This window comes from Streptococcus sp. CF8-6, from assembly GCF_024295845.1.
Lineage (GTDB): Bacteria > Bacillota > Bacilli > Lactobacillales > Streptococcaceae > Streptococcus > Streptococcus oralis_BO.
Genome location: NZ_JANCOF010000007.1, coordinates 1 through 56,567 on the forward strand (window position 1 = coordinate 1; position 56,567 = coordinate 56,567).

The 56,567-nt window shown below is 38.1% G+C and carries 67 protein-coding genes (1 of these 67 running past the window's edge); 5 read left to right on the top strand and 62 right to left on the bottom strand.

Annotation, left to right across the window (positions count from 1 at the left end):
* Positions 1–61 precede the first annotated feature (61 nt).
* The 5 genes from NML69_RS08910 to pbp2a all read right to left on the bottom strand — a co-directional run bounded on the left by NML69_RS08910 (position 62) and on the right by pbp2a (position 3,836).
* Positions 62–535, bottom strand: coding sequence for a sigma-70 family RNA polymerase sigma factor (locus NML69_RS08910; protein ID WP_254726429.1), 474 nt, complete (start codon positions 533–535; stop codon positions 62–64).
* 120 nt (positions 536–655) lie between these two features.
* Positions 656–1,192: a transcription termination/antitermination protein NusG gene (gene nusG, locus NML69_RS08915; protein WP_000376728.1), complete on the bottom strand. Its 537-nt coding sequence runs from the start codon at positions 1,190–1,192 to the stop codon at positions 656–658.
* 57 nt (positions 1,193–1,249) lie between these two features.
* The gene (secE, locus tag NML69_RS08920) at positions 1,250–1,426 is read right to left on the bottom strand and encodes a preprotein translocase subunit SecE (protein WP_000505776.1); all 177 of its coding nucleotides are present in this window, start codon (positions 1,424–1,426) and stop codon (positions 1,250–1,252) included.
* A gap of 9 nt (positions 1,427–1,435) precedes the next feature.
* Complete coding sequence (gene rpmG / locus NML69_RS08925) at positions 1,436–1,588, bottom strand: 50S ribosomal protein L33 (protein WP_001809375.1); 153 nt, start codon at positions 1,586–1,588, stop codon at positions 1,436–1,438.
* A gap of 52 nt (positions 1,589–1,640) precedes the next feature.
* Positions 1,641–3,836, bottom strand: coding sequence for a penicillin-binding protein PBP2A (gene pbp2a / locus NML69_RS08930; protein WP_254726431.1), 2,196 nt, complete (start codon positions 3,834–3,836; stop codon positions 1,641–1,643).
* A gap of 86 nt (positions 3,837–3,922) precedes the next feature.
* On the opposite strand from pbp2a, the gene NML69_RS08935 reads away from it, so the two are divergent.
* Entirely contained in the window at positions 3,923–4,798 is an 876-nt protein-coding gene (locus tag NML69_RS08935) for an RluA family pseudouridine synthase (RefSeq protein ID WP_254726434.1), read from the top strand.
* 72 nt (positions 4,799–4,870) lie between these two features.
* On the opposite strand, the gene gap is transcribed toward NML69_RS08935, so the two are convergent.
* The 37 genes from gap to NML69_RS09120 all read right to left on the bottom strand — a co-directional run bounded on the left by gap (position 4,871) and on the right by NML69_RS09120 (position 39,293).
* Positions 4,871–5,881 carry a type I glyceraldehyde-3-phosphate dehydrogenase gene (gene gap, locus NML69_RS08940; RefSeq protein WP_000260673.1) on the bottom strand — a complete coding sequence of 337 codons (1,011 nt, stop codon included), beginning with the start codon at positions 5,879–5,881 and terminating at the stop codon, positions 4,871–4,873.
* Between the two features lie 320 nt (positions 5,882–6,201).
* Positions 6,202–8,853, bottom strand: a complete 2,652-nt coding sequence (adhE, locus tag NML69_RS08945) for a bifunctional acetaldehyde-CoA/alcohol dehydrogenase (RefSeq protein ID WP_254726437.1) — start codon at positions 8,851–8,853, stop codon at positions 6,202–6,204.
* A 295-nt stretch (positions 8,854–9,148) separates the two neighbouring features.
* Entirely contained in the window at positions 9,149–9,562 is a 414-nt protein-coding gene (locus NML69_RS08950) for an MORN repeat-containing protein (RefSeq protein WP_000413194.1), read from the bottom strand.
* Positions 9,549–9,992, bottom strand: a complete 444-nt coding sequence (locus NML69_RS08955; RefSeq protein WP_254726440.1) for a low molecular weight protein-tyrosine-phosphatase — start codon at positions 9,990–9,992, stop codon at positions 9,549–9,551. The genes NML69_RS08950 and NML69_RS08955 overlap by 14 nt, the downstream gene beginning before the upstream one ends.
* Positions 9,993–10,039: 47 nt before the next feature.
* Positions 10,040–10,360 carry a preprotein translocase subunit YajC gene (yajC, locus tag NML69_RS08960; RefSeq protein ID WP_070657906.1) on the bottom strand — a complete coding sequence of 107 codons (321 nt, stop codon included), beginning with the start codon at positions 10,358–10,360 and terminating at the stop codon, positions 10,040–10,042.
* A gap of 117 nt (positions 10,361–10,477) precedes the next feature.
* The gene (gene tkt, locus NML69_RS08965) at positions 10,478–12,454 is read right to left on the bottom strand and encodes a transketolase (protein WP_254726442.1); all 1,977 of its coding nucleotides are present in this window, start codon (positions 12,452–12,454) and stop codon (positions 10,478–10,480) included.
* Positions 12,455–12,571: 117 nt separating this feature from the next.
* Positions 12,572–13,195 (bottom strand): ribonuclease P, encoded by a 624-nt coding sequence (locus NML69_RS08970; protein WP_254726445.1) that lies wholly within the window; start codon positions 13,193–13,195, stop codon positions 12,572–12,574.
* A 55-nt stretch (positions 13,196–13,250) separates the two neighbouring features.
* Entirely contained in the window at positions 13,251–14,237 is a 987-nt protein-coding gene (gene jag, locus NML69_RS08975; RefSeq protein ID WP_000242589.1) for an RNA-binding cell elongation regulator Jag/EloR, read from the bottom strand.
* A gap of 14 nt (positions 14,238–14,251) precedes the next feature.
* Entirely contained in the window at positions 14,252–15,079 is an 828-nt protein-coding gene (locus NML69_RS08980) for a membrane protein insertase YidC (RefSeq protein WP_000728097.1), read from the bottom strand.
* Positions 15,054–15,425 carry a ribonuclease P protein component gene (rnpA, locus tag NML69_RS08985; RefSeq protein ID WP_000748120.1) on the bottom strand — a complete coding sequence of 124 codons (372 nt, stop codon included), beginning with the start codon at positions 15,423–15,425 and terminating at the stop codon, positions 15,054–15,056. Before rnpA ends, NML69_RS08980 begins: the two co-directional genes overlap by 26 nt.
* Before the next feature lie 170 nt (positions 15,426–15,595).
* The gene (locus tag NML69_RS08990) at positions 15,596–16,729 is read right to left on the bottom strand and encodes a site-specific integrase (protein WP_254726448.1); all 1,134 of its coding nucleotides are present in this window, start codon (positions 16,727–16,729) and stop codon (positions 15,596–15,598) included.
* A 64-nt stretch (positions 16,730–16,793) separates the two neighbouring features.
* Positions 16,794–17,021, bottom strand: coding sequence for a hypothetical protein (locus NML69_RS08995; RefSeq protein ID WP_000413840.1), 228 nt, complete (start codon positions 17,019–17,021; stop codon positions 16,794–16,796).
* 158 nt (positions 17,022–17,179) lie between these two features.
* Positions 17,180–17,770: a hypothetical protein gene (locus NML69_RS09000; RefSeq protein WP_254726450.1), complete on the bottom strand. Its 591-nt coding sequence runs from the start codon at positions 17,768–17,770 to the stop codon at positions 17,180–17,182.
* Positions 17,771–17,829: 59 nt separating this feature from the next.
* A complete protein-coding gene (locus tag NML69_RS09005; protein ID WP_254726453.1) occupies positions 17,830–18,147 on the bottom strand; it encodes a hypothetical protein in 318 nt (105 codons plus the stop codon).
* A 43-nt stretch (positions 18,148–18,190) separates the two neighbouring features.
* Positions 18,191–19,018 (bottom strand): hypothetical protein, encoded by an 828-nt coding sequence (locus tag NML69_RS09010; protein WP_254726456.1) that lies wholly within the window; start codon positions 19,016–19,018, stop codon positions 18,191–18,193.
* Between the two features lie 10 nt (positions 19,019–19,028).
* Positions 19,029–19,847 carry an LPXTG cell wall anchor domain-containing protein gene (locus NML69_RS09015; protein ID WP_254726459.1) on the bottom strand — a complete coding sequence of 273 codons (819 nt, stop codon included), beginning with the start codon at positions 19,845–19,847 and terminating at the stop codon, positions 19,029–19,031.
* An 18-nt stretch (positions 19,848–19,865) separates the two neighbouring features.
* Positions 19,866–20,966 carry a phage tail tip lysozyme gene (locus NML69_RS09020; RefSeq protein WP_254726462.1) on the bottom strand — a complete coding sequence of 367 codons (1,101 nt, stop codon included), beginning with the start codon at positions 20,964–20,966 and terminating at the stop codon, positions 19,866–19,868.
* A complete protein-coding gene (locus NML69_RS09025; RefSeq protein WP_254726465.1) occupies positions 20,967–23,111 on the bottom strand; it encodes a type IV secretion system protein in 2,145 nt (714 codons plus the stop codon). It lies immediately after the preceding gene.
* A 13-nt stretch (positions 23,112–23,124) separates the two neighbouring features.
* On the bottom strand, positions 23,125–25,632 hold the full coding sequence (locus NML69_RS09030; RefSeq protein ID WP_254726467.1) for an ATP-binding protein: 2,508 nt from the start codon (positions 25,630–25,632) through the stop codon (positions 23,125–23,127).
* Positions 25,616–26,008: a TcpE family conjugal transfer membrane protein gene (locus NML69_RS09035; RefSeq protein ID WP_254726470.1), complete on the bottom strand. Its 393-nt coding sequence runs from the start codon at positions 26,006–26,008 to the stop codon at positions 25,616–25,618. Before NML69_RS09035 ends, NML69_RS09030 begins: the two co-directional genes overlap by 17 nt.
* Positions 26,009–26,012: 4 nt before the next feature.
* Complete coding sequence (locus tag NML69_RS09040) at positions 26,013–26,231, bottom strand: TcpD family membrane protein (RefSeq protein ID WP_125398233.1); 219 nt, start codon at positions 26,229–26,231, stop codon at positions 26,013–26,015.
* Between the two features lie 14 nt (positions 26,232–26,245).
* On the bottom strand, positions 26,246–27,202 hold the full coding sequence (locus NML69_RS09045) for a conjugal transfer protein (RefSeq protein WP_254726473.1): 957 nt from the start codon (positions 27,200–27,202) through the stop codon (positions 26,246–26,248).
* Between the two features lie 43 nt (positions 27,203–27,245).
* Entirely contained in the window at positions 27,246–27,719 is a 474-nt protein-coding gene (locus NML69_RS09050) for a hypothetical protein (protein WP_254726474.1), read from the bottom strand.
* Between the two features lie 30 nt (positions 27,720–27,749).
* Positions 27,750–27,965, bottom strand: coding sequence for a hypothetical protein (locus NML69_RS09055; RefSeq protein ID WP_254726478.1), 216 nt, complete (start codon positions 27,963–27,965; stop codon positions 27,750–27,752).
* Between the two features lie 66 nt (positions 27,966–28,031).
* Entirely contained in the window at positions 28,032–28,304 is a 273-nt protein-coding gene (locus NML69_RS09060) for a hypothetical protein (RefSeq protein ID WP_254726481.1), read from the bottom strand.
* Positions 28,305–28,381: 77 nt separating this feature from the next.
* The gene (gene dcm / locus NML69_RS09065; RefSeq protein ID WP_254726551.1) at positions 28,382–29,638 is read right to left on the bottom strand and encodes a DNA (cytosine-5-)-methyltransferase; all 1,257 of its coding nucleotides are present in this window, start codon (positions 29,636–29,638) and stop codon (positions 28,382–28,384) included.
* A gap of 15 nt (positions 29,639–29,653) precedes the next feature.
* On the bottom strand, positions 29,654–29,986 hold the full coding sequence (locus tag NML69_RS09070) for a hypothetical protein (RefSeq protein ID WP_125453067.1): 333 nt from the start codon (positions 29,984–29,986) through the stop codon (positions 29,654–29,656).
* 13 nt (positions 29,987–29,999) lie between these two features.
* The gene (locus tag NML69_RS09075) at positions 30,000–30,197 is read right to left on the bottom strand and encodes a hypothetical protein (RefSeq protein WP_254726485.1); all 198 of its coding nucleotides are present in this window, start codon (positions 30,195–30,197) and stop codon (positions 30,000–30,002) included.
* 12 nt (positions 30,198–30,209) lie between these two features.
* The gene (locus tag NML69_RS09080; protein WP_254726488.1) at positions 30,210–30,464 is read right to left on the bottom strand and encodes a hypothetical protein; all 255 of its coding nucleotides are present in this window, start codon (positions 30,462–30,464) and stop codon (positions 30,210–30,212) included.
* Positions 30,433–31,650 (bottom strand): replication initiation factor domain-containing protein, encoded by a 1,218-nt coding sequence (locus tag NML69_RS09085; protein ID WP_254726491.1) that lies wholly within the window; start codon positions 31,648–31,650, stop codon positions 30,433–30,435. Before NML69_RS09085 ends, NML69_RS09080 begins: the two co-directional genes overlap by 32 nt.
* A gap of 263 nt (positions 31,651–31,913) precedes the next feature.
* Positions 31,914–33,653, bottom strand: coding sequence for an FtsK/SpoIIIE domain-containing protein (locus NML69_RS09090; RefSeq protein WP_254726496.1), 1,740 nt, complete (start codon positions 33,651–33,653; stop codon positions 31,914–31,916).
* Between the two features lie 19 nt (positions 33,654–33,672).
* Positions 33,673–34,086 (bottom strand): hypothetical protein, encoded by a 414-nt coding sequence (locus NML69_RS09095; RefSeq protein WP_254726498.1) that lies wholly within the window; start codon positions 34,084–34,086, stop codon positions 33,673–33,675.
* 26 nt (positions 34,087–34,112) lie between these two features.
* Complete coding sequence (locus NML69_RS09100) at positions 34,113–34,421, bottom strand: hypothetical protein (protein ID WP_254726501.1); 309 nt, start codon at positions 34,419–34,421, stop codon at positions 34,113–34,115.
* A gap of 92 nt (positions 34,422–34,513) precedes the next feature.
* On the bottom strand, positions 34,514–36,280 hold the full coding sequence (locus NML69_RS09105) for a putative cross-wall-targeting lipoprotein signal domain-containing proteiin (protein WP_254726504.1): 1,767 nt from the start codon (positions 36,278–36,280) through the stop codon (positions 34,514–34,516).
* A gap of 490 nt (positions 36,281–36,770) precedes the next feature.
* Positions 36,771–37,184 (bottom strand): helix-turn-helix transcriptional regulator, encoded by a 414-nt coding sequence (locus tag NML69_RS09110; protein WP_254726506.1) that lies wholly within the window; start codon positions 37,182–37,184, stop codon positions 36,771–36,773.
* 2 nt (positions 37,185–37,186) lie between these two features.
* Positions 37,187–37,357 (bottom strand): hypothetical protein, encoded by a 171-nt coding sequence (locus NML69_RS09115; protein WP_254726508.1) that lies wholly within the window; start codon positions 37,355–37,357, stop codon positions 37,187–37,189.
* A 1,654-nt stretch (positions 37,358–39,011) separates the two neighbouring features.
* On the bottom strand, positions 39,012–39,293 hold the full coding sequence (locus NML69_RS09120) for a hypothetical protein (RefSeq protein WP_125828202.1): 282 nt from the start codon (positions 39,291–39,293) through the stop codon (positions 39,012–39,014).
* Positions 39,294–39,404: 111 nt separating this feature from the next.
* Between NML69_RS09120 and NML69_RS09125 the strand changes: the two genes are divergently transcribed.
* The 3 genes from NML69_RS09125 to NML69_RS09135 all read left to right on the top strand — a co-directional run bounded on the left by NML69_RS09125 (position 39,405) and on the right by NML69_RS09135 (position 40,579).
* Positions 39,405–39,707 (top strand): helix-turn-helix domain-containing protein, encoded by a 303-nt coding sequence (locus NML69_RS09125; RefSeq protein WP_254726510.1) that lies wholly within the window; start codon positions 39,405–39,407, stop codon positions 39,705–39,707.
* 111 nt (positions 39,708–39,818) lie between these two features.
* Positions 39,819–40,151 (top strand): helix-turn-helix domain-containing protein, encoded by a 333-nt coding sequence (locus NML69_RS09130; protein WP_254726512.1) that lies wholly within the window; start codon positions 39,819–39,821, stop codon positions 40,149–40,151.
* 2 nt (positions 40,152–40,153) lie between these two features.
* The gene (locus NML69_RS09135) at positions 40,154–40,579 is read left to right on the top strand and encodes an ImmA/IrrE family metallo-endopeptidase (protein ID WP_254726513.1); all 426 of its coding nucleotides are present in this window, start codon (positions 40,154–40,156) and stop codon (positions 40,577–40,579) included.
* Between the two features lie 107 nt (positions 40,580–40,686).
* Here the strand turns inward: NML69_RS09135 and NML69_RS09140 are convergent, their stop codons facing one another.
* From NML69_RS09140 to tgt, 17 genes are all read right to left on the bottom strand, one after another.
* Complete coding sequence (locus tag NML69_RS09140) at positions 40,687–40,977, bottom strand: hypothetical protein (RefSeq protein ID WP_254726515.1); 291 nt, start codon at positions 40,975–40,977, stop codon at positions 40,687–40,689.
* Between the two features lie 38 nt (positions 40,978–41,015).
* Positions 41,016–41,393, bottom strand: a complete 378-nt coding sequence (locus NML69_RS09145) for a type II toxin-antitoxin system HicB family antitoxin (RefSeq protein WP_254726517.1) — start codon at positions 41,391–41,393, stop codon at positions 41,016–41,018.
* A 57-nt stretch (positions 41,394–41,450) separates the two neighbouring features.
* A complete protein-coding gene (locus tag NML69_RS09150) occupies positions 41,451–41,639 on the bottom strand; it encodes a type II toxin-antitoxin system HicA family toxin (protein ID WP_001131504.1) in 189 nt (62 codons plus the stop codon).
* Positions 41,640–42,011: 372 nt separating this feature from the next.
* Positions 42,012–43,202 carry an acetate kinase gene (locus NML69_RS09155; RefSeq protein WP_254726519.1) on the bottom strand — a complete coding sequence of 397 codons (1,191 nt, stop codon included), beginning with the start codon at positions 43,200–43,202 and terminating at the stop codon, positions 42,012–42,014.
* A 50-nt stretch (positions 43,203–43,252) separates the two neighbouring features.
* Positions 43,253–44,206: a class I SAM-dependent methyltransferase gene (locus NML69_RS09160; protein WP_198460191.1), complete on the bottom strand. Its 954-nt coding sequence runs from the start codon at positions 44,204–44,206 to the stop codon at positions 43,253–43,255.
* A gap of 58 nt (positions 44,207–44,264) precedes the next feature.
* Positions 44,265–44,855: a class I SAM-dependent methyltransferase gene (locus NML69_RS09165; protein WP_198460192.1), complete on the bottom strand. Its 591-nt coding sequence runs from the start codon at positions 44,853–44,855 to the stop codon at positions 44,265–44,267.
* A 32-nt stretch (positions 44,856–44,887) separates the two neighbouring features.
* Positions 44,888–45,301, bottom strand: coding sequence for a competence type IV pilus minor pilin ComGG (comGG, locus tag NML69_RS09170; RefSeq protein WP_000265643.1), 414 nt, complete (start codon positions 45,299–45,301; stop codon positions 44,888–44,890).
* Positions 45,279–45,740: a competence type IV pilus minor pilin ComGF gene (comGF, locus tag NML69_RS09175; protein WP_000250706.1), complete on the bottom strand. Its 462-nt coding sequence runs from the start codon at positions 45,738–45,740 to the stop codon at positions 45,279–45,281. The genes comGG and comGF overlap by 23 nt, the downstream gene beginning before the upstream one ends.
* Complete coding sequence (gene comGE / locus NML69_RS09180; RefSeq protein ID WP_000413374.1) at positions 45,703–46,005, bottom strand: competence type IV pilus minor pilin ComGE; 303 nt, start codon at positions 46,003–46,005, stop codon at positions 45,703–45,705. The genes comGF and comGE overlap by 38 nt, the downstream gene beginning before the upstream one ends.
* The gene (gene comGD / locus NML69_RS09185) at positions 45,968–46,402 is read right to left on the bottom strand and encodes a competence type IV pilus minor pilin ComGD (RefSeq protein ID WP_198460193.1); all 435 of its coding nucleotides are present in this window, start codon (positions 46,400–46,402) and stop codon (positions 45,968–45,970) included. Before comGD ends, comGE begins: the two co-directional genes overlap by 38 nt.
* Entirely contained in the window at positions 46,365–46,688 is a 324-nt protein-coding gene (comGC, locus tag NML69_RS09190) for a competence type IV pilus major pilin ComGC (protein WP_000735798.1), read from the bottom strand. Before comGC ends, comGD begins: the two co-directional genes overlap by 38 nt.
* A gap of 1 nt (position 46,689) precedes the next feature.
* Positions 46,690–47,706, bottom strand: coding sequence for a competence type IV pilus assembly protein ComGB (comGB, locus tag NML69_RS09195; protein ID WP_198460227.1), 1,017 nt, complete (start codon positions 47,704–47,706; stop codon positions 46,690–46,692).
* On the bottom strand, positions 47,654–48,595 hold the full coding sequence (gene comGA / locus NML69_RS09200) for a competence type IV pilus ATPase ComGA (protein ID WP_254726522.1): 942 nt from the start codon (positions 48,593–48,595) through the stop codon (positions 47,654–47,656). Before comGA ends, comGB begins: the two co-directional genes overlap by 53 nt.
* Before the next feature lie 61 nt (positions 48,596–48,656).
* Entirely contained in the window at positions 48,657–49,022 is a 366-nt protein-coding gene (locus tag NML69_RS09205; RefSeq protein WP_007522851.1) for a DUF1033 family protein, read from the bottom strand.
* A gap of 150 nt (positions 49,023–49,172) precedes the next feature.
* Positions 49,173–50,324: an N-acetylglucosamine-6-phosphate deacetylase gene (gene nagA / locus NML69_RS09210; protein ID WP_001134442.1), complete on the bottom strand. Its 1,152-nt coding sequence runs from the start codon at positions 50,322–50,324 to the stop codon at positions 49,173–49,175.
* A gap of 140 nt (positions 50,325–50,464) precedes the next feature.
* Positions 50,465–52,282 carry an acyltransferase family protein gene (locus NML69_RS09215; RefSeq protein WP_254726524.1) on the bottom strand — a complete coding sequence of 606 codons (1,818 nt, stop codon included), beginning with the start codon at positions 52,280–52,282 and terminating at the stop codon, positions 50,465–50,467.
* A 133-nt stretch (positions 52,283–52,415) separates the two neighbouring features.
* Positions 52,416–53,558, bottom strand: a complete 1,143-nt coding sequence (tgt, locus tag NML69_RS09220; RefSeq protein WP_125418773.1) for a tRNA guanosine(34) transglycosylase Tgt — start codon at positions 53,556–53,558, stop codon at positions 52,416–52,418.
* Between the two features lie 116 nt (positions 53,559–53,674).
* Between tgt and NML69_RS09225 the strand changes: the two genes are divergently transcribed.
* Entirely contained in the window at positions 53,675–54,532 is an 858-nt protein-coding gene (locus NML69_RS09225) for a DUF975 family protein (protein ID WP_254726525.1), read from the top strand.
* Positions 54,533–54,572: 40 nt separating this feature from the next.
* Here the strand turns inward: NML69_RS09225 and NML69_RS09230 are convergent, their stop codons facing one another.
* The 3 genes from NML69_RS09230 to NML69_RS09240 all read right to left on the bottom strand — a co-directional run.
* A complete protein-coding gene (locus NML69_RS09230) occupies positions 54,573–54,935 on the bottom strand; it encodes a DUF1304 domain-containing protein (RefSeq protein ID WP_254726527.1) in 363 nt (120 codons plus the stop codon).
* Positions 54,936–54,945: 10 nt separating this feature from the next.
* Entirely contained in the window at positions 54,946–55,371 is a 426-nt protein-coding gene (locus NML69_RS09235; protein WP_254726529.1) for a MarR family winged helix-turn-helix transcriptional regulator, read from the bottom strand.
* 195 nt (positions 55,372–55,566) lie between these two features.
* Positions 55,567–56,567, bottom strand: partial view of a LysM domain-containing protein gene (locus tag NML69_RS09240; RefSeq protein ID WP_254726532.1) — the 3' portion only. The gene runs 181 nt beyond the window's last position; 1,001 of the gene's 1,182 nt are visible here — the last part of the coding sequence; the start codon falls outside the window, past its right edge; it ends in the stop codon at positions 55,567–55,569.

Below are 56,567 nucleotides of genomic sequence, written 5' to 3' on the forward strand. Positions count from 1 at the left end.
AGCTTTTCAACTCTTTCTATTATACCTACTTTTCCGCCTTTGTCAAGAACTTTTTTCCTCTTTACCGAAATTCTGAAAAGATAGGGGAAAGTTCTCTCAGGAGAGCTTTACGTCCTCTAAAGACTTCCCCTCCCATGAGACGATCTATTAACTCTTGTTTTTCCATACTCTGCTTTGATTTATAATTCTTTAGAAGTTCGTGAAAGAGATAATAATCGTCCAGTCTGAGTCCTTTTTCTCCTAGACGATGGCTAATCTCACTCACCTCTTCATAGGGTTCTTTGTCAAAACGGCGCTTGTGGCTTTCCTGTTTACGGATGTAATCTAGGATGCGATTTCTAAACTTTGTTTTAAAGCAAACATATAGTTGATGGCGCTCCCCCTCTAATAACTCTGGATTGCGACTCACCAGCTCATACAGACATAACATGCCTTCCTGGTCCCAGTCCTCTTTCTCCCACAGATGCAAATGATAATCTTTGCGACACTTATGGACGATTCCCTTACTTTCTTCATATAAGTTTTTTAGATTCATAGACCTCTCCTTTCTGCATTTAGTTTAGCAAAATGCACGAGGTCCTGGGTCTACTTCCTCTATTCTATACTTCTTCCTCCCTCAACGGCACATAAAAAGAGAGGCAAAGCCTCTCTGGGGTTATAGTTCTGCAATTTGGTTGAGATTCACTTCTGCAATCGTATCATTACCAAACATAGAGATAATCATCTTCACTTTGTTGTTATCAATTTCAGTAATTTTACCTGTGTAGTCTGCAAAAGCGCCATCAATGATGCGGACTGTCTGGCCAACTTCAACGTCAATATCGAACTCTTGAACAGTTTGTCCCATTGAAACCAGAATATCACGAATTTCTTGTTCCAATAGTGGAGTTGGTTTTGATCTGTTCCCGTGTGAGCCGACGAATCCTGTTACGTTAGGTGTGTTTCGAACGACGAACCATGCTTCATCGGTCATGACCATTTCTACAAGGACATAACCTGGAAAGCGATTCTCTTCAATTTCCTTTTTCTTTCCATTTTTCTCAACTTGCACGGTTTGTGTTGGAATCTCAACACGTAGAATATTATCCAACATGTTATATGTTTGCGCACGTTGCAATAGATTTTCTTTTACCTTATTTTCATAGCCAGAATAAGTTTGTAGAACAAACCATCCCTTGTCAAAACTATCCATGATATTTCCTTTCATACATATATAGAAGAAAGCTAGCAGAAGTTCTCCACTTTTCTTCTAAAAAATGTTAATAAATCGAATCAAACCTGATACAATCAACTGGTCAAAAATGTAAATGATGACCACAAAGAAGGCTGTGTATTCCATAATAGAGCGAAAATCTCTCCAGCTTTCTTTGCGAGTTGGCCAAGTTGTTTCTTTAAGAAGTTTAAAAATATCCTTAATAAAACCCATCGTTCTCTCCTATCTCGTTTCTCTATGTGTCGTATATTTTCCACAATGTTTACAAAATTTATTTACTTCTAGTCGTGTTGGCTTGGGGTTCCCACTAATTTTGATTGAGTAATTCCTTGAACCACAAACTGCACAAGCTAGGCTTGCTTTTTTTAGTGCCATAACGCCTCCATCTTATCTATTATAACAAGAAACCTAGGCTTTGACAAGCCTCTTAACGAAATAGATTAAGGATTGAGTCCCATATTGTCTGGGCTTTTTCTTTTATTTTAGCTTCTGAAATCGCACGGCCTGCTTCATCTACAAGATTTTGTGCACGACTACGAATATCTCCTATCGGGTCCTCAGACTGGTTTGTCTCATTTTCAGCAACCTGCTTTTTCGTATTTTCTGGTTCAATACCATTTTGTTTATAAGCATTCTCAACTGTAAAAGTGCTACCTGGAGTGTAAGGCAAAATGGTATTAGCCATACTTCTAAAGACATGGGCTGCTCCATTGGAGGTCGAACCTGCTAGATAATGGTTCTCATCTGTTGTTGGGAAGCCGAGCCAGTGGCTAATTACAACATCTGGAGTATAGCCAATCACCCACTGGTCACTAGTATATTCTGGATTGAAAACAGCTTCAGTCGTACCTGTTTTACCAGCCATAACGTAATCCGCTGGTGACGAACTAATTCCTGTACCATTTGTAAAAGTTCCCAACATCATGCTGGTCATTTTATCAGCTACAGACTTATCAATCACTCGTTTTTGGGAGTTTTTATGACTCTTGATGACCTGACCACTGGCATTTTCAATACGAGTGATGAAATGTGCTTCAGGCATCAAACCTCCATTAGCAAAGGCTGCGTAGGCTTGCGCCATCTGGAGAGGATTCGTCTCCACACCTCCACCAAGAGCAACTCCAAGAACTCGGTCAACTTTTTCCATATTCAGACCAAATCTCTCCCCAGCCTCAAAAGCTTTGTCAATACCTAATTCATTTACAGTCGCAACTGCCGGTAGGTTGAGTGATTCCGCCAAAGCCTGATACATAGGTACTTCTGGAGATGTCTTAATACCTGCATAGTTGTCTACTTGATAACTGTTGTACTGCATCGTATGATTATCCAGTTGCTTGTTCAAGGCCCACCCTGCTTCTACTGCGGGTGTATAAACGACTAAAGGTTTAATGGTTGAGCCTGGGCTACGCTTAGACTGAGTGGCATAGTTGAAATTGCGAAAGCCTGGTTTGTCATCACCAGCTACACGACCAACAACTCCACGCACTCCACCAGTCTTGGGTTCTAGAGCGACACTACCTGATTCGGCATGCGTTCCGTCTTCTGCTGTTGGAAATAGCGAAGTGTTTTCGTAAATAACCTGCATGTTTGCTTGGTAGTTTTGGTCAAGCTCTGTGTAGATTCGATAGCCATTGTTGACAATCTCTTCTTCTGTGAGATTGTACTTGGAAACCGCTTCGTTGACAACTGCATCAAAATAGGACGGGTAACGATAATCCGAAACTTTGCCTTCATACTTATCTTGCAGTTGAGAAGCCATATCTACTCCAGCCGCTTCGGTCTCTTGATTTTTATCAATATAGCCCGCTGCAACCATATTTTGCAAAACAGTATCCCTACGGTTGGTCGAAGTCTCAACAGAATTTAATGGATTATACAATTCTGGTCCCTTGAGCATCCCCGCTAGAGTGGCCGCCTGATCAAGCGTTAGTTGTGAAGCCGATACACCGAAATATTTCTTACTTGCATCTTCAACACCCCATACCCCATTTCCAAAGTAGGCATTATTGAGGTACATAGTAAGGATTTGCTCCTTGCTGTATTTCTTGGTCAGCTCTAAGGCAAGGAAAAACTCCTTGGCCTTCCGTTCAACGGTCTGGTCCTGGGAAAGATAAGCATTTTTCGCCAACTGTTGAGTGATGGTAGACCCCCCTCCATAACGACCTGCTGTAAGGATGGCTAGAAAGAAACGACCGTAGTTAATTCCATCATTTTTATAAAAGGAACGGTCCTCTGTCGCGACGACAGCATTTTGCAAATCTTTACTGATATCCGTCAGTTCAACATAGGTTCCCTTTTGACCGGATAGGGCTCCCGCCTCTTTTTCTTCTCGGTCAAAAATCAGAGTTCGCGTTTTCAAGGCATTTTGCAAATCATTGACATTGGTAGACTTGGCTATCGCAAATAGGTAGGTTCCTACTAGCAAACCTGCACTTAACCCTAAAATGATAATGATCTTTGTCAGATGATAACGACGCCAAAATTTCCGAATCGGACCTACATGGCCTAATTTTTTTCTATCGCTCCGTGAACGACGCATGCTAGTCGAATCAGACTCTGCTGATTCATTCGTTTCTTTTTTAAAGAGAGAAAGAAACTTCTCAAATAATTTATCTAATTTCATGCGTTTATTTTATCATCTTCACCATAGGAACTCAAGAATTTAGCTACTCCCTATCCAAATAGGGCTTTTTTTGTTACAATATCTGTATGCAATTCACATTTACATTACCCGAATCCTTGCCTCAAATGACGGTCAAACAATTTCTAGAGGAACAACTCCTCATCCCTAGAAAAATCCGCCATTTTTTGAGAATAAAGAAGAACATCTTAATGAACCACAAACAAGTTCACTGGAACGAGATGGTCAAGCCAGGGGATATTTGTCAGTTGACTTTTGACGAGGAAGATTATCCCAAAAAAGAAATCCTTTGGGGCAATCCAGACCTCGTTCAAGAGATTTACCAAGACCAACATCTCATTATCGTCAACAAGCCCGAAGGCATGAAAACTCACGGAAATCAACCTGGTGAAATTGCCCTTCTCAACCATGTCTCTGCCTACGTTGGTCAAACCTGCTATGTCGTTCATCGCCTGGATATGGAAACAAGCGGTTTAGTGCTTTTTGCTAAAAATCCTTTTATCTTACCCATCCTCAATCGTTTGTTGGAAAAAAAGGAAATCGCTCGTGAGTACTGGGCACTTATAGAAGGGCGAGTAGAGAGTAAAGAACTTGTCTTTCGAGATAAAATTGGTCGTGATCGACACGATCGTAGAAAAAGAATAGTTGATGCAAAACATGGACAATATGCTGAAACACATGTAAGCAGATTAAAGCAATTCCCAAATCAGACTACCCTTGTCCGTTGTAAACTAAAGACCGGTCGAACACATCAAATCCGTATTCACCTCTCTCATCATAACCACCCTATTCTGGGCGATCCTCTCTATAACTCTAGTTCAAAAGTAAGCAGGCTCATGCTTCATGCCTTTCGACTTTCCTTTACTCATCCACTCACCTTAGAACAATTGAGTTTCACTGCCCTCTCGGATACTTTCGAAACAGAATTAAAAAAGAATGGATGACATTATCATCTATTTTTTTATCTATACAAAAAAGCAAGGCTTTCTAGCCTTGCTTTTTTATCGACTCAAGAATTATTTAGCGATTTTTGCAAAGTATTCAAGAGTACGAACAAGTTGTGAAGTGTAAGACATTTCGTTGTCATACCATGAAACAACTTTAACCAATTGTTTACCGTCAACGTCAAGAACTTTAGTTTGAGTTGCGTCAAACAATGAACCGAATGACATACCTACGATATCAGAAGATACGATTGGATCTTCAGTGTAACCGTATGATTCGTTAGAAGCTGCTTTCATAGCTGCGTTTACTTCATCAACAGTAACGTTCTTATCAAGAACTGCTACCAATTCAGTTACAGAACCTGTTGGAACAGGAACACGTTGAGCAGCTCCGTCCAATTTACCGTTCAATTCAGGGATAACCAAACCGATTGCTTTAGCAGCACCAGTTGAGTTAGGAACGATGTTAGCTGCAGCAGCACGAGCACGGCGAAGGTCACCTTTACGGTGTGGTCCATCAAGAACCATTTGGTCACCAGTGTAACCGTGGATAGTAGTCATCAAACCTTCAACGATACCGAAGTTGTCATGAAGAGCTTTAGCCATTGGAGCCAAACAGTTTGTAGTACATGAAGCACCTGAGATAACTGTTTCAGTACCATCAAGAATATCATGGTTAGTGTTAAATACAACTGTTTTAACATCTGATCCACCAGGAGCAGTGATAACAACTTTCTTAGCACCACCAGCGTGCAAGTGTTTTTCAGCAGCTGCTTTAGTAGCAAAGAAACCAGTTGCTTCAAGAACGATTTCTACACCGTCGTTAGCCCAGTCGATTTGTTCTGGATCACGTTCAGCAGAAACTTTAACGAATTTGCCGTTAACTTCAAATCCGCCTTCTTTAACTTCTACAGTACCGTCGAAACGACCTTGAGTTGTATCGTATTTCAACAAGTGTGCAAGCATCACTGGATCTGTAAGGTCGTTGATGCGAGTAACTTCAACACCTTCTACGTTTTGGATACGGCGGAAAGCAAGACGACCGATACGTCCGAAACCGTTAATACCAACTTTAACTACCATTAGTGATTTCCTCCTTATGAAAATCATGAAAATTTTATTGTGAAAAGAGTAACTTGAATCACTACAAATCACCTTTCAACAAACCTATTATATAACTATTTGAGTTTAATTGCAAGTATGGGCGTCGATTTTCTCTCTTGCTTTTCTACTTTTTCTCCCCCTTTTTTATTCATCCATTCTTTTATTTCCAAAGCAAATCTCTAGAATCTTTTATAATATCTGCATATTCTCTTCATTATCAAGGTGAAACTACAATTTCAACTCTTTCAGAGTTTACAAAAAAGAGACAGGATAACTCCTGTCTCTAGGCTGATAAACGATTATTTACGACGTCCTGGACGTTCTGCATAACCATAGTAAGCATCTGCCATGATTTCTTCCATGTCAGCTACCATTGGCAAGCGAGGGTTAGCAGGTGAACATTGGTCTTCATAAGCAAGCAAGGCAATTTCATGCAAGCTATCTTTCCAAGCTTTTTCATCAATTCCTTGATCCTTGAAGTTCATCTTGATACCTACTGCAACACCAAGTTCGTAAACTGCTTTGGCATACGCTTCAACCGCTTCTTCTGGAGTTGAGTGAGGCAAGCCAAGCATTTTCGCGATGTCTTGGAATTTCTCATCAGCTTTCCAGTAGTTGTACTTAGGCCATGTAGTTGTCTTAGATGGGCGAGTACCGTTGTAACGGATAACGTATGGAAGCAAGATTGCATTTGTACGTCCGTGAACAGTATGGTGAACACCACCGATCTTGTGGGCCATTGAGTGGCTCATACCAAGGAAGGCATTGGCGAAGGCCATACCAGCCATTGTAGACGCATTATGCATTTTTTCACGTGCTTCTGGGTCAGCTGTCTTAACAGATTTTTCCAACCATTCAAAGACAAGTTTGATTGTTTGAAGCGCAATACCGTCTGTGTAGTCGTTAGCAAAGTTTGAAGTGTAGGCTTCAGTCGCGTGAGTCAAGACGTCCATACCTGTATCAGCAGCGATGAAGTCTGGAACTGATTCAACCAAAGCAGGGTCAACAATGGCAATAGTTGGTGTCAATGAGTAGTCAGCCAATGGGTATTTGCGGTTGTTTTTCTTATCAGAGATAACGGCAAATGGTGTTACTTCTGAACCTGTACCTGAAGTTGTTGGAATACCGATGTATTTCGCTTTCTTACCAAGTGATGGGAAGCGGAAGGCACGTTTACGGATGTCCATGAATTTTTGAATCAAGTCACGGAAGTCGATTTCTGGTTGTTCGTAGAAGAGCCACATTACTTTGGCCGCGTCCATTGGAGAACCACCACCAAGAGCGATAATTGTATCTGGTTCAAATGCTTTCATCACTTCAGCACCACGTTCTACAGTTGTGATGTCTGGATCTGGTTCAACATCTGAGAAGACTTGAATAGTTACACGGTTGCTACGTGCGTTCAATTGATCGATAACACGTTGAACAAAGCCAAGTTTTTCGATAGATTTGTCTGTAACAATCATAACACGTTCAATATCTTCACATGTTTGAAGGTATTGGATAGAATTGCGTTCGAAGTAAATTTTTGAAGGAACTTTAAACCACTGCATATTATTTCTACGTTTCCCTACTTTCTTGATGTTTAGAAGGTTGATCGCACTTACGTTATCACCGACTGAGTTGTGTCCATATGAACCACATCCAAGTGTCAATGATGGAATGAAGGCATTGTATACGTCACCGATGCCACCGAAAGTAGATGGAGAGTTCCAGATAATACGCATAGCTTTGATTTCTGTACCAAAGCGTTTAGCAAGAGCTTCGTCTTTTGTATGGATGGCTGCTGAGTGACCAAGTCCGTTAAACTCAACCATTTGACGAGCTTTTGTAAGACCATCTTCTGTATCTTCAGCTTTTAGGACAGCGATAACTGGTGACAATTTTTCACGAGTCAACGGTTCTTTTGGTCCTACTTCTGCACATTCTGCAGCCAAGATGTTTGTTCCTTCTGGAACGCTAAATCCTGCTTGTTCAGCAATCCATGCTGCTGGTTTACCAACGATGTTTGCATTTAGTTTAGCACCTGCACAGTTTTTGCTATTAGCTTTTACACCGAAACAGAATTCTTCAAGAAGTGCTTTTTCTTTCTTGTTTACAAAGTAAGTGTGGTATGATTTGAATTCTTCTACAAATTCGTCATACACTTCTTTATCAATGATAACCGCTTGTTCTGATGCACAGACCATCCCATTATCAAATGATTTAGACATAACGATGTCATGAGCAGCTTGACGAAGGTCAGCAGATTTTTCTACATAGGCAGGAACGTTTCCGGCACCTACCCCAAGAGCTGGTTTTCCACATGAGTATGCAGCTTTAACCATAGCATTCCCACCAGTTGCAAGAATAGTTGCAACACCTTCGTGGTTCATTAGCGCTCCAGTTGCTTCCATAGATGACTTTGTAATCCATTGAACACAGTTTTCAGGAGCACCAGCTGCAATCGCTGCATCGCGAACGATTTGTGCTGCGTGAGCTGATGATTCTTGAGCTGATGGATGGAAAGCGAAAACGATTGGGTTGCGTGTCTTCAAAGCAATCAATGATTTGAAAATCGCTGTTGAAGTTGGGTTTGTTGTCGGAGTGACACCACAGATTACCCCTACAGGCTCCGCAATCTTTGTTAAACCTGTAATTGGATCATCTTCGATAACTCCAACTGTTTTAACTCCACGCATATTGTTCACCACGTGTTCACAGGCAAATAGGTTTTTTGTTGCCTTGTCTTCAAATACTCCACGACCAGTTTCTTCAACTGCATGTTGTGCAAGGATACCATGTGCGTCAAGTGCTGCAACCGAAGCTTTTGCCACGATATAGTCAACTTGCTCTTGGTTCAACTTGCGCATTTCATCAAGCGCAACCAAGGCTTTTTTCACGAGACCGTCGACATGCTTCTCAGCAGCAAGTTGCTTTTCCTCTGGTGTTACTGTTTTTTTATCAGCCATATTATCCTCCATAGCCTTTAAGGATGTTATCCTTTGTTAATTTTTTCACAAGTTTATTATAACTCTTTTTTTATGCTTTGTAAACAGTTTCATAAGCATTTCACAAAGAATTTTTCTGATATTGTGATTTTTTTCTCAATATAGCTATATAATAGAGTTTTGTCTGGACGATTGTGAAATTATGGAAAAAATTTTTTTATTTCACAAAGTTTTTCTAGTTGATAGTTATTTCTCGAATTCAAAAATAGAAAGCGCTTTCTTTCTGGTTTTAAAAAATAGTCTCCTAACTTGGAGACTACTGTTTTTGCTGAAAAACGCCTTGTTTAAAGGTCCCTTCATAAACAACTTCTTGCTCTGTCGTCAACTTCCCTTGACCTTCAGCCTGACCGTTTACAAAATCACCTTCGTATTTCCAGCCATCTTTTGATTGGAAAGTCCCTTTTCCATTAAAGGCTCCATTATTGAAATCACCTGTATATTGGTCTCCATTTTCAAAGGTCAGGGTTCCTTGACCATTCATTTTCCCTCGTACCAAGGTGCCATCATAAACAAGAGCTCCACCATCAAGTGTCAGGACACCCTTTTTAGGCGTATTTAGCAGAAATACCGAAAGAGCACAGAGTACCATTACAACTACTGCAACGAGCTCTAACCTAGGACGAGTTAGGTAAACTCTACACTTCTCATAAAATTGTTTAAGCTTTTCCATTGTCACTCTCATTTTCTAATCGATCTAGCCAGCGTTGACATCCACTTGTGATACGAGCATAGGTTTCCTCAAAATCTCCTGTATACCAAGGGTCTGGGACACTTTCAGATGCAAAAGAGTAAATCTTATACTGTAGTTCCTGAGGGCACATGTGATGCAGATCTGAAACGTTTGAAGCATCCATACCGATAATGTAATCAAACGATTCAAAGTCTTCCCTGCCAATCTGAAGCGATATTTTGTCTTTATCATACGGGATCTGATATTGCTGGAAAATTCCTTGCGTTCCCTTATGAATCGGATTGCCATGTTCCCATGATGACATTGCCCGACTCTCGACGTGGTAATCACTCGTCATGGACTTCATCACAAACTCTGCCATGGGGCTACGACAGATATTTCCTAAGCAAACAAATACTATTTTTTTCATCCCTTTTCCTCTCGTCTCATAGAAAAACGGGAGTGACTGGTCCCGTTTTATTCTTCGATTGCTCCACTTTCGTCAACAACTGTTCCTTCTGGTGTCACAGCTTCTTTGAGTGGCAAAACGGTCTTGATGGCAGCCAATTCAAAAGTCAAATAAACGCCATCTACATCCAGTACGATTGTACCTTTCTCAGTATCTACTTCATCCACTGTTCCGTAAAGTCCACCAATTGTAATGACTTCATAGCCTTTTTGAAGCTTGTTCAAGCTTTCCATACGCTTTTGTGCTTGTTTCTTTTGAGAACGTTGCATAAAGAACATCAAGGCAAACATACCTACAAGCATGATTAAAAAAGTAATATTTGGATTCATTGTTTTCTCCTTTGTATTTTACATAGGACTACTATATCAAATTTCAGCTACTTTTACAAGATTGTGCCTTGTTTTTATGGTTATAAAAAATCAGAGTTTTCACTCTGATTTTTGTGATTATTTCAAGTTTTGAACGACTTTTACAAGATTTTCTACCGTAAATCCGTACTCTGCCAATACTTTTGGTGCTGGGGCAGATGCTCCAAAGGTATCAATACCGAGAACTGCACCATCAAGACCAACATACTTGTACCAGTTTTGAGTTGCTCCCATTTCGACCGCAACACGACGACGGACTGCATTTGGAAGGATTTCTTCCTTGTAAGCTGCATCTTGTGCGTCAAAGACATCTGTTGATGGCATGCTGACTACACGGACTTTTGCACCTTGGCTAGCCAATTCTTTGGCAGCTGCGACCGCCAAATTCACCTCTGAACCTGTTGCAATCAAGATCGTATCAAAGTCTGCTGCATTTTCATAGACAACATAGGCACCTTTCGCAACTTTATCAAAGTCTGTTCCCTCTTCGACAGTCAAGTTTTGACGTGTCAAGACAAGGGCAGTTGGTGTTTTTTTGCTTGTCACTGCAAGGTACCAAGCCGCTTGAGTTTCACGCGCATCTGCTGGGCGGAAAACATTCAGATTTGGCATAGCACGGAGACCTGCTAAGTGTTCAACTGGTTCGTGAGTTGGACCATCTTCACCAACTGCAATAGAATCGTGGGTAAAGACATAAGTCACAGGAAGTCCTTGCAAGGCTGATAAGCGGACAGCTGCTTTCACATAGTCAGAGAAGACGAAGAAAGTACCACCGTATACACGAAGTCCACCGTGAAGGGCCATCCCGTTCAAGATCGTTCCCATTGCAAATTCACGAACACCAAACTGAATGTTGCGGTTCAAGCGATTAGCGTCGTCTTGAAGTCCATCCGTTTTGATATAAGTCATGTTTGAGTGAGCAAGGTCAGCTGATCCACCTAGGAAGGTTGGCAACTTGGCAGCGACAACGTTCAAAGCATCTTGACTTGAATTACGAGTTGCTTGAGAGAAGCCATTTTCTAAGGCTGGGAAGTCTGCTGGAGTCACTTCAACTGGATCACGTCCGTCGATGATGGCTTCTACTTCTGCAGCCAGTTCTGGATGAGCCTCTTTATAGTCAACAACTAATTTAGTCCAAGCTTGATAAGCTGATGCGCCACGGTCTGCAACATTTTCTTTGAAATCAGCATAAACTTGTTCTGGGATTTCAAATGGTTCATAGTCCCAACCGAGCGCTTGGCGAGTTGCTGCAGTTTCATCTGCTCCAAGAGGAGCACCGTGTACCGCATTAGTTCCTTGTTTGTTTGGAGAGCCATATCCAATAACAGTCTTCACTTCAATCAAAGATGGCTTGCCTGAAGCTTTAGCTGTTTCGATAGCAGCATGGATTGCTTCCAAGTCTGTTCCATCTTCAACCAAGGCTGTATGCCAACCGTAAGCATTGTAACGGTCACGAACACTTTCTGTAAAGGAATCCTTTGTCTCACCATCCAAGTTGATGTCATTTGAATCATAAAGAACCACCAACTTGTCAAGTTTTTGCAAGCCTGCATATGAAGCCGCCTCACTTGAGACACCTTCCATCAAATCTCCGTCTCCACAGATAACGTAAGTGTAGTGGTCAAAGATATTGAAACCTTCGCGGTTATACTTCGCTGCAAGGAAACGTTCTGCTTGGGCAAAACCAGTAGCAGTAGAAATTCCTTGTCCTAGAGGACCAGTAGTCGCGTCAACTCCTGCTGTATGACCAAATTCTGGGTGACCTGGTGTTTTTGAACCCCATTGGCGGAAGTTCTTGACTTCATCCATGCTAACATCTTCAAAACCAGAAAGGTGAAGAAGGGCATAAAGAAGCATAGAACCGTGTCCTGCTGAAAGAATAAAGCGATCGCGGTTGATCCAGTTTGGTTGAGCTGGATTGATACGAAGTTGTTTTGTGAAGAGGCTATAGGCCATAGGAGCAGCCCCCATAACCACCCCTGGGTGACCTGAGTTTGCTTTGTTGATGGCGTCAATACCTAGAAAACGAATTGCATTAACAGATAGATTTGACATAGAATTTCCTTTCTCTTTGAGGTGATTAATGAATCACACATCCTATTTTACTATTATATGAAAAAATGCATAGAATAGCAATAAAACAATTTGCGTTCATCTAACACATTTGATTTTCTATCCCCTCGTCACCTCATAGTACGGGAGCAATAGCGTATAAGCGTCTTCTAGCTTCTCCAATATCGCTTCTACTGACTGATTTTCAATGAGGGAAACATCTGACTTGACCAAAACTTTACGGACTTCCTGACTTCTCACCTTCTCGCGTAAAGTACGACGATTCTCCTCAGTAGCCTCCACCTTATGACTCTCCCCATTTGAGTAGACTAGATAATAAATTCCTTCTACCGCTGGAAGCTCTAAAACCTTGGCTTGCTTGTCTAAGGTCTGTTCGTCTTTCTTACGCTCGATGAAACTGACTTCCAAAGAAATCCCAAAGTCAGCAGGTGTTCCATACAAACGAAGAGCCATCATAGGTTCTGTCACTTGTCCGTCTCTCTGAAGATAGGCCCAGAAATGCGGCCGCAAGCGTTGCGCTTGGTTCATCCACTGACTAGTCTGTTGCAGTTGCCATTCTGGATGACTTGCTTGAAAGGTTTTGGCCAATTCTGTAAAAGACTTCCGAGCCTCTTGACCTTTTTGCCGCAAATCCAACATCTTTTCTCTTTCATCGCCAGCTTTATCAGGATTACGGTACTGGACTCCTGCAAATGATAGGTATTCTCTAACTGCTTTCAGCATATCTGAATCTTTCCTTTCCTAGCAAAAAATCAGGATGAACCTGATTTTGCTTTGCTCATTCTGCATCTACGACAACATAGCGATTTGGCTCGTCACCTTCAGAATAACTCGTTACGCCATCCATGCGCGAAATAATGCGATGGATAATCTTGCGTTCGCTATTTGACATTGGATCAGTTTGTTGGCTACGACCTTCTTCTAAAACGCGAGTCGCCAATTTTTGAGCGTAGGTTTGCAAGACTTCTGCACGGTGTTCAACGTAATCATTGACATTGATCGTGATATAGAAGGTTCTCGAATAGCGATTGTAAAGGTAATTTTGCGCTAACAGTTGAAGAGCTTTCAAGACTTTTCCGTGGTAGCCGATAATACGACCTGGTTCATTGGTGTCAATTTGAAGATTGATGGTGCGGCGATTGTAGTCGCTTGAAATCGTCCCTTCAACATCCATATCATCTACAATGGTTTGAACGTAGCTAGCTACTTCAGTTGCCACTTGTTCAATGTCATAACTTGGTTCTACTTTCAAGCCTAAATCTTCCAAAGATTGACTTGTTGCTTCCTGCGTTTCAGTTTCTTTTTCTGGAGCAGATTCCACTTCCTCGGTAGTATCCTCTGGTTCCAATTCATTTAAAATTGAAATATGGCCTGTTTCTTCCAAAATCGTGCTGGCGTGCTTTTCATTTTTCAGGATTTCAGCCTTGACCTCTTCAGAGACACCTTGACCTTCTTCTTCAATCTTCTTGATGGCTTCCACTACATGCCCCAAATCAACAGTTGCTTCACTTACTGTTTTCACGGGTTCATTTTTTTCATTAACTTCTTTTGGAACCCCTTTAATGGCCTGCTGGTTGGCTTTGATTACTGTCGTTTCACTAATGGCTTCGATATCAACTTGAGCTGGCTTCTTACCAAACAAGCCTAAGAATCCTTTTTTCTCTTTCGAAACGACCTTGATGTGGGCCTTCATTCTTGGAATGTCTAATTCTTTCAATCCTTTTTGGATTGCTTCTTCAACCGTTGAACCTGTAAATAATACCATTACCAGATTCCTCCTTATTTTTTCTTTTTCTGTGCTTTTTTCAAAGCTCTTCTCTTCTTGCCTTCTAAATCTTTTTCTGCTTGCGCCACTGCTTCTCTTTCAGCAATAATCTTGAAAGGATTGTTCAAGAAATAGGTTTGCAGAACTTGGTAAGCATTGGATACAGCCCAGTACAAGGCTACACCACTTGGGGCGGAAATGGCAAAAACAAAGATCAATACAGGCATACCATACATCATCCCTGTCGTAGCTCCACTTTTTTCGGACAAAGCTTTATTCGATAACCAGCTACTCAAGAAGGTAAAGACTGCCGCCAAAATCGGAAGGACAAAACTTGTATCTACTCCTCCCAAATTAATCCATAAAAAGTGACCTGTTTTCAAAAAGTCAACTCGACTCAAGGCTTGAAAGAGCGCCAAGAGAACCGGCATTTGTATTAAAATTGGCCAGAGAGAGGATGAATGCTTGATTCCTAACTCTTTATAAACCTTACGCATCTCCTGGTCTAGCTTGGTTCTACTTTCCATATCACGACCCGGATATTGCTCTCGCAAAGCCTTGATGCGTGGTTGAGCCTCTTGCATTTTTCTAGAGGCAACCATCTGTGTCTGAAAGACCGGCAATAAAATCGTCCGGATCAAAATCGTGAAGAGGATAATCCCCACTCCGATACTAATGTCAAAGGACAAAAAGCGGATAATTTCAGCAAAAAAATAGACGAATTTGCTCCAAAAGTCTGTCGAGTCTGCTGTTATATCGCTAGCTGTACCATTTGTTGCACAGGCTGTCATGATAAACAAGGACAAGCCCAACAAACTAGTCAACTGTAGTTTCTTTTTCACTCCCATTTCCTTCCTGGTAAATCTTTGATAACTTTAATACGTGGAGTAGATTTTTCTCCATCTCTGCATATTCCAAGGTTTCCACCCCTTTTCGGGCAATCACGACAAAATCAACATGCTCTACTAAACTCCCTTTTACACTTTGTAGAATGTGTCGGATTCGTCTCTTAATTTGATTTCTGGTAACTGCATTCCCCAGCTTTTTGCTGACGGACAGTCCTACTCGAAAATGGTTTTGCTGGTTTTCCAATTGGTAGACAACAAATTTTCGATTGGCAAAACTTGTTCCGTCCTTGAAAATCGCCTTAAAATCTTTCTCTCTTTTTACACGAAAGCTTTTCTTCAAAACTCAACTCCATCTATTAAATTACTACTATTATAACAATTTCCCTCAATAAAAGCTAGACAAATACCGTCAATTATAGACATAAAGGCCTTTTTCTACATTCTTATTCCAAAGATTATGGACTATTTTAGACATTTTTAGACATTTCTTGGTTACTTTTTGGTTAGCTTTTACAAGTCCAATTTATCCAATTTTTCAGTTATATTAAACTTCATCTGCTCCGTAACATGAGTATAAACTCCCAAAGTCATTTTCTCGTTCGTATGACCTACTCGTTCCATAATCGCCTTGATTGGAACTTCCAATTCTGCAAGTAAACTAATATGTGAATGCCTAAAAACATGAGTAGTCAATACAAAATCCTCTTCTTTTTGAATTCCACTTCTTTTAAAACTTCTCTTCAAAAAATCATTAAAAGAAAAAATCATAAAAGGATTCCCATTTTTCGTAAATATAAATCGCCCTTCTTTTTCAATGAAAAGATATTCCTCTATGATCTCTAACACTCTATCGCTAATACCAATGACTCTATAAGAAGCTAAACTTTTTGGACTATCTAGGAATATTTCTGCTTTACTTCCGCTCGTATGCAATGTATGCTTAACTTCTAGTGTTTTATTTCCAAAATCAATATCCTCAAGAGTCAAAGCCAAAACTTCTCCAAAACGTAATCCAGTCAAATACATAAATTCAACAATCAAACGTACTCGTTGATTCTTTTCTTCTTTTTCTAAAAAATTAAGATACTGAACTACTTCTGCTCTAGTAAGATACTTATTCTGTTTCTTCCTGACTTTTTTTAAATTCTTCTTCCTTTTTGGCAAAACAACATTATCAATAGGATTCTCACTTATATAACCAACATTTAAGCAATACTTAAAAAACAAGTTTAATAAAACTTTCTTATTTTTCCTATGTTCTGCAGAGCATGGCAATTCTAACAATATATTCTGAACTATTCGACCTGTCACATTCATCAGTAAATAATCTTCCAATTTCCTGATCTCACCAATAATAGTGTATTTCTGAGACTTAAAAGTACTCCTCTTCAGCTCAGATTTTCGAATTTTTAAATATTCTTCATAGGCTTCCTTAACTGTTATTTTCCTTACTTCTGTTTTCTCTTTTTCTATGTTCTCCCTCTTTTTTTCTATTTTCTCATCCAGCAAGATTCTTGCCTGTTTCTGAGCTTGCCTTGTCTTAGAAGTCAAAGTTATAGAAACTTGTTTCCACTTATTCTCTTCTAAATCAAAATATTTTTCATAATATCTATATTTTCCATTCTCCAATTCTCTAAAAAACATTTTATACTCCTTTTAAAAATGAGTATATCTCTAGTCAATAACTATAGTATATCATTTTTTCTAATTAAATATATCTAACTCTCTCTCTATGCAGAAGGAATAGATAAAATCCTCTCACATTAATCAATACTTTTTGTCCTGTTCTAAAAGATATATCTTTAAATTCTTTCGTCTTTTGACTTTCATCTAATCTCCTTTCAATTGTTTTAATACTAATCGAAGGGAAATAATTTGCTTTTAAATCCTTCTTTGACACACAAATATCAGGATAATTATTATATAATTTTTCCATTTTTATTCTCCTATTTCCGAACAAATCTCGAATACATGCTTGAACACTTTGACCTAAAATACGAATTTTATAACCTATCCTGGTTTCTTTATGTTCATTTTTTCTCCATAAACGACAAAAAAACAGCAAGCCATTCCTGACTTGCCATTCTTTCTATGCTAGTTATTCAATTCCAGCAATTCACTTTCAACACGTTTCAAAACTACTTGTACTTCTTCTGTACCACGATAACCTTCAAGAGAAGCTAACTGTCCTTCTATCCTTCCTAAAATACGTAACACTTTGTCTAGTTCATTATTTTGCTTAGACTTAGATAGTTCTTGATTCTCAACTGTCAATCTCCCAACTTCTTCCGTCAACCTTGAATTTTGTAATACAACTTCTTTCATAAAATCCATTGTTTCCAAAATTTCTTTAGCCTTCGTACTGTTTTTATACAAATTTTCCCTAGCCATTTTTTCATATTTCATTTCATCAGAAATATATTCTGTATCTTTTTTGATAGAAGCATGCTCCTTAGACAAGGCATCATGTTCTTTAGACAAGCCTCTATGATCACTAGATAAACCCTTATGCTCACTAGATAAGCCCTTATGCTCACTAGACAAACTAGCATGTTCCATTTCACGCTCTTTTGACAATGCCTTCATTTCAGCTTTAAGACCACTATTATCTCGTGCTAACTTAATAGCAATACCAACTAGTGAAGCTATCGTTGCTACAATTCCACCAAATGTTACCCAATCCATAATTGAATAGTCTCCTATCATTTTTTTCTCCTTTCTATCTTATCATATTTTAAGCTATTTCATAATTTTTCTAACAATCTCTCTATATCAGGAAAATAAGTATAAGCTACTCCTCTAGTGAAATCAAAAGGACAACATTCCTCAACCAATACAGAAACACTAGCATAATTTCTTTTTGGTAATTTTTGGTTGGCATGACAACCCTCATAATGATAAACAACACGAACATACTGATTATTCCTTCTAACCTCAACTAACATAGTTTCAATCCCATAACCAGTATCACGACTAGCTGTAAATTCCAAACACTTTTGATTATCTCCCAATCTCTGAGCTAATCTTACAGCATACATTTTCAACAATTCTACTTGATCCATTTTCTACTCCTTAAAAAACAAAAAAGGCAGATTTTACTCTGCCTTAAGTATTTACCACTTTTACAGTAACACCTTTTACTGTAAAAGCCTTTCTTCGACTTAAATCTAATCGAATTAATTTGAAATAAAAATCTACTTCTTTTCCAAAAGGATATACACTAAATACTAAATGATACACTTTATCTACATCTGAAAATTTCTTTTTCAAAGGAGCTTCAAAACCATTCCACGCTTCTCTATAATGAGAAAGACCTGTAAATCTTTCAACGTTCAAAAAACTTAATTCCACAATCCCTTGATAAGACTCTTTTACTGCACGTTTATTAATCATAACCATTCGCTGGTTTGCATCACTTTCACCTTCATCTACATAGAAATTGATTTCAGGAGGAAAAGGATCAGTCGCCTTCTTAATACCAAGATATTCCTTATTCAAAACATTTTTAAATAAATATCGTTGAAATAGGTTTGCTTGAAACCACTTCATAAAATAATAAATACCAATACTAAAAAGAGCCATTAGAATCCATAATGAAGATTCATTCTCTTGAAATGGATAATCTATTGCGATTGAAAAAATAAAGAATAACACAATACTTTCAAAAAATGAATAAATAAATTTCTCAACTCCAAAACGCAATTTTGAAAAAGGAACAGCTAAGACAAAAATAACCATCAAGAATCCTAAATAATTTGAACTAATTTCAAGTATTGCTGATATTTTTTTAATCAGAACAGCACACGCTATCATTTCAAAAAATAAAAGTTGCCATTTAAACAACTGACCAATCAGCCAATTTACTCCACAAATCGCAGATAGTTTATATCCCAACTTATCTGATTCTTTCAAAATTCTAAAAAACTCTTTCATACTATCTCCCTTAATTCAATTTACGTCTACCCCAAATTGTCGCAACCAAACCTACAAATCCCCAAATTGTCGCAAAGATTGTACTTGCTGTTCCAGTATTCGGAAGAACTTTTAACTGCCCCTCTTTGTCTTTCAAAGCGATTGTACCGTCTTGCTGTTTCACAGCCCCAATTTCATAAGGTTCTTTTTCTTGATAATCACCTTCTTCTGTTTCTACTACTACTTTTCCTTGATTCGTAGATACAACTGTATGACCTGTATTTGTTTCAATAGGCTGCTCTTTGATTTCTTCTTTAGTGACATTCAAGGGCTGCGGAGTATCTTGTTCTTTTACTCCAACAATTTCTTCTGCCTTTTGTTTCTGCTCCTTAATTTCAGGAGTATCTTCTACAGTAGGCTTCTTATCTTCTTTTGGTGTTTCTTCTTTCGGCTGTTCTGATGGAGTAGGTGAATCAGCCACAATGCCTTTATTGTCCTTCTCCTGCTGTTTCTCAGAATCACCACCCAAATTCAAATTATCATTCACTTTAGGCGCTGGTGTTTCTGCAGGTGCTTCTGTCGGCTTTTCTTTTTCCGTAGGTGTTACAACAATACCACCTGTTTTATCATCAATAGGCTTCTCACTTTCACCACCAATCACAACCGTTGATGACTTATCTTCCTTCGGCTTTTCCTCCGTCGGTTTTGTTTCTGCTGATGGAGTTGCTACAATACTTGTCGTATCATTCGTGACTGTACTATCACCACCAAGCGAAAGTGTATCCGCAAAAGTCGTCGTTGCCGAACTCAAAATAGCTACAGACAACAAAGTTACAAATTTCTTATTCATTTCTTTTTTCCTCATTTTCTATTTTCCAATCACATAATAAAAATTCTTCGCTTCCTCAGCACTAAATACACGATAATCTGTGATTCCAGTACCTTGTCCACTTTTGACAAAATTACATTCAGAAATCAATATTGACCCATCGTCTTTCACATCTTCGACGAAAGCTACATGACCATAAGTTGGGTGACCACCTGCCTGCCTACCTTGGAAGCTAACAGCAGAATGTTTTGTAGGAGTATTCGTTACTTCATACCCTGACTTATGCGCCCAATCCTGACCATTACCCATGTATGGATCAAACTGTATTCCAAATTCTTTAGCACGATTAAACACATACCACGTACACTCGCCGTAAGGATAGGATTCAGTGATATAGCCTTCCTTAGTGATTTCCTTATCAATGGAGTATCCGTTCGGTATCTCCATCGCAACAGCTCCAGGAGCAATATCTAAGCTACCAGCTATCGCATTCCCACTAGACGAGCCATCCGATTCAATCGTTCCCTTAAAGACTTCATACCACTTCTTACTGTCCTTCTCCAGCTTTTCTAGCTTAGTCTGTCCGTCTGATAAGGATACCCCCTCATAGTGTTCAGACCAATACTTGGCACTTTCAAAAGGATCAGTTGCTTTTTGCATGTAGTCTTTTACTTTTTTATAGCCATGATTCAACTCATAGGACATCAATTCTAGTTGAACTGTACTATCTAACGTTCGAGAGCTTGCATTCGCCCATCGATCACCATTGATTGTATTTCCATCCCAGCCTGACCATTGAAAGTAGCCAGCAACTCCACCTGATGGATTCGTTAGTTTAGGATCAAAGTCACTTTCTCTTTCTGCATTGGCAAGCGATCCACTAGAACCCTCTAAAGTGAATTTTTCTTTTGAGAGTTGCCAGTTTAGAATTTTAATGACATCTTCTGCACGTTCGACAGAGATATTCGCTTTTTGAGCCACTTCTTGCGCTGTTAGACGTGTTCTCTTTCCAGTCGTACTACCTGACGAACCACCAGCAGAACTCGTAATCAGTCCACCAAGAAGAAGCATCAAAAACAAAAAAGAAAGCAGCGGTAGAAAAAAGCTAAGCAGGGCAAAGGTTCGTCTAGTCTTTTTCATCTACGTAGCTAACCTTTCTTGTAAACCAAGTCTACCTTTTTTCCTTTGTAGTTTGCGAATTCTTTCTTTGCGTTCCAAACGTTTCAAAGATGGCAAATTAGCCGTTTCTTTCCATACACCATTTTCAAATGTTCTTGCCTTTGGTGTATGACCTTTTATTTCCTGCTTTCTATACATGCTTTCACGTACTCTATTTTCTAAAGTCTCGTAATTTTCTTTATTTACTCTTTTCTTATCTATATCCTTTTCTCCATAGTTTTTAAAATACTCAACTTTCATCTTGGCTCGGTCAAGCATTTCTCGTCTATGTGCCTTCCTCAATTCAACTTTCTTCGCACGTTTTATCTTACGAGCCATATAGTCATCATTTTGTGGAATTTCCATCTTAGCTAGATTGCTTCTTTTCTCCAAACGATTTTCATTCCAGTTTTTCAACGGTTTTGCCTTATCACCAACCCATCTTTGAGCATTGTTTTTGGTGATTCTTGCCAAGGATTTTACTCGGTTAGGAACTCTATCTCCAACCTTCGTCGCAAATGTTTTTGCCCTTTGCAAGTTCATCCCATTCCCTAGACGTCCTAGTCGCCCTCTTGTCAAACTAGAAAGAGGATTCCCCTTTCCATTCAGGAAGGATAAAAGGTTGTCTCTATTCCTAAATAACCAGTAAATCACAATACATTTCAAAAACGTTGCTACAAGACCAGGTCCTCCCCCATAGTATTCTATGAAACTTGACATATTTCCATAAATAATCGGAACAATAACGCTTGCCAGACTAATAGCAGACGAAATCAACAAGAAGGAGATCCCTTTTTTAGAAATGCCACCAAAATAATGACTAAATTGTGGGAAAAGACTTAAAATTAAAGCAAATGGTGAAATCAACAACAATAGGGCATAAGAAAGCAAAATCACCACTCGACCTAGCCCCATTGCAAGATACACAACACCAACCACAACAACATCAAAAATTGAGGTAAAAGCATAAGTAAATTTATCAGACCATTCATCAACCAAATTTTGACCTTTAACATCTTCTGTTTCGTTTTTATCATTCTTTTTGGTCAATGTTTTGATTTCTTTATCTGATAACTTGAAATTTCCTTTACCTTCCTGATAATTGGTCAACTCTTGAAAATCTTCCTCCGAAAGATAATAATTTCCCTCACTATCTTTTTTTGAGTTCATGTTTTTATAAGCAGGGATAATCGTTGAGTTAAAATAGCTTTCAGCCATCGACGTATCTACAGTCCCCACCTTTTTCACAATCTCCGTCTGAAATTCTCTTGTAATTTCATCCGTGACATTATATAGATGAATAGGAAGATAGCGCTCAGGACTGCCATTGATTGAAATTTTAGTGAAAAAGCCACCAACAAGCGCAAAGACCAAGCCAAGTTTCAAAGCCGTTTTGAAAACTTGTCCGCCTTTAACCCACACAGACAGAATATAGACAGCCATAAAAACACCTGCGATATATTTTGTCGTTGCACCAAACAAGACAGAGAAAACGGCGCTTGCCATTTCTACAACCTTATTCAAGAAAGGCGATACATCCGTCATTTTTTCAACCGCAGATACTAAACTTACGATTATTCCAAACAAAAACTTAGAGAACCAGAAAATAGCTTGAACGACTTTATTTATCCAGTAATTCCCAACCTCACCAAGACCAAATAGACCTTTGTCAAAATAGACATAGCTGGTCAAGCGTTTCATTTTTGTCTTGAAATTGGCATAACTTAATTTTGTATTGGCTTTTTCTTCCTCTTCCTTCTTTTTCTTTTCTTCTTCTTGCTTTCTTTGAGTTTCCTTAACGCTATCAGCAACACCTTGATTAGCATTCGCACCAACAACATCCGAACTTCTTTTCAATGTATCATCAGTAATTTTTTCCAAAGGATCTTTATTTTCAGATGGACTAGGCTTAACAATACTAGAACTTGCACCTGTATTACCGCTATTGGGGAGCGTTAAGCCATCACTAGAACTAGATGAGCTTGTCGAAGAAGATTTATCCTTTACAAAAGCTGGAGTTTCAGATAATGTACCATTCGGAAGCGAAACTGTTCCTATATCCGCAAAAGCCAGCAAAGGAAAGAGAATCGAGAGTAAAAAAATAATCAGAGCTAGTTTCTTCTTCATCTTTTCTCCTTTACTAACCTGTAGACTTCAGATTCGTTGTAACAGTTTCAAACAATGGAGTTATCGAATCATATATTGTACCATCCACTGTAATTCTTTCTCTTCGACCAAAAACGTCCGAGAAGATACATTGACCCATCGTCTGATTTTCAACCCATGCTTTAGACAAATCATCTTCTTTGATTTTAAGATGTTCCAATATCGAAGACGTCTCACTATCTTCTGAGAAAGCAAAGACTGTTCCAAATCCTGTACCATCATCTTCAGTTGAAACATCTTTTACAGACTGAGTTACCAAAACCAAGAAATTATTAAACGAACGACCTGTACGCTTGATTCTCGCCAGCAATTGACGACCACTAGGGGTCAATAATATCTGCCACGCCTCATCCACATACAACAAGGTTTCTTGTGTTCTATCTCTTTCTCCAAAATCAGCACAAAAGAAAGTTAAACCATACATAACCGCAAGACTTCGTAATTGAGTATCTGTCATATCATCATAATTAGAAGTTTTAGGCATATCCAAGCCAGCGATTTCAAAGACCGTAATCTTATTGTCCGACTGCAAAGACTTGTTAGAGCCATCAGAGAAGCACAATTTCAACAAGGTATTTTCCCCCATTTTTGTCAAATAACGACCAATCCTTGCTACATCTTTATCTTTCTCCTCCTCAAAAGTCTTAAACAGATGTAACATTCCAACCGTTTCTCCATTTTGTTTTCTATCCCAGACCTTATCAATATTTTCCAACAAGTAAGATTTCAATTGCTTAGAATCCTCTTTGTCTAAAACAGTCGAGACTAAAACCGAAGCAATTTCTGTCAACATTGTCTTTTCATCAATATAAGCGAACGGATCCAGAACTCCAATATTTCTATCTTCCTTCGCATTCAGCGTTACAAAGTTAATAGATTTAATATACTCCTGAACTTCCTCATGAATATTTTGTTCCTCATACTCCTTCAAAATCTTCATATACTGTTTTCTCACTTCAGTTTTAGGATCAATATAAACCGACTTGACTTTCAAGAAACTATTCAATGTAAATAACAATTTTGTAAGAAACGATTTCCCATTTCCAGTCTCTCCAGTAATAGCAACATGAGGATTATTAGTAATCTTATCCTTAATCCCCATTTTATTCGCCTGAAGCAAATTTGAAAAAACTAGACGATTACTTGCTTGTAAGGCTGCCATAAAGTCACCGCCCCAACTCGCAGTTTCATTATCTATTCGAGCAATAGGAAAACCAACCTTATTTCCCACCTCTTTCGTGACAAAAAACATATTCTGACAGAAACCTTCCAAAGAAGTATATTGCACATAACTTTCACGTTTTTTATCAAACAATTCTGTAAAGCGACCTTTGTAAAAAAGATACAATCTATCAGCATAACCTCTTGCAAGAGAACCTCCCAAGTTAGCTATAAGCTTACTCAAAATATCATATCTTTCTTCAATCTCATCTTCATCATCGCCAGTCACAACCAAGAAATGAAGAAATTCAACCATTTTTTCTTTACTTTCAACCTTTTCTTGATAGTCAACTAACGTTTCATGAGCATTTAACACTTCTAAACGTTGAACATCACCATCTTCCTCGATCTCAGCAACCACATTCTCCAAATTTTTGCGTTTATTTCTTGCTTTTTTGTTAGAAGACGATACACCTTTATCTGCCGAGAACGCAACTTTATAGATACTTTCTACAGGAAAATTTAGCAACTGCAATTCTTCTTGTAGATGAATCGAAGATACATTTTGAGGATAGTCCACAATTGGGAAACAAGCGACCAAATTATCATCATCTTTATTCTCCAAACGCAACACTTTATGATTCTCAAAATAAATATTTGTATCATCGATATTATCAATACAATTCTTAATTGCATTTACTTCTGTTTCCTTATCATAAAATTGACCTCGTAAGAATTGTAAACGGGCTAAAAACTCCAGCTCCGTTTTTTCAACTTCACGAACCCTCAATTTATGCAAAGCTTTTTTTAAAACCTTCTTTTTCAGTTCCCAATCCTCATACCAATTTAGAGGAGGTAATTCACCCAGCCCCAACAACTTCAACGTTTCTTTTTTGTAGAAAGAAACGCTGTCTTTCAAAGTCGAAACTAGGTCTGGACTGATATTGTTTGACTTCAATGGAACAGAGATATAATGCTTGTACTCAAACAAGAACTCTATCTCATCTTCAATCTTTTCTTGCAGACTATCCATCATCAAGTTTGCTAAAGAAGCTGTACCGCTATCCTGGTCAATATCTTGACGCAAGAGTTCAAATCGCTCATACAAATCTATTGGAATAGGAATCGTATGCAATTCAAAGTCACCATAGACCGATATTTGACTAAAAGCTGAAAAAGCGGTTTGTTTAAACCGCTCACGTCCCCTCTTGTCTATCGTAACCAAAACTTCACTAGGAACTTCAAAGACTGCAAAAACACCACCATTTTTACGTAATATCAAACTGTCCGCAAAGTCCCAGTAATTACTCGTAATTTCCACGATAAATCCTTTCTATTTTTACATATTGTTTACCTTTATTTATATAATACTTTTTACTGTATCTCCCATAATGCCAAAAATAAAAAATGTAATCACGAAGATAAATCACTATCGTTTTACCATCGATTTTATTATTAGTCAGAATTTTTCCCAATTGCCACCCTAAAACAGAACTAACAACTAAGCACCATCCCCACTCAATAAAACCTACTGACATCAAAAGAAAAAAGAAAATCGGAGTAAAAAAGATAAAATATAATAAAGTCGACATCTCAACCGCAAAAGGCAAACTAAAATTATCCGATAACTCTTTTACAAATATAGGCTGGTCAAAACCACGCTTATATGAAAATAATTGTTTCTCTTCTTTTTCCATAGGCTTACTTAAAAACTTCTAACAATTTATTAAATACAGTCGCAGGAGCTTTCAATACAGTTTCTGGACTTAACAAGAACCATAAAATTAAAGCACCGGTCAAAATGGATACAAAAATACCCCAAGTCTTTCCTTCCCTCCAAGCTCGAATCGCTTTACTAAATACAAACAATCCAATCAAAGGAACACCTAACTTATCAACTAAATACTGAAAAAAACTCATTTATCTCATTCTCCTTAATTTTCTTTTTTATCCTTCTTCGCATAATCAAATGGAATCTGATGCTCCATTTTATCTACAAAATAACTATCTTTATCTTTCCTCAACTCGAAAGAAAAATTCTCACTATGACTTGTACCCAAAATATCAAAGGTAACTTGTACATAAGCTAGTGTCTTATCACTACCTTTTACAAAATAGGTATAATCAATGCTTTTAACAGTTGCTCCACCAATTGTTTTGATATTTTTTGAGATCAAGTCAAGATTCGACTGACTGCTTGTATAATTCTTGAAAAACAATTCAATAAAAGCAACCAAATCTTTTCTGTCATTTTCACTCAGACCATCATTTGCCGTCAAAATCAGTTGTTTTTCTTTGTCAATCTCCTGACTCTTAAAATCCGTAACAGGAGCAAACCAAGGCAAACCATCAACATAATAGCGACCGTCTTTTTCAACGTATGGGATTGAAAACTCGATTGATACACGTTGAAGCTTGTTATCAACCTTTGTATCATAAGTCACTGCATAAACTGCAACTCCATCTTTCGCCATCAGCAAACGACCACTTACAATAGTCATATCTTGTTTTGATTGCCCTTGATTTTTAACACTAGGCGGTGTCCCATAGAATTCATTCAAACGCTTTGCGTTTTCTTCACTATCCTTCTCACCTGCCTTGTAAGTGAAATAATAGCTTACATAACTATCCAAAAATTGCTCCAACCGTCTATCAATTTCACTATTATCTACTTTAGCAATCTGATTCTTTTCAAATTCCTTCACTTTAGATATATTCTTAATTGATAAAACTCCAGTAGCACCCACAAAAACTACAAAACCAATCAATAAAGAGCCAAAAACTAAATTCGCACCCTTTTGATTGATTTTCTTAGGAGTGTATACTTTCTTATCAGAAAGTTTCTTTAACCTCTCTTGATTTTTTTCTCTTTTTTTAAATCCTCTTATCATTTCAAATAGATTACCTCAATTTTCTTCCTTCCTTTTTTAAAATTTAAAGAACAACCTTTCTATAAAATCCAGCAGGAGTATTTAAAACTTCTCCCTGATCTATGAATCCCTGAAATACCGTCACCCAGCTTCCACATCTAAAAAAGTAATTGATAACTGATTCATAATCTAACTCTTTTGTCAACTCAACCATTGTCTTAACTTCATCTTTAGAACAGAATCTATAATATGTAGTCACAATTTTAGTTACAGGCACATAACGCTGTAATTGAAATTTCACAATAAACTCGTCGCCATCATACAATTCCAGTACAGCTTTTTTCAGTAAATAAACCTCGTCCAAAGACATCACTTTATCTACTTCCCAATCAGATATACCACAGACAAAAAAGTTACCTTTATCAATTCCTCTTTCATTCATTCTTTCAAGAATCTGTTCTTGACTGTATTTCATAATATCCAGTTCGCAGAGAAATTCAAAATTTCCTTCTCTCAAAACTCTTATATTCGCTATCATCTTGATACAAAGTAACCTTTACTCCCTCCTTTAACCACTTTCCACTTGTTTATTCAACTGTTCCAAATCAGCAACAGTAAACAAACCATATCCAATGAATCCTGAACCCTCATAATCAACTATTTCAATAGTTTCATCATAAGAGCCAGTCAAACCAATCACAGACAACTTTCCAAAATATAAAGGCAAGCTAAACCAAGCCTGCCTTCCATTCTTTGGATTCTTAATCAACACTCTTGAAGCCATATAACACCATTTTTTCTCCTTCCAAACAAATAAAGGAAGCCAACCTAGACTTCCTTCACCGTTTAATTAAATTGAAGCACTACGCTCCAAATTGCTTCCAATCGCAAAAGCACGATTTGCAACTTTATTGTATGCCTTTTTCATATCATAATAACTCGCCAAATCGTTTTTAATACACTGAATTACTTGATAAGACAAAGTCAATTCTTCTTCATTCTTAAGAAGCCCATGCAACTCCCCTGCAAGTGACCAAGATTGCGAAAAATCTTTTTCCTTCAATTTTTTAGCAAGTTCATTCGCCAATTCAACAACTTGCTTATCTTTTCCTGATAGTTCCATTTCATTTACCTCTTCATTCATTTTTCTATTTTTTACAACTTGTCCTTAACTAAAAGAAGGAGAACGTTTCTTAACTTTCATTTGTCACCCTCTAACTCAACTTTTCTAATAAAATAGCCAATCTCTTTTACTATATCAGTCACTAAAGCATTTCCCATAAAAAACATTCTCATTCTATCTTTAACTTTCTCAATCATACCATCAGAATTTCTCTTATATTCCGTCCAATTATCGGGAAAATCTTGCAACCTTTCTGCTTCAATAGGAGTTAAAAATCTATATCGATCTCCAACTTTAATCAAATGAGAAGAACGATTCACAGTTCCTTCTGAAGTAAGCATTGTCCTTGCTGGTAAATCTAAACTATCATACGGCGACATACCACCTTCTGAATAAATATATGAAAAACCATCTTTCGAAACTCGGTTAATTTTTTTCGCACTTCTCAAATAGTCAATTTTCTCCAACTTTCCAGGATCAGTTATATAATACTTTTCATCTACCACCCCCTTTTCAATCACATCACCTAAACTCAACTTTCTAAAATTATAATCTGGAATAGTATCAAATGAATAACATTTTCCATACCTCATAAAACCACTATTCCAAAAGATTCCAGTAAATAAATTTGAGATTTCAAAAATATCTTCTACCAATTCATAACTCACTTTCCTATTTTTTAACAATTCACTCTTAACAGGAAATTGAGTTGCAAATAAACCTTTTCTAAAGACATAATCCTCAAAGAAACTTTCTTCACCATCAAAACCTAGACCTCTTGAATAATCTGTATCATTCCTAAAGATAAAGAAAAAGATTCTTTTTCTTCTTTGCGCCCTTCCATAGTCAGCAGCATTGATAACTCTCCATTCCACAGAATATCCTAAATCATCAAATGCTTTTAACATAATTGCAAAATCTCTACCTCTTTGTTTTGAAGGTGACTTTAACAATCGATCTACATTCTCCAAAATAAGACACTTTGGACTGATAATTTTTGTCGCCCTAATTATTTCCCAAAATAAAACTCCTTTCTCTCCTTCAATCCCTTTTTCATCTTTCTTACTTCTTGCAACAGAATAATCTTGACAAGGAAAACCACCAACAATCAAATCAGCATTCATTTCCGAAAACATATCATCAGTAATATCCGATATACTAATATTTATATTTTCACTTTCAGAAAAATGATAATCATAAACTTCAAAAGCTTCTTGTGATTTTTTACCAGGATCCCATTGATTCGCCCACAAAGTTTTAAAGAAATCTTTATCAGCATTTTCCAAACCAAGCCTAAAACCCCCAACACCAGCAAACAATTCTAAAACTTTCAACATCTTTATCGCTTTTTACACCCATCTTTCTAAATGATATTTCTTAACCAGCAACAAATACACACTTTGTCTTTCTTTCTGATCACGTTTCATCAACCCAAAAAGCAGCAACTTTCGCTTAATATCTACTTCATTTGCTAAAAATTCCTCATACTCTTTAGTAAGTCTTTTTACCTCTTGCCAGTCTTTGCGATTTTTAGTCTTTCTATAGGTTTGACATTGAATATCTATATAATCTTGATAATTTCTAGCTTTATCACTTGTCACAACTCCTTCATAGAAATACCGAGCAGGAATTAAAAAAACTAACTTTCTCAATTTTTCATCAGTAATTTTTTTCTTTTTCATAGTCACCCTCTATTTAATACAATAACTCATCACAGAAATTTTTTATAAATTCAATAAAAGGCTGCAAACCAAAAATACTAAAACCGACAACAAAGACTACAAAGGCTAAAATCAATAAATCAACAACAAAATCCAACACCCTATCTCTTTTATCTTCTAAAACTTTCTGCGCCACCATACTACCAGCAGACTTTTTCTCCTTATTTTTCATATACTTATCCTCTCAATCTGCTTTTTTCTTAATATCAAGAATCGCATTCACTTCATCAGGCATTCTTGACCAGTCAATCACATAATCTCGAAAATAAGGCAAAAACATTCGCTCAGATTCTATAGGAATCACAGTCAAATTTTCATTTCCTTCAAATGATGGTAAATAATGACTAATTGATTTTAACCCACGATCAGTTGAACATACCAAGTTACTGTTATTTACTACTACAGAATCAGTACCTATTTTTTTGTAAATCTTTCTCAAAAACAACCCTCCCTTGCTCTAATTTCTTCCGATTTTTTTCACTAACTTCTCCACTTGAAAAAATACCATCTAATTTATAGTCTCCAGTTATCTTCTCCCATTCTCTTATTGCAATTACTGATGGCGCAACATCAACACTTAACCACTTATACTGTTTATCAAAAAATCCTACTTCTACAGGTGCAGTTGAAAAACCAATTCTATCAACTTCACCTAAAAGCGAATACCACTCACGATTCAAAAATTTGTCGCCATTCATTCTTTCAAAGACTTTTATCTTACTGTTAATCACCCAAACAGCAAGTCTAGCCATATCAATTTTTTCATTCAAGGATTTTCTAACAAAGTCCAAAGCGACATCATCACACATTCTTACTTCATAACGATTTTTGAATTTCAATGACGAATGAATCAAATCTATATCAAGTCCCAGCTTCTTTGCCTGCTCAATATCCTTTTGATAAAAACAGAAATGATAAGCAGACTGACGAGAACCAAAATAAATTGTTTTTGCTTTCCCATATTGACCATTATCTTCAATCTGTTTCATTGTCAATCGACTTTCAACCAAACCACTATCCCAAAGGTCAACTAACTTACCAAGTTCAAAATTTCCATTTTCGTTATACTTTTCATCTAGCGCTATATCAAGCCGAGGGATATTCATAAATTTCCCTTCACCTTGTGAAATAGTACGCTCATACTCAAAGCAACGAATAAAGAAATCTCTCCAGCTTGACTTCTGCTCATTTTCAAAATACCACTCATACTGTCTGCATGCCTGACCTTTTAACTCAATCATACAGCCCATATCTTCCCTTTTCTTTGAAATGAAAAGGTTAATATTTTGAAAAGTATATTTTGTATCATATCCTGAACCACCCTTTTCTTCTTCAAGAAATGGCTTGTTTTGGAGACATAACACCTTCGCTATCACATCTATATAATCTTGCGTTTTAAACGTAACCTTCACATAGTCAACTTTTCCTTCTAACGAAAATCCACTATCTCGCACACCCTCCTTAAAAGCTATCAACGCATTCACTTTCGAGTCATAAGACTCAGGAATCTCACCAGCTTCTTTCCATCTATACAATGTTGCTCTATCTATTTCTAAATAGTTAGACATTTCCTGATCTGAAAAAGCGTACATCTTTTGTACCTTGTTTAGATTCTCAAATTCCATATTTCTCCTTACTTTTCAATAGTGTTGCATTTTTTAAGCCCAAAAAGTCAGTATTATCAAGGCTTTATGCTTCTACGCACATCTTCTACCCCCCTATTAGTCATAGGGGGTTAATTCGCACAATCCAGCCTGCTAGTACACGCTAGTACACGCAGTCGCTCGTCGCACTCGCTTCCTCGCTCCTGCTACTAGCTACTAGCAAGCTGGATTGCACCAACTAGCACAGTAACCAAAAAAAGAGGGGTAAATCCCCTCACAACTAACTAAAAACCATATTCATCAAAAGGAAAATCTTCCAAAATCTCACTCCAATTTTGACTTGTATTCTGTTTCAATTCAAACAAATCCTTTATGATATTTCTTTGAATCTCATTCAAATACACTACATTATCTTCCTTTTCAAATTGTAAAATGCCATCTAACTTATCTACCAAATTCTTCATTGAACCAGCAGACACACCAATTTCTTTAGAAAACGCAAACGTTCTTACTAAATCATTTCCACTTTCTTTTTGTTTACTAGACATTAACTCCTGGATCAATTCAGGACTAGCCTTCTTAACTTCTCCTTTTTCCAATTCCTCTTGTGCTTCCATTTCAGCTTGAAGATTTTCTTTTTCTTCTTCTGATAATTGAACATCAGGATTTTCCAAAGGATTGAAAGGATTTTCTCGTCGTTCAATCTTATCATATTCATCATAGAAAGAGAACTTCTTTTCAAGTAATGGTGAATAAAACTCCCTTGCTACTTCTCCATATACGCAAGCATAGCCTCGACCATATACTCGCTTACCTGCTAGATATTTCACATACTTAAATTCCTTATTCCTATTGACTTCTCCGAAGGCTAAATCATATCCAACCTCGTCCAATCGCCCAACAGAAATTCGGAAATTGATATTCGCTTGTAATTTTGAGCCTAAATCTTCTCTTGAAGGCTTCTGCATAGCTGTAACTGCAAAGCAGCCAGCTTGCCTTCCAAGTAGTAAGAATTGACCCATAGCATTATCCAAACGCTGTCTAGTTTGAAAATCAAGCATAGCACACAAAGCATTGTATTCATCGCAAACCAAGAAATAAGGTTCAAGACCATACTCATAGAATTTACGTAAGTCCTTATCACCATTTTCTTCACGTTTTTGTCGCATATAAGCATAGCGAGCAAACATGATACCAACAGCCCTTTCAATCATTTCAACAATATCATTGACCTCATAAGAAATACGACCTTCAAAGGCTTTCTGTTCTGCCATAGTCACAAAGTCTCCTTGTTTTGGATCACAAATATCCGTCACTCCAACTTTAGCCATGGCACGAATCAATGTTCTCAGTAATACCGTTTTACCACCACCAGTACCACCACATACAAGTAAATGAGGATCATCAATAGGATTCCAATACAGATTTTTCATCAGTTGAATACCTTTATCAGAATACTCCACATCAGTTACCTTGATTCGATTTTGAAAAGCCGAATACGCCAGTTTAAATGTTTTAAACTTTACATCATCTTGAACTTCCATAAAATCCATAAAGAACGTTGTTTCAAGTTCACTACCAATCTTTTTAAACTTATCTTGAAACTTATTCCCAGCCATTTTAAAAGCAATTTCCAAATCATAACGATTTTGCTTCATGTAAACAACAGGAAAAACAATTTTATCTCTAGTTCCCGAATCCGTCTTAACCTTTTTAGTATAGGTATAGCCATTTTCCCTCAAAAAGAAAGCAAGAGTAGATTCCCTTCCCCTCTTTTGAAAATAGAATACTCGCTCTTGAGAAAGCCAGGTCAAATAAATACTTAAAGCGATTATCAAAATCAGTATAACTACCGAAACAACAATAGAAAAAAGATCTACATTCTTGACTTTCTCAAAATTTGAATAGACAAATAAAGCTAGTATTGGACTAAACAACAAAAAGAAAAAAGAAAAGATAAAATATCTTAATTTTTCCATAAAAGGAAAAATCCTAACTCCTCTATAAGTAGGAAATAAACTCATATCTTTTCTCCTTTAAAAATTATCCCTTATGTTCCTGTTTTTGTTCTTGCTTCTGTTCCTGTTTTGGTTGACCACCACCTACACGTTTAACATTTTCAGCACGCAAGGAGAAAGCATGACCTTTGACCTCAGAAACGTTGTTTCCACGTGTAATTGTATATGGATCTTCATAAATCCAAATTGTAGCATCACCGACAAGTTCAACTTCAGCCATCATAGGAATATCTTCCACAGAGATACCTTCTTCCAACTTAATCGGAATAATTTCTTGCATTTTATCCGAGAAAACTTCTGCATGCGTTGGGTAATCAACAGGTGAACCATCAACCATTTTAAAATTTTCAATAAAACCGATAAATTCCAGTTTACCAAGCAATTCTTTTGCATTTACAAGGATTTCTGCATTATTAAATTTACGAATACTAAAAGCCATTATTTTTTTCTCCTATTTTCTATAATTTATTTCTCAAAACGCAATTCAGTTGCCTCAAATTGAATCTCTTCTTTTGTACCAACCAAACGTGTTACCAAATTAAGTCCTGAAACAGACTTAACAAATGTAAGACCTCTTGTTTTTGGAACATCAGAATTAGCCAATCCATATACACGAATAGTTACCGTACTTTGCTTATCACCTGAAATTTCAAATTCTCGAAAAGGTACAAAATCATCATACGAACCATTTACCACTTCACGAAACTTTGGACTAACAACAACTTTAGTACCAATCACATTCAATCCCACAGGGAGTTTTTTAATTTTTGCCATTTTATTAATTTCCTTTTCTATTTACATTTTTTCTTTTTTTAAAACAAAAGGACGATAATTCCTGTTTATTTACCGTCCTATAGACAACATTCTTAATCTTTCTTACTCTTTGCACCAACTAAACCTAGCATTGATAAAATACCAGTACCAACATAACCAAGCATACTAGAAGCTGTACCAGTATTCGGTAATGATGGCTTGCTAGGCTCTTGTGGTTTCGGTGATTCAGGAGTTACAGGAACTTCCTTCACATAAGCCTTATGATATTCCACTTCCACCTGTTTTTCTTGAGGAACAGTTACATAAGGCTTGATTGATACATAAGGTTTTGGAGTATATTTTGGATCATTGTATTTCTCAATAGAAATAGGCTCTTGCTTAACTTCTTTTTGAGAAGCACGACCAAAGACACCACCTACAATAGAATAAGAAGTATCAGAAGTGTTTGAGTGAATAAAGGTAAAGTTAATCTTTTGACCTTTAGCAAATGACCAACCAATACCATTAGAATCAAGCACACCAGCTGTACTTTGAGATTGTGCTTCATCATTAGCAGTAAACGAGTTACCACTTTGTGTGATATTCTTACCAGTTGTTACTTTTGCACCATCTAGGCTAGATACGTCAATAACCTGATTGCTATCAACATCATTTACTGTTACTTCACTAACGTTATCAGAATCTGTCATAACTCCAACAGTTACCATTTTAACCCAGCCTTGACGATCATTTCGGTAAGCACCTGAGGCACCACCTCCACCTTGACCATCAACACCTCCTCCACCGTTAGCTTCACCAGCACCAGCAGAGATAAAGACACCATATCCAATACCGCCATCTTCACCTGCCCATAAAGCTACATAACTACGAATGAATCCTGATTCAGCAGATGGCGTAATATCGCTAAATGTTAAGGTCACATCACCATTAGAAGTATTCTTAACCTTAATTTTAATTGTTCCACTTTTATCATCAAGCAAGAATACATTATCAAAATTAGCGTCCAAGTTAGTGTTACGAGCATACCCTTGAATAACATTAGCTGTATAGTCAGGAGCAACAGCCTTAGAACCACCTGAAATAACTTCAAAAGTAGTATTCGCAGTTGCAGTCAAACCTGTTTGAATTGACTTAATCACTTTACCAGCATTAGCTTTATTCCATGCATCAACAGTCTTTTGATCCTGGGCATAGTTACCTGTGAATTTCAAGCCTTTAGCTTCCATAATCGCCTTATCTTTAGCTTTGATTTTTTCAGCTTCCAGCTTATCTTTTTTAAACTTCGCTTCATTAGCTGCATTTTCTTTCTTCACTTGCGCATTGTAACCATCAACAGTTTTCTTATCTTTTGGATAATCGCCTGTATGTTTCAAACCAGCTTTTTCCATAGCAGACTTATTGTCAGCATTGATTTTACTGTTTGTTTTTTCAGCTTCTTGAATTTCCTTGATATTTTGCTCTTTTTCAGCAATTTTCTTATCAATTTCCTTAACTTGCTTATCTTCATCAGCTTTAGCTTCAGCTTCAGTATCATAGCCAACTTTTTCTTTTTCAGTTACTTTAATACCTACGCTTTTTGCTTTTTCAACAGCAGAGTCCAAGTTTGGAGATTCAACAGGTTTAACCGTTTCTTCTTTTTTAACTTCTACTTTTGAATCAGCTTTAGCTTCTGTTTTAGGTGATTCAGCAGGTTTAGCAACTTCTGTAGTCGCAGGTGTAGTAGGTTTAACTTCATCAGCAGATACATTCCCATTAACAACCATAGCCATCATAGAAAGAGCCAAAATAACTCCACAAACACCAGCAACTTTAGTTTTACGGATAGAACCAAAAGCCCTATACTCATTCGACTTAAACATTAATTATTTTCTCCTTTTTTCTTTTTTATTTTAAATAATGTTTTTTTCTTTTTCGATCTCATTCATTAGATGGTGAACGTGATCGTCTATTAACACATAAAAGCATAACTTCTCCTTTTTTCTCAAAATAAAAAAGCCAGCAACACTGACTTTCATTCATCTCAAATATTTAAATACAATCAAAATTCGATAATCACTCCATCTTCTCTAAAACGATTATACGTCCTTTCTATCTTAGACATTATCTTACTGTAATAACTACGAGTCAACTGACCAACAGCATACAACTGATAATATAAATCATCACAACATTTCTTTGATGATACATAAACATCAGCACCATTTTTTACATGAGCATAGATTTTCAAATTCCAACAGAATCGACTATAAATTCGGTTATACTCTTTTATGATCCATTCTTCGGAATAAGTTCTTAAACCTTGACCCTCTTTATAACCATATTCTCCGATTTTAACACACCTCTTTCCTACTACTCAATCTTCTCTACTAGGTCAAGTAAGAATCGCTTCACTTCACTCTTATATACATATTTTGTCTTATCATCATCAGAAAAACGAATTGTTTCTTCATAACTCTTTCCTTTAGTCAACATTGTTACTAACCCATGAGAAAATTGATGGTGACAACCTAAATTATCTAAATCTCTTGTTGACAAGACGTCTTCACGCTTCACAGCGAATTTTTCATCTACATTGATAAAATCATCAACTTTGCAGTTATAAAGGTAAGCTAACTTATACAGCTTATCAAGACTAGGTTCACGTTCTCCACTTTCATAACGTTTATATGCTTTCTTTTGGATTCCTAAAAAGTTTGCCAAATCATCTTCTGACTTATTATTTCTTTCTCTAAATAGAATCAATGCTTTTGATACGTTTATCATTCTTACATATTACCTCCGAAATCTAACACAGAATCCGTAACAATCATAACAAAATACAACATCAAAGAAGCATAAACAGAACCTACAATCATATAGAAAATCATAGGCGGAACAGCGTTCCAAATCATCACTCTTACAAGTATAGAAACTTCCTTAAATATCTCATTAATCATCTTTTCTCCTCTTCAACTCTTTCTACTCATATTGTTAGTTTACATAAAGGAATACTTCTTATATTCCCTTGTGAAAACTAACAATACTTTCAATCTTTATCAGGACAAGACCTGTTTTATAAAAATCTAGTTATTGTTAATTTTTGCAAAAATAAAAAGGCTTATTTTCAAAGCCTTTTTACGTTCCATTCCAAGTTACACATAATCTCACTCTTGCTTCACATTCTTCAACCACACCGTTCTCAGCCATCAATTCCACTTTCTTATTTTTAATAGAATATAGCAATATAAAAATGTATGCTCCTATCTTCGCATACTTTCGGAATATCTCACGACATCCTACTCCCTTCGCCAAGGTCACAAATTTAAGGATAACTCAATATCCCCTCTTTCTTACCCAAAGGCATTAGCAAGTTTTTACTCTCACACACCGACCATACAACACATAGACCTCACTATCTCACTCTAGCTACCTTCTAAGAAGTATCATTGACTGTACCACAGCCATCAGTTCCCTTTTCTTATCTACTAAGGCGAAAGGACGAAAAACCCAACATGAACCTTACAAACTCTAAACTCCTTGCCAACTCCATTTACTTATGGTATAATAATACCAACAAACACAAAAATAACATAAACAGCTTAGTAAGATGGAAACACACTTTGCTGGATTTTTGTTTTCAAAAAAATTAGAAAAGAGAACATTATGGTTGAAATTATTACTAAAACAATATCCATCATTTACAACATTATGAAGTTGTTAGTCCGCCTTTACATTAAATCTTTTGAATACTACCCCAAAATGACAGCTTTTTGCACAATCTATACGATTGTACGTTATCTATTCTTCCCTTAGTCCTACTAAGAAAAGTTAGCAAAGAGTTTAGAATCTATAAAGTTTTGTAGATACATTTCATGGAATCTAGTTGGTAGATGTGGCTGAGTTTAAGAAAGTTAAAATAAAGATCACACCTAAGCACGTAAAAGACCATTATCAATTTACTGAGGAAGAGTTTGAAAAGTTTATCAAACTTTCTAAGCAAATTGATGAAACAACTAAACTCCATGAAATATATCTACAATCAAGCAACTCTTGACATTTTACCAAAATTCACATATAATTAAATTGCTACATTTAATATTCGTGTTTGGTCAGTGTCTATCATTGCCTGACACGTTTTTTTATTTAATTTTCAAAGACCAATAACTACTATCGTTAGTTAGAGAGATAGCTTATATCTGTTATCACTTTCAAAAGGAATCACTCAATCATCTACTTGAAACAAAACTCATATTTGCAAACTATTGATTATTCTTCTTAAAAGTTTTAGATACACATAAGTCTCACTCTAGCTAGCTTTAATAGCTCTAGCAGTACAACCAAGTACGAGTTGATTGTACTAAAGAACCATTAAATTAAATAAAGGAATCTATATTATGGCAAGGAGTAAACAGCACCCTTTCGTCCTTCAAGGGAACCACCTCAAAGATGATTTCAATTCTCATAACAGAAATTGTTATCAAGAAAATGGAAAGAAAGTCTCAAAGAGGAAAGTTGATAAAGTTAAAAATATGGACAATGCTTTCAAGACCCGCTCGAAAGGAAAATGGACTATGCTAATTCCTATCCGCAAAGGAAACGAAATCATCTTTCCTAGTCGAAAAGAATAGTCTCAAAGTCAATGTAATCTTCAGGCGGAACTTCGTTTATCTCCTCGTCCATTTTTAACAAGACCTTACCAAGAGCTTGTCGATACATCAAGGAAACACGTTCAATATCTTTTAGACGAATATCAGCAAGTTCTTGCATATCATATTTATCTCTAAGACTTTCCACCATTTCAAGATTATCTTCACAAATTCTTGAAATATCTGAAATAAACGAGAACATTTGTAATTTTGTTTTCTCTTTATTTGAGAAAGTTGACTGTTCCATTTTCTTCTCCTCATTTATTTTATGAAAGGTATTGACTTAACAGCTTTTAATCTGTATTATTATAATACAACTTTTTATCTGTTTTGTCAACAGGTTTTTTAAAACTTTTTTATGTTTTCTAAAAATTTAAAAGATTTAAGATTGAAAGCCAATCTTACTCAAGTACAAATTGCTCAAGAATTGGATATTACTCAACAATCCTATCAAAAATGGGAAAGCGGTAAAAGCAAACCAACCCTTAACACCCTTGAAATGTTTTCTGATTTCTTTGGTGTTTCTATCGAAGAACTTTTATCTGATGGAACGGTTCGTATCGAATCAATCCTCAACGCTGATAAAATTTCTTACAAGAACCAACTACTATCAGATGAAACCGTTGATTTAATTAAGAAAACTATAAAAGACAGTTTGTAATCGAAATTGAAATTTTTATATCACTTTCGATATATCTATTATATATCGTTTCTGATATATTGTCAACACTTTTTTGAAAAAATTTATTTTTTTATTTAGAAAGGATTTCTTATGTTTTCTGAACGACTAAAAGAACTAAGAAAAAATACGGGCTACACTCAAAAAGAAATCGCCGAACACATAGGAACTAGTCAACCTTCTTATCAAAATTGGGAAAAAGGTTCACGCAAACCTTCCAGAGAAACCATACAAAAACTAGCTGATTTTTTCAAGGTTTCTACTGATTATCTACTAGGCCAAACCGATATTCCAAATTCAACTCTTGAAGCGGACATCGATAAAGCTATTGATAATTCAGTCGCCTATGATGGTACACCCATCACAGATAACGATAGAGAAATCATCAAGAACTTTCTAAAAGACTACTTTTCTAATAAGAAATAACTATGAATCTAAACAAAGTTATAAAAGAGATTGAACAATTAAACTGTCAAGTTATCACTCTTAACAACTTATCAAGCAAAGGTAGATATATCCTTGTAAACAACAAACACTTCATCTTCTTACGTTCTGACACAACAGACATTGAGAAAATAAATATACTTTTACATGAAAAACATCATCTCATCAATGACGACTGCAACAACTCACTTTCACAAATAAACACCTATAAAAATCATATAGAGAATGATAGTGAAAAGGCAAGAATCCTAGACTTTATGAGCTTAGTCAACAATGAATATCCTATAGATGATAGTTTCAACTTTCAAAACTACCTTATAAATGCTGACATTCCTGCAAAATACGAAAACTACGTCAAAGAAATAGCCACCGATTTCTACAATGAAAACAAAAAAAATAACATTATCTAAGATAGTGTTATTTTTTCTATTTCCGAACAAATTTTGAATACGTGTTTGAACATTTTGACCTAAAATACGAATTAAATATCCAGGAATATTTGAATTTCCTTCGCTTTTTACTCTAAAATCACAGTTCCCCAAAGTTCATCATTACAAGACACAAACAACTCATTAACTGTACTAGCGAGAGAGAAAAATCCGCCTTTTCCCTTTTTACACAACATAAATTTAACAAAATAGACTTCTAAATCCGCCTCATATTCTTTGTTAATCGTCATAACCTCATCAAAATCCATCTTATCTAACTGATCCGGATGCTCTTTCAAAAAGTCCTTCACAAAATAATTAAACTTTGAAACCATATTTTTTGGAAGTCTATCGTGATAATTTATCTCTTTAATTTCCATATTCTATCTCCTTAAGCATCAATAACTATTCCTTAAAATCAAACTTGCAATTTCTTCTCTAGCGCTTGCGCTAGCACTTCTGAATAGTTAATTTTTTCTCGATCAGCAAGACGAACTAGCCATTCAGGAACAGTCACATTCTTCCTAATCGCCTTATTACTTCTCACAAAAGGTGCAGGATCTACTTGAATCATTGATACAAAACCATTTGAAACTTCAATCTTTAAAATATCACTTGGTGTAGGCAGCTCCATACCTTCATCGATGTAAGAAGCTAAAACATTCTCAAGCATTTCACGAGCATTTTTCATCGCTTCCTCAATATTTTTTCCTTCTGTACCACCACCAAATTCTGGGAATTCTACCCAATATCCTGTTTCTTCTTTATGAAAAATAGCTGGATACGTTTTTAACATTCTACTACCTCCAACATTCTACTACCTCTGATGTAAAAAGACTTAGGAAAGTAAAAATTACAATCCTAAATCTTTGAGAATCTTTCTTTCTAATCCTCTTCCTAAATCTTCATTTCCATGAACTGGAATTGTGACAAGATAAGAAAAACCCTCTTTCTTAAAATGATGATGACTTCCCCTTTGACGAACTTCAACCCATCCATTCTCAAGAGCTAGTTTCACCATTTCTTTACCTGTAAGTGGCATATATCGTTGTTACCTCCTTACATTTACTATTATACACATTATGCGTATATTTGTCAAGCCAAAATAGACCACTTTTGTTCAATAACTACAAAATAAAATAGACCAGTTTCCTGATCCACTTTATTCTATATTCATTGACTAAAAATATACATTCCTTGGTTAGTTTTTGGTTAGTTTCTTAAAAAATACAATTTCTTAATTCTTCAATCCTTTTAAAATCAAAAAATCTAACTCCCTCTTTAAATTACTACTATTATACCATATTTTTTGAAAAAGCCAATAACAGCAAGGTTTTAGACATTTTCTACATAAAAAAAGCTGGAAAATCTCTTTCCCAACTTCTTTTCACAATCTAATTTTATGTGTATTTACTTATTTTTTCAAGCGCTCAACATCGCGTGCAATCACCAATTCTTCATCTGTCGGAATAACCAAGACACGGATTTTCGCTGCGTCAGTTGAGATGTCTCCCGTTACGCCAAAGACATTCTTTTCTGGATCCACATCACAACCAAACCAAGAGATACCTGAAATGACATCCTCACGAACCAAAGCTGCATTTTCACCGATACCTGCTGTGAAGATAATCGCATCTGCTCCATTTAAGACTGCAAGGTATTGACCGATATGTTTTTGGATACGATCGACGTACATTTCATAGGCTAAAGTCGCATCATGGTCTCCTGCTTCCATGGCAGCAATCACATCACGCATATCGCTTGACTGACCAGAAACTCCCATGAGCCCTGATTCACGATTGAGAATGCGACTAATATCTTCAGGGGTATTGAAATCCTCTGTATATTGCATGAGATAAGGGATGATAGCAGGATCAATATCTCCTGTACGAGTTCCCATCATCACACCTCCAAGTGGTGTGAATCCCATAGAAGTATCCACAGACTTCCCACCCTTAACAGCTGTGATAGAAGCCCCGTTACCAATATGGCAGGTAATCAATTTCAAATCTTCTAGAGGACGGCCCAAAAGTTTCGCTGCTTCTCCTGCGACAAACTGGTGACTTGTCCCGTGGGCTCCGTATTTACGAACCTTGTTCTCAGTGTAATACTTAGTTGGTAGAGGATAGCGGTAAGCCTTCTCTGGCATGGTTGTGTGGAATGAGGTATCAAATACGACAACACTGGTAATATCTGGCAGCAATTCCTTAAATGCGCGAATTCCAGCTGCGTTAGCTGGATTGTGAAGAGGAGCCAACAGTCCCAATTCCTCAACTTTTTCTAACACATCTCCCTCAACAACTGTTGATTCCTTGAAATATTCACCACCTGCAACGACGCGGTGTCCGACACCTGTAATCTCATCGTACCCTTTGATAATATCAAAACGAATCAAGTCATCCAATAAAATTTTAACAGCTTGTGTATGGTCTTCAATATCAAGAATTTGTTGCTCCGAACGACCGTCAAATTTTACTGTTGAAATTGAATCTTTCAATCCAATACGTTCAATCAAGCCTTTAGCCAAAACTTTTTCTTCTGGCATTTGATAAAGTTGCCATTTCAAGCTTGAGCTTCCTGCATTGATTGCAATTGTTTTTGTCATAAGATGATACCTCTTTTTAAGCGTTTTCATCTATTATAACAAAATCTCTTTTATATTTCAGTACCTTTGCTCCAATTTTGAAAATTTTCTTTAAAGGTCAACAAAACTGACGGATCTTGCAAGCTAGTAAGAGGGTAGACAAAGGGTTCTATTTCCTTGTCTCTTTTCTTCTGTAAGACAAAAATACTTTTAGCTTGGCTTGCAGTTGAGAAAATATCCTCTGGCAGAGCGATGATAGCAGCCAGACTCACTTCGTCTTTGAGCCACCCTTTTAATAAGTCACTTTGAGGGCTAGTCAATAAATCACTCGGAGCTAGAAAAATAGCATAGCCATCTGACTTAAGGTACTTGAGGCCTTGTTCCATCAGTAAATGGTGGGCATAGGTATGCTCTTGACTAGAAGCCACTTGATAGCGTGAAGCGATGGCATCGTCTGGGTAATAGCCTACAGGCAAGTCGCTGATGACCACGTCGCTTTCTTTAAGCATTTGCGGACGAACGGCGTCTCCTTGGACAAAGCCAGCCTGCAAACCAATCACATCTGCCATACTGGCTGCCAAATCAATCAGCAAGTCATCCACTTCGATTCCCAAGTAATCTACTTTTTTAGCGAGAGAAGTCAAGAAAGTAGCCCCCAAAATCCCCATACCAGAACCTATTTCGAGGATGCTAATTTCCTCTTGTTCAAACAACTCTTCCACAATGAGTACCAATAGGAGGGAAATGGCATCTGGTGTAAACTGGTGATTGGCCTGTAAAGGCTCCGTTTGTCCTGCCTTCATCAAGAGAAACTGATAGGTCTTGAGCCATTCTTCTTTGCGAAGTGCTAAGCGTTTAAGGGCTTGATTGTTCTCCTTGACCTGCTCTAGTTCGGTCTCGCCATCTAGGTAGATACTATTTTGCTCTACCAAGGCATCATAAAAGTTGGTCGCCAAATCACTTTGAATGGCTTGGACATTCTCTAGTAAATACGTATAAGCTTGTTCTATTTTTTCAAAATCCATATTCCTATCTTATCAAATTTCCCTCCTTTTTTCCATCTGAAGAGAAAAAATCACTGCTTTAGTCAGCGAGTGATTTTTGGGCTACAGTTAAAAAGAGCTCTGCGTAATTTCCTAGGAAAAGACCTTCAGCACTATAGAGGATCTGACTGTCAATGCTCGAAAAACCAATCTGAGCAAGCTTGGTTTCCAGTTCAGCTAAATCAAAACCATGATGGTTGGTATCTGTCTTGACAAAATCAGCAATAAGCACTTGTCCATTCTCCCTAAGATGATGGTGAAACATGGCAAGAGTCGCATCTAAATCAGGCATATGATGAAGAACCCGACTGACAACAATCAGGTCAAATTGCTGCTCCAAGGGATTTACTAGTAAATCCTGCTCCAAAAACTGGATATTCTTGATGTCTTGTTGCCCTGCTTTCAAACGCGCTTTCTCCAGCATTTTCTCCGAAATATCTACAAGGGTAACTGACTTGGCCTGCTTGGCCAGGGGCAAGGCTAATAGACCCGTCCCTCCACCGAAATCCAGAATTTCTTTGTCTGATAAAAGATCAATCTGTTTTTCAACTGCTTGACAAACCAAGTTTGCAAGAAAGATATTTTGGGGCGAATCAAAGGTTTCTGCTTTGTGATTAAAATCCTGTTTCATGCTTTTAGTTTAGCACAAAGTAGTTGAATTGACTAGGAATTGTCTTTCTTTTCAGGCTTTTCTTCTGATTTTTTCTTCCCTGATTGATTGCTTGAATCAGTCGCTACCTCTTCCTTTTGATCTGTTTTCTTTTCCTTGATTTTCATCGGAGGAAAAAGAAATTCATAGTTGCCCTTATTCATACGAACACTTGTTGCAAAACCTGTTTTCGTATTTTGATACCTGACTTTTCCTAAGTTGAAGACTCGTTCCCCACTTTCTTGCTCAGCCTTATCTTTACTTCGCTTGGCCATGGCAAAAGCTGCCAACTTTTCTTTGTTTAGGGCAAAGTCTTTGTGATGGGCTACTTGCCGATTCAAATAAAACTGCAACAAAAGGCTAAAAATGGCTGCCATGGTAACCGCATATAAGAGAACGCCTGCCTTAACTTTTTGCTTTTTCCACACGATAGATGAACTCCCTTTCTAAGCCCTTTTGAAATTGGAAGCGAAAGCGAACCAATTGATTTTCCTCTATAATCTGTGCTGATTCGAGTCCATAAACCATGGGTTGGTAGCCCCGTCCGCTAGTATCCGTTTTTCGAAAATCATCCGATTTAGACTTTCCTATAGAGACATCCTTACCATCCTGTTTCATGTAGAGGCGATTGCCTTCTACCTTGTCAAACTGTGAACGCTCTAACTCTGCCTCCAGTTGATCCACAAACAAGAGCCACTCCTTTTGCTCGCTTTGCTGCTGGTAACGAACTTCTGAAATGAGGAGCTGACTCATAGCCTGAAAGAGGAGCAAGCCCCCGCTAATGACGATAAGGGCAATCAGGGATTCTAACAGGGTAAAAGCTTTGACCTTATGGCTCTTTAAGGTCGAGCAACTTCTCTGAACCATGGTAGACCTCCAATCCCTTTTCACTAGCAAATACCTGAATCTCAACTCCGTTTATGTTTACTTGATTTTGCCCTGTTTGCAGAGCCATCTTCGCCACACGCAAGACTTCTTCCTTTTGCAAGATTTCTGCCTCTTCTTGTCTATTTTTCTGAATTTGTCCTAAAAGGAGGGTTGCAATGCTGGCAAAAACGGCTAGAGCAACCACCGCTTCCAGTAAAATCACTGCCTTAATTTTTTGTTTCCTTAATGCGTTTAATTTTTCCATTTCCTAGATATAATTGATAGCGAATCGCTCCTTTACTTGTATGAAATTCAACCTTAGCCAGGGACGAATTGCCCCCAGCTCGGTCAAATATAATGCTTTGTCCTGATGGGGCCTGAATTCCTTTAGGAACAGTTAAGTTTTGATTGCCGTTACTGATCGTCTGCCCATCTAAGTTCAAGCTAAATTTTTCCTGACTGCCTACACTGCGTTTTTGGGTTTCCCTATAGAGTTCTTCAAACTCCATAAAGAAAATCTGCTCCTCTACCTCTGCAAAAGTGGACTGGACAGAACCGGACAAGCCCAAGGCAATGATACTCACAAGTCCCAAAACCAAGAGACTCTCCAGCATAGTAAAGGCCTTAATCTGCAACAGTTTGACTTGTTTTTTGTTTTGCATGGTAGTCTTTATAAGCTTTGGCTTGCTCAGCTGTGATACGACCGTCCGCTTGTAATTTGCTGAGGCTGGCGTCATCATTTTTATCTAAACGATAAAGTTCTGCCTGGCTTTCCACGACCTTGACAACAGCAGCTTTTCCTTTGTCATCTACGGCATCCTTTTGCTTGGTCAAATTGGGCACAAAGAGCAAGAGAAGAACACTGATGATAAGCAAAACCACTAACATTTCTACCAAAGTGAAAGCTTTAACCTTGGCTTTTTTTAAATTTGTCATGAGTTTTTTCATTTTAAAAATTTACCTCCATATTTTGATACATGGGCATAAGCATTGCCGCATAAAGTAAAACGATAATCAGGGCCACAAAGATAAAAACCAGTGGCTGTACCAGATTCATGGTACGATTGACTCGGGTAAAAAAGGCTTCCCAAGTCTTCTCAGCATAGATTTCCAACTCACTCCCCAGCTTGGACTTGACTTCCCCATACTCGATGATGAGACTCAACTCCTTTTTAAAGAAAGGATAAGTCGCTATGGTTTGAGAAAATTCGCGGCCACTTTGCAGGGCTTGAGCCAAATCTTGACCGATTTCTTTAAAGAGCTGAGAGCCTTGTTCCTGCATGATTTGAAAAATCTGCGTCAACTCCATCCCCTGCGAAATCATATTGCCCCATTCACGCGCGTAATAGGCTGTTAGATAGGTCTGGACAAAAATTCCTAGAAAGGGAATCCGTGCTAACATTGAGAAGACCCGCATCTTGGAACTTCTTTTGTAGAAAGTGAGGGCTAAAAGTAAAGATAGAGCGCAAACCAGCACTAGTCCTAGAAAAATTTGTGGCAGATTGCTAATGATTTGGGTGGCGATATTGCTACTGTCCAGTTGGGGGAGCAAATAATTCCTGAGCCCCAACATAATTAGCAGGAGAAATCCCAGCAAAATCAAAGGATAGGTCGCCACTTCGATTAACTTCTTCTTGACCTTGGCCAGATTTTCCAGATATTCTTCTATCTTTGCCAAACTCAGGTGGAGATTTCCATGAACTTCAGCTAGAGATAATTGGGTCACAATAGCACTTGAAAAACCCAAGCTGTCCATCATCTCTGAAAAGGATTTCCCCTGAGCCAAGCCTTGGTGCATCTGGGCCACATAGTCCTTTTCCAGCAGGGCACTTCTGCCCAAAAAAGAAATAATTTCCACCAAATGAAAGCCACTGGAAAAGAGGTTGTTAAACAGGGTGATGATTTTCTTCTGCTTAGCTGTAGCTAATTTTTTCCGTTTCAGCCTGAAGACTTGTGATATGTCCATCTTTAAGAAGCTGGTCAATCTGCGCATTCCAGCTGGTTGGCTGGTGTTCCTGATAGTCTTTGTTTGCAAAGTCAACGATTCCTCCTCCCCCGATTAATCTCTGGTAGCAGACTCCTTGCAGAACAACTGCTAATTCCTCCTCCGTCACACCCAACTCCAGAAGGCGTTCATAAACACCTCGGATACTCTTGGCATGAATGGTTGAAAAGACCGTCGCCCCTGTCAAACTGGCTCTGACAACCGCACGCGCCGTCTCACTATCTCGAATTTCACCAATAATCAAGAGGTCCGGACGATGCCGGAGAGACAGTTTGATCAGATTTTCATAGGTCAAGCCAATCGCATCATTCAACTGCAACTGGAGCATGTCTTCCTGCTTGATTTCGACAGGATCTTCAATGGACATGACCTGTTGCCCCATAAACAGAGACTTAGCTAATTCGTGCATCAGAGTCGTCTTGCCACTTCCGACTGGACCTGCAAAGAGATAGAGCCCCCGTTGCCTGTACTGCTCACCCAGTTCGTTCATATCTTGAAACCAGAAATGCAGGTCCTGCTCCTCATCGTGCAACAAACGAATGACCAAACTCTCATGCCCCCGATAATCTCCCACGGTAGACAAACGCAGAGAAGATACCTTCTCCCCATGCTGATAGTCGCAAGAGCCCAGCTGACTGCGCCTCTTCTCTCCTACGTTCATACCCGCCACAAACTTAAAATGACTAATCACAGCAGCTAAAACATCAAACTCATAGGAGTCAACTAGACACCGTTCGTCTCCAACCCGCATGTGAAGTTCATAGGACTTTTCCTTGGGGATAAAATAGATATCCTGAGCCTTCTTTTCTTTCGCAGTCGCAATAATTTTCTGTGCAATTTCTTGTACCATACCGCCCTCCTTATCTAACTATTCGCAAAAAAATAAAAAAAGCAACTTAAAAAGTTACTTTTTATCTCCATTTCATGCGACAAGAACGATGCTTTTCTTGACCTGTTTGTTTTTCGTAGCCTGGACGTAGCTTTTCATCGGGGATGACTTGCTCATCCTGTAAAAGTGCCAAAGAATGATACTGCTGCAAATACTCATCACACTCATCACACCAGCGTTGGTCAGCAGGATCCCAAAAAATAGTCATCAAATCACTCCGACTTTTATAAAGAGGATTCTTCTTTTCCAGCTCAAACCAGCATAACTTATAATATTTTAGAGCATCATAATACTTGTCAAAAGATTGACTCATGATGACATCTTCTTCCCAACCTTCTATGAACCACCACGGTTCAAAATCCCCATACATTTCTATAACACGATACATTCTTACTACTTCCTTTGTATCGTATATTATAACCAATTTTTCAAAACAAGGAAAGAATTTTGCTTAAGTTCCATAGCAGAGAAACTTATTAAAATCTTTTTTTGAGCATAATAAAAATAGGAGTCCTTGATTGACCCCTATTTTATCATCTTATGCTTGATAACGTTTCACACCATCTAGATAGGTTGCTACCAATTCCAAATCTTTATCTAGTACGATAAAGTCGGCATCGTAACCTTCACGGATTTGACCACAGACATCATCGATGTGAACAGATTTTGCTGGGTTGAGGCTGGCCATCATGACTGCTTCATGCGGATTCGCAATTCCCCATTCGACCACATTCTTCAAACCATCTTTGAGTTTGAGGATAGAACCTGCCAAATTGCCTGTAGATTTGAGGCGAGCAGTTCCATTAGCAACAACTACTGGGAATTCTCCCAACATGTAGTCTCCATCTTCCAAACCACCCGCTGTCATACAGTCTGTGATAAGGGCGATATTTTCAGTTCCTTTTTGTTTGAGCAAAATGTCACAGGCCTTTGGATCTACGTGGTGACCGTCACAAATCAATTCTGCGTAAGTATGAGGCAATTCATACATGGCTCCCACCATACCGAGCTCACGGTGAGTCAACCCACGCATTCCGTTGTAGGCATGTACCCAAACACTTGCTCCAGCATCTACTGCTTTTTTAGCTTCATCAAAAGTCGCATTGGAGTGTCCAAGAGCAACAGTCACTCCTTCACCCGTAATTGTACGAACAAAGTCTTCTACACCTTCACGTTCTGGCGCAAGGGCAATTTTATTGAGCAGGCCATTGGCAGCTTTTTGCCAAGCACGAAACTCATCCATACGGGGGTCTTTCATATAGGCAGGGTTTTGAGCCCCCTTGTATTTCTCTGTGAAATAAGGGCCTTCAAAATAGATCCCACGAATCTTGGCTCCACTTGCTTCCTGATAACGAGCACCGATATTTTCTGTTACCGCAAGCAACTGCTCGTAAGAGGAAGTCAACGTCGTTGGCAAGAAGCTGGTAACGCCCGTGCTAAGCAAGCCTTCACTCATGGTATGAAGGGTTCCTTCGATGTTATTATCCATAACATCCACACCGCCAAATCCATGAATGTGGGTATCCACAAGTCCTGGGGCAATGCTATAACCGGTATAGTCAATCACCTCAGCTCCTTCAGGAATCTGTTCTACATGTTTGCCAAACTTGCCATCCACAAGTTCCAAGTAACCGCCACGACGAACTCCGTGTGGGTAGAAAAACTGATCCGCTTTAATATAATTAGGCATAATGATAACCTCCTTGATAGATTGATTCTAGAATTTATTATGTCAATTACATTATAAACCTTTCTTTTTCATTTGTAAATGGTATAGACCTATTTTTCGTGGATATTTTAAAAGAGCTGGATTTCTCCAACTCTTTAATTTTATTTTGATTTTACAGGCAGTTCTTGAGCAGCCTTAACAGCAGCTGCAATCGTTTCTGCGTATAGCTTAGCACCTTCTTCGAGCTTGCTATTGTCATTCCCAAAGTGGACTTGGTCGGTTCCAGCCCAGATTTCAGGATGTTCCTTAGCAACCTTATTCCAGTCAGCTATGCTCACGTAAGGATTCTTTTCAGCTAATTCCCGTGCATAAGCCGCATACTGCTCCACTGATGTGTAAGTGTCCTTGCTCTTGTCTCCCTCATAAGGTGTCACCAGTATCAGATGGTGTCCTTTCGGTAGATTGTTCACGATGCTATCCAAATCATTCTTATAGCCTTCAGGATTATTGACTCCCGTTGCAATGACAACTGTTTTTAGCAGCGCCTTGTTCTGACTGTTATTGAGCATAATATCATTGGCTTGCTTGGTCGTTCGACTAACCTGGGCATTGATATTTGCTTCAGGAAGTGCCTCTTGTAAGGCTGTATTGGCACGCAAGGCTACCGAATCTCCTATTAGGCTTGTTCCCTCAGAAATTCCTAAACGACTCAGTTCAGCTTGTTCAGCAAGAGTCTTTGTTTGTCCTATATTGGTCTGGGCTTGTTTGAAACCATTGACCATCAAGTCTGTCTCAAAAGCTCCAACTTGAGGAGCCACAACTATGATAATCAAGCTAATCAAGGTAAGAATGACAGCAGCACCAGCACTAATTGGTTTAATATGGGGCAATCGACTAATCTTCCGTATTAAAGGATTGGATTTACCGGCAATCAATGGCTCAATAATATAGAAGGATAGGATAGCAAAGAAATAAGAAAAGATGATCGTCAGAATAACAGCAGGCAGATTACCCATCAACTGAGAAAAGATAATATAAAAAGGCCAGTGGAAGAGATAAACCGCGTAGCTGGTATCCGCTAAAAATGTAATTATCCGAGGTTCTTGTATCTCAGGCGTTTTCTCATGCAAGACACGCGCAGCAAAAATCATGGTCACTGCCGCTAAACTTGCTAGCAAGAAGCCAAATAAGTACGCAAACAGGTAGGTGAACTTGACAAAGAAAGTCAAGAGCACTAGCACCAAAAGCCCTGCGGCAAACACCAAGAGATTCTGACGAAGATCCCACATCCGGTCAAACTGCTTGACTAAATCGCTCGTCTGACGAACCCCCACAACTGTCGCCAAAATGCTTCCTAAAAAGAAAGGATAGACATGGGTCAGACTTGAGAAGTAGACAGATGAATAGGAACTCGCCATTAGACTACCAATAAACATGGAGAAAAAGCTAATGATAAAGGCTCCAGCAGAAAGGAGAAAGACCATCCCTCTCAATTGACTACTAGATTTTGAACGTTTCGATAAGAACCAAACCGCTAAGCCCCAAAGGATATAGTAGTGAACCTCAACAGCTAGACTCCAGTTGTGAACAAAGAGATGCGGAATGAACTGGGATTCATAACTTCCCCCTGTTAACATTTCGTAGAAGTTGGTCATAAAACCGAGAACTCCAGCTATTTGGCCACCAATTCCAGCAACATAGTCTTGACGAATCAAGAAAGTAAAAGGCATGGTCACCAAAACCATCAGCACCACAGGTGGTACGATACGATAAAATCGTCTCTTAAAAAATCCAAGTAAATCAATCTGGCGTGCCTTCCCAAATTCCTCTAAAAGGAGGGAGGTGATCAAAAATCCTGAAAAAGTGAAAAAGACATCTACCCCAAAGAATCCTCCAGGAAAGATTGTTTGAAAGAAGTGGTACAAGAGCACCAAAAGTAAACCTGTAATCCTAATCAAGGAAAACCATTTAATACGCATACGAGTCTATTCTCCATTAAATTAGGAAGCAAAATACCACCTAATTTCCATTCCATTATACTCCCTATTCTATCAAAAAAATAGGAAAAATCCTAAGAGAAAACTTAGGATTTTGGCATTCTATTTTTACACTTTAGAAATTGCGCCCTGACTTGTTGTAGCCATATTTTTCTACAAAATACTCACGAAATTCCAAGAGATTGTCATCCATGATGGCTTGACGCACTTGCTTCATCAGATTGAGCAAGAAGTAAAGATTGTGGTAGCTAGTCAAGCGGATACCAAAGGTTTCGTCAGCCTTGAGCAAGTGACGAAGGTAGGCTCGTGTGTAGTTCTTACATGTATAGCAATCACACTCAGGATCCAGTGGCGTAAAGTCTTCAGCGAATTGGGCATTTTTGACAACCAAACGACCTTGGGTGGTCATACAAGTCCCGTTACGAGCGATACGAGTCGGCAAGACACAGTCAAACATATCTACACCACGAATGACTCCATCAATCAAGCTATCTGGCGCTCCGACACCCATCAAATAGCGAGGTTTGTTTTCAGGTAGCAGTTGAGTTGTGAAGTCCAAGACTGCATTCATTTCTTCGTGGGTTTCTCCTACTGCCAAACCACCGATAGAGTAGCCTGGAAAGTCCATGCTGACAAGATCATGCGCTGATTGGCGACGAAGGTCTTCAAATCCAGCTCCCTGCACAATTCCAAACAAGCCTTGGTCATGCGGACGACGATGAGCCTTCAAACCACGCTCAGCCCAACGACTGGTACGCTCGATGGATTTCTTAACGTAGTCGTAAGGTTGGTAAAACTGAGGACATTCGTCAAAGGACATCATGATGTCTGAGCCTAGATTATTCTGGATGGAGATGGCTTTTTCTGGCGATAGGAACATCTTGGAACCATTAAGATGGTTTTTAAAGGTTACTCCTTCTTCTGTGATATTACGGCTATCTGCTAGGGAATAAACCTGGAAACCACCACTATCCGTCAAGATTGGTTGGTCCCAGTTCATAAATTTGTGGAGACCACCTGCGCGTGCGATGAGTTCGTCCCCAGGGCGAAGCCAGAGATGATAGGTATTGGACAGGATAATTCCCGAACCCATCTCCTTCAACTCTTCTGGTGACTGGGTTTTTACAGTAGCTTGGGTCCCAACCGGCATAAACATAGGTGTCGGGAAAGTGCCATGAGGGGTGATGATTTCTCCCAGACGAGCTCCCGTGTGTTTCTCTTTCTTAATCAAACGGTATTTGATTGGTGAATCTGACATTTTCTACCTCCGAAGCTGGGAAAGACAGTCCCAGTTCATACTTTGTGCCCAAAGGCATACTGTATGATTTTATCAAAAAAACTAGGAACTGTCACGAACTATGGTATAATGAGAGAATGAAATACCCAAAAATTGATTTAAAAACCATTCGTCTGCAGACGAGGCAATTTCAGGCTGAAAATCCCCGCCTCTTTCTCGTCTATCTCTTACCTAGTATGCTGGTCATCTTGTCAGGCTTTCTCAACCCCTTGACTCGTCTCCAAGAAAGTGTTTTAGAGCAATCCTTTTTCAGCATGCTGGCACAAGTTCTCCAAGCCTATCTCTTCCCGCTAGTGGTTTCTTTTATGAGCACGATTTTTCTAGCAGGTGCTGCTTTTGCGACACTCCGACTCCTCAAGGATCCTGATACGGAACTCTCAGTAAAATCAAGCCTGGCCCTCTTTGCTGAAGAGCGCTTCTCGCAAACCTTCCTAACTCTGCTCCTCAAACGTTTCTACCTCTTTTTATGGAGCATTCCAAACTTAGTAGGCATTTATTTCCTCTTTTATAGCAATCTCTTGGCTAGAAGATTTGTTGCCCTACATCCTGAATTTCCAAAACTAGACCTCTCATCTGTTGAAAACGAGCAATTCCTTATGACCTTTGGGCTCTACTTTTTTGCGAGCCTCATCTTGATGATTGTAGGAAATGCCCTCTATATCCCGCAACATTATGCCTACTCGCAGGTAGAATTCCTCCTCTGCGACACTCTGGATTTAGGCCAGGCTAAACCCCGTCAAATCCTTAAAACCAGCCGTTTCTTGATGAAAGGTTACAAATTCCAGCGCTTTGTCCTTGACCTACAACTACTCCCTTGGTACTTCCTCAACTGGCTCACCTTTGGAATTGCTAGTTTTTCACTCCTTCCCTATATCCAAAACAATCATATCTTCTTTTACAGAGCCCTACTAGCCCGTAAACGTCGAAATGGATAAGAGCATACAAAAACCAGCGTCCTGAAAGACGCTGGTTTTCTTATTTCAAAAGCAAAATACTCAGTAAAGTCAAAATAGCGGGTCCGCCTTGCTTCAGAATAATCTTCTTGTCTGCTGTTAGAGAACCGTAGGTCGCTGCACCAAGCACAAATAAAACAAAGATGGTCACAATTTCTAAGCTTTGTGAGAAATAAATCCCGTACAAGAGAAAGACACCTATCAAAGCATTATAAATCCCCTGATTTTTAAACAATGAACTCACTGACGGACGAGCCAGTTCTTCTTTATCCATGTTAAATACACGACTATTTACTTCAGATTGCGTTGCAACACTTTCCAAATAAAAAATGTAAAAATGCTCCAAAGCAACGATAGTTGCTAAAACAATTGTAAAAATAGACATATTCTTCTCCTTAAATTTCTATCTCTTCTAAGCCAGATATCAACTTTTCTAACAAACGACTGAACTCTTCTCGCTCTCCTTTTGTAAGTACACTTTCCATCTGACTCTTTACCTTTATATGTTGTTTGGGAGAGTTGGTTACGAGTTGTTCTCTCGCAAAGTCTGTCACTTCCACCAAAACCTCCCTCTGGTTTTCAGGATTCCGACGTCGATTAACCAAACCTTCCTTTTCCAAAATTTTAAAGTGCCGTGTCAAGGCAGCCTGATCGATTTGCAACTTCTCCTGAACGGCAATCTGGTTGCAGGGTGACTGCTGCAGTAAAAACTGCAAGATTTGATAGCGGGTCAAACTAATTCCCAATTGTTTCTCAAAAAGTTGAGTGATCATCTGATCTGTTAAATGGAGCTGGTACAGTAAATCATGGATTGCTACCATAAATCTTTCTCTCTTAATATTGATTTATCAATAATTGACTTATCAAATATAATATAAGCCAAAAGATAAATCAAGTAATATGTTTACATTCTCTTGAAATACTACTCACTTCCTCATATTTGTTCTTTTTATTCTAAAACTATTACACAAAAAAGAAGCGGGAACTTAATCAGTTCCCAACTTCCATTTTAATGATTAGTTCATTGATACGTGAACGTGATCATAGTGATTTTCGGTTACGCTACCACGGTCTGGCATTGGATTCCACGTGTAGGCAGGTCCATATTTACTATCGTATGGAGCGTAGAAACGTTGTTTCCAGATGATGTAGTTGATACCACGGCTAGCCATATTTTTGACTGCATATTCTGCAATTTGATCTCCGAGTGCTGAACTCACTGGAACCATAAAGTCGATGGCCAAACCTTTACCATGGTCCCCACTGTCACCAGGACGATAGCCACTAAAAGATGTAATTCCAAACAAGTTGGCTACTTCTGCTTTAAAGGCCGCCGTTTGTGGTTGAAGACCAGCATTCTCAGACTTAGCTACAGCAAGTCCTGCATAGTCAGGAGCCGCTGGAGCTGAATAAGTTCTTGACGGAGTTTGGCTTTGCTCTGCTTGATAAGTCGAAGTTGCAGTGTCAGAAGTTGCTGTTGATGCTGCTTCTTCTGTTGCACTTGTTCCTGTTGTATCAGTAGGTGTTTCAGTTGCTGGAGCAGCTGCTACTGGTGCTTCTGCTGGAGTTGTTGCTGCCGTTTCTTCAGTAGCTGGAGTCGCTGATTGAGGAGCTTCTTCTTCAACTGGACTAGTTGTTTCAGTTGTTTCTGCTGCTACAGGTGTTTCTGTAGATGGTGTCTCTTCAGCAACTGTCGCTGTCTCAGAAACTTCTGAATTTGGCGCTACTTCTGTTGGTTTTTCAGTCTCTGTTACAGTTGGAGCATCCTCAATTGGTTGAGAAAGGTCTTCTACTTGAACTGTTTGTTCATCGACTGTTACTTGATTCGTCGTCAAATCAGCTGTCGCAGTCGTCACTTCTTCACTAGTATCTGTTTGAGGAGTTTGGATTTCAACTTCCGTTACTTCTTCTGCCTCATTGACAGTTGTAGTGAGGACAGTATCTGGGAAAATCAAGTCCATATTGGTGATTTTGTTCAAATTAGCAAGAACCGTCACATCTACTCCCAAAGCTTCTG

Bases quoted from the DNA above. Each gene is read 5' to 3' on its own strand.
- NML69_RS09115 (WP_254726508.1), bottom strand. From the start codon at position 37,357: ATGATTAATGAGATATTTAAGGAAGTTTCTATACTTGTAAGAGTGATG.
- comGA (WP_254726522.1), bottom strand. From the start codon at position 48,595: ATGGTACAAGAAATTGCACAGAAAATTATTGCGACTGCGAAAGAAAAG.
- yajC (WP_070657906.1), bottom strand. From the start codon at position 10,360: ATGAATCCAAATATTACTTTTTTAATCATGCTTGTAGGTATGTTTGCC.
- NML69_RS09055 (WP_254726478.1), bottom strand. From the start codon at position 27,965: ATGGCTTCAAGAGTGTTGATTAAGAATCCAAAGAATGGAAGGCAGGCT.
- comGE (WP_000413374.1), bottom strand. From the start codon at position 46,005: ATGGAAAAATTAAACGCATTAAGGAAACAAAAAATTAAGGCAGTGATT.
- tgt (WP_125418773.1), bottom strand. From the start codon at position 53,558: ATGTCAGATTCACCAATCAAATACCGTTTGATTAAGAAAGAGAAACAC.
- NML69_RS09005 (WP_254726453.1), bottom strand. From the start codon at position 18,147: ATGGATCAAGTAGAATTGTTGAAAATGTATGCTGTAAGATTAGCTCAG.
- gap (WP_000260673.1), bottom strand. From the start codon at position 5,881: ATGGTAGTTAAAGTTGGTATTAACGGTTTCGGACGTATCGGTCGTCTT.
- NML69_RS09070 (WP_125453067.1), bottom strand. From the start codon at position 29,986: ATGAAAAAGAAAAAAATTACTGATGAAAAATTGAGAAAGTTAGTTTTT.
- NML69_RS09045 (WP_254726473.1), bottom strand. From the start codon at position 27,202: ATGATAAGAGGATTTAAAAAAAGAGAAAAAAATCAAGAGAGGTTAAAG.
- NML69_RS08970 (WP_254726445.1), bottom strand. From the start codon at position 13,195: ATGCTGAAAGCAGTTAGAGAATACCTATCATTTGCAGGAGTCCAGTAC.
- NML69_RS09125 (WP_254726510.1), top strand. From the start codon at position 39,405: ATGTTTTCTAAAAATTTAAAAGATTTAAGATTGAAAGCCAATCTTACT.
- comGD (WP_198460193.1), bottom strand. From the start codon at position 46,402: ATGCAAAACAAAAAACAAGTCAAACTGTTGCAGATTAAGGCCTTTACT.
- NML69_RS09110 (WP_254726506.1), bottom strand. From the start codon at position 37,184: ATGATAAACGTATCAAAAGCATTGATTCTATTTAGAGAAAGAAATAAT.
- NML69_RS09020 (WP_254726462.1), bottom strand. From the start codon at position 20,966: ATGAAAAAGACTAGACGAACCTTTGCCCTGCTTAGCTTTTTTCTACCG.
- NML69_RS09105 (WP_254726504.1), bottom strand. From the start codon at position 36,280: ATGTTTAAGTCGAATGAGTATAGGGCTTTTGGTTCTATCCGTAAAACT.
- nagA (WP_001134442.1), bottom strand. From the start codon at position 50,324: ATGCCTAATTATATTAAAGCGGATCAGTTTTTCTACCCACACGGAGTT.
- NML69_RS09090 (WP_254726496.1), bottom strand. From the start codon at position 33,653: ATGAGTTTATTTCCTACTTATAGAGGAGTTAGGATTTTTCCTTTTATG.
- NML69_RS09050 (WP_254726474.1), bottom strand. From the start codon at position 27,719: ATGATAGCGAATATAAGAGTTTTGAGAGAAGGAAATTTTGAATTTCTC.
- comGB (WP_198460227.1), bottom strand. From the start codon at position 47,706: ATGGACATATCACAAGTCTTCAGGCTGAAACGGAAAAAATTAGCTACA.
- NML69_RS08935 (WP_254726434.1), top strand. From the start codon at position 3,923: ATGCAATTCACATTTACATTACCCGAATCCTTGCCTCAAATGACGGTC.
- NML69_RS09095 (WP_254726498.1), bottom strand. From the start codon at position 34,086: ATGGCTTTTAGTATTCGTAAATTTAATAATGCAGAAATCCTTGTAAAT.
- NML69_RS09025 (WP_254726465.1), bottom strand. From the start codon at position 23,111: ATGAAGAAGAAACTAGCTCTGATTATTTTTTTACTCTCGATTCTCTTT.
- nusG (WP_000376728.1), bottom strand. From the start codon at position 1,192: ATGGATAGTTTTGACAAGGGATGGTTTGTTCTACAAACTTATTCTGGC.
- NML69_RS09215 (WP_254726524.1), bottom strand. From the start codon at position 52,282: ATGCGTATTAAATGGTTTTCCTTGATTAGGATTACAGGTTTACTTTTG.
- NML69_RS09150 (WP_001131504.1), bottom strand. From the start codon at position 41,639: ATGCCACTTACAGGTAAAGAAATGGTGAAACTAGCTCTTGAGAATGGA.
- adhE (WP_254726437.1), bottom strand. From the start codon at position 8,853: ATGGCTGATAAAAAAACAGTAACACCAGAGGAAAAGCAACTTGCTGCT.
- NML69_RS09230 (WP_254726527.1), bottom strand. From the start codon at position 54,935: ATGTCTATTTTTACAATTGTTTTAGCAACTATCGTTGCTTTGGAGCAT.
- pbp2a (WP_254726431.1), bottom strand. From the start codon at position 3,836: ATGAAATTAGATAAATTATTTGAGAAGTTTCTTTCTCTCTTTAAAAAA.
- NML69_RS09120 (WP_125828202.1), bottom strand. From the start codon at position 39,293: ATGGAACAGTCAACTTTCTCAAATAAAGAGAAAACAAAATTACAAATG.
- NML69_RS09035 (WP_254726470.1), bottom strand. From the start codon at position 26,008: ATGGAAAAAGAAGAGAAACAATTATTTTCATATAAGCGTGGTTTTGAC.
- NML69_RS09160 (WP_198460191.1), bottom strand. From the start codon at position 44,206: ATGGATTTTGAAAAAATAGAACAAGCTTATACGTATTTACTAGAGAAT.
- NML69_RS08995 (WP_000413840.1), bottom strand. From the start codon at position 17,021: ATGGAAAAATTATATAATAATTATCCTGATATTTGTGTGTCAAAGAAG.
- NML69_RS09235 (WP_254726529.1), bottom strand. From the start codon at position 55,371: ATGGTAGCAATCCATGATTTACTGTACCAGCTCCATTTAACAGATCAG.
- NML69_RS09165 (WP_198460192.1), bottom strand. From the start codon at position 44,855: ATGAAACAGGATTTTAATCACAAAGCAGAAACCTTTGATTCGCCCCAA.
- NML69_RS09010 (WP_254726456.1), bottom strand. From the start codon at position 19,018: ATGAAAGAGTTTTTTAGAATTTTGAAAGAATCAGATAAGTTGGGATAT.
- NML69_RS09145 (WP_254726517.1), bottom strand. From the start codon at position 41,393: ATGTTAAAAACGTATCCAGCTATTTTTCATAAAGAAGAAACAGGATAT.
- NML69_RS09040 (WP_125398233.1), bottom strand. From the start codon at position 26,231: ATGAGTTTTTTTCAGTATTTAGTTGATAAGTTAGGTGTTCCTTTGATT.
- NML69_RS09140 (WP_254726515.1), bottom strand. From the start codon at position 40,977: ATGGAAATTAAAGAGATAAATTATCACGATAGACTTCCAAAAAATATG.
- NML69_RS09130 (WP_254726512.1), top strand. From the start codon at position 39,819: ATGTTTTCTGAACGACTAAAAGAACTAAGAAAAAATACGGGCTACACT.
- NML69_RS08990 (WP_254726448.1), bottom strand. From the start codon at position 16,729: ATGTTTTTTAGAGAATTGGAGAATGGAAAATATAGATATTATGAAAAA.
- NML69_RS09000 (WP_254726450.1), bottom strand. From the start codon at position 17,770: ATGGATTGGGTAACATTTGGTGGAATTGTAGCAACGATAGCTTCACTA.
- NML69_RS09205 (WP_007522851.1), bottom strand. From the start codon at position 49,022: ATGTATCGTGTTATAGAAATGTATGGGGATTTTGAACCGTGGTGGTTC.
- secE (WP_000505776.1), bottom strand. From the start codon at position 1,426: ATGGGTTTTATTAAGGATATTTTTAAACTTCTTAAAGAAACAACTTGG.
- NML69_RS08950 (WP_000413194.1), bottom strand. From the start codon at position 9,562: ATGGAAAAGCTTAAACAATTTTATGAGAAGTGTAGAGTTTACCTAACT.
- NML69_RS09135 (WP_254726513.1), top strand. From the start codon at position 40,154: ATGAATCTAAACAAAGTTATAAAAGAGATTGAACAATTAAACTGTCAA.
- NML69_RS09085 (WP_254726491.1), bottom strand. From the start codon at position 31,650: ATGGAATTTGAGAATCTAAACAAGGTACAAAAGATGTACGCTTTTTCA.
- NML69_RS09075 (WP_254726485.1), bottom strand. From the start codon at position 30,197: ATGAAAAATAAGGAGAAAAAGTCTGCTGGTAGTATGGTGGCGCAGAAA.
- tkt (WP_254726442.1), bottom strand. From the start codon at position 12,454: ATGTCAAATCTATCTGTTAATGCAATTCGTTTTCTAGGTATTGACGCC.
- comGC (WP_000735798.1), bottom strand. From the start codon at position 46,688: ATGAAAAAACTCATGACAAATTTAAAAAAAGCCAAGGTTAAAGCTTTC.
- rpmG (WP_001809375.1), bottom strand. From the start codon at position 1,588: ATGGCACTAAAAAAAGCAAGCCTAGCTTGTGCAGTTTGTGGTTCAAGG.
- NML69_RS09155 (WP_254726519.1), bottom strand. From the start codon at position 43,202: ATGACAAAAACAATTGCAATCAATGCAGGAAGCTCAAGCTTGAAATGG.
- NML69_RS08955 (WP_254726440.1), bottom strand. From the start codon at position 9,992: ATGAAAAAAATAGTATTTGTTTGCTTAGGAAATATCTGTCGTAGCCCC.
- NML69_RS09100 (WP_254726501.1), bottom strand. From the start codon at position 34,421: ATGGCAAAAATTAAAAAACTCCCTGTGGGATTGAATGTGATTGGTACT.
- NML69_RS08910 (WP_254726429.1), bottom strand. From the start codon at position 535: ATGAATCTAAAAAACTTATATGAAGAAAGTAAGGGAATCGTCCATAAG.
- NML69_RS09015 (WP_254726459.1), bottom strand. From the start codon at position 19,847: ATGAATAAGAAATTTGTAACTTTGTTGTCTGTAGCTATTTTGAGTTCG.
- NML69_RS09225 (WP_254726525.1), top strand. From the start codon at position 53,675: ATGAAATACCCAAAAATTGATTTAAAAACCATTCGTCTGCAGACGAGG.
- NML69_RS09060 (WP_254726481.1), bottom strand. From the start codon at position 28,304: ATGGAACTATCAGGAAAAGATAAGCAAGTTGTTGAATTGGCGAATGAA.
- comGF (WP_000250706.1), bottom strand. From the start codon at position 45,740: ATGGTTCAGAGAAGTTGCTCGACCTTAAAGAGCCATAAGGTCAAAGCT.
- jag (WP_000242589.1), bottom strand. From the start codon at position 14,237: ATGGTATTATTTACAGGTTCAACGGTTGAAGAAGCAATCCAAAAAGGA.